The organism is Phyllobacterium sp. TAF24 (assembly GCF_052113785.1).
Taxonomy (GTDB): domain Bacteria; phylum Pseudomonadota; class Alphaproteobacteria; order Rhizobiales; family Rhizobiaceae; genus Phyllobacterium.
The window spans coordinates 228140-285810 of the sequence record NZ_JBFRDN010000001.1; the positions used below are offsets into that span (position 1 = coordinate 228140).

The window sequence follows — 57671 nt, forward strand, 5'->3', positions numbered from 1 at the left end:
GGTCGCAAGTTCTGCAACACCTTCAACGCCCTTATCATTGCCAGCCACAACAGCCTCAAGATTGGCGATGGTCTCGCGGCCATTGGCACCACCGGCTGAGGTAAATGCCAGCACCTTGGTAATCGCAGTCTCATCGAGACCTGCGCCCTTGGTGAAGTCGCCGCTTTCATCAAGACGGCCCTTGCCCAGCAGCAGTCGCACGCCGTCAACGCCGAACTTGTCGAGCTTGTCGATGGCACGCAGGACGACCAGACGCTGGCCCATCTTGTCATCACCACCAAGCCCAATCGACTCAAGCACGCCGTCCAGAACCTTGCGGTTGTTGACGCGGATGACGTAATCGCCGCGCTTGATACCGACGGCTTCCATGACATCGGCCATCATCATGCACATTTCCGCATCGGCCGAGACGGAGGGAGCGCCGACCGTATCGGCATCAAACTGCATGAACTGACGGAAACGGCCCGGACCCGGCTTTTCATTGCGGAACACCCAACCGGCGCGATAACTGCGATAGGGCTTTGGCAGGCTCTCGAAATTTTCGGCAACAAAGCGCGCCAGCGGCGCCGTCAGATCATAACGCAAGGACAGCCACTGTTCGTCATCGTCCTGAAACGAGAACACGCCTTCGTTGGGGCGATCCTGATCCGGCAGAAATTTGCCGAGCGCATCTGTATATTCGATCAGCGGTGTTTCGACAGGCTCAAAACCATAGAGATCATAGACCTTGCGGATATCGGCCATCATCTTTTCGGCGGCCCGCAGATCATCGGGAACCCGGTCCACAAAACCGCGCGGCAGCCGCGCCTTTAACCTGTCTGCCTTCGTTGTCATGATTTTGATCCGATGCCTTGAAGTATCAATTTTGAATTGGAGTTTGCTCTAACCGATCAAGGCATTGAGGGCAAGGAATTACCGGCTCGCAATTGCCGCAGCAGCACGAGCCAGAGAGCAGTTTCATGACAATCAAACGGGTCGTTTAAAATTCGCTCGGATTTTTTCGATCTCGCTCCGGCACTTGCAGCCTTCCACATGATCATTCACCAGCCCCATAGCCTGCATATGCGCATACATGGTGGTGGGGCCGACAAAGCTGAATCCGCGCTTCTTCAAATCCTTGGAAAGGCGCACCGAGGCGGGTGTCGAGGGATTGGTGATGAGGTGGCCATAATCAACGACCTTGGGACGCTCATCCACTGGCGGCTCAAAGCTCCAGAAATAAGCGCCAAGCGAGCCTTTTTCCTCAAGCAGTTCGATGACCCGCTTCGCATTGTTGATGGTCGAGGTGATCTTGCCGCGATGGCGGATGATCCCGGCATTGCCAAGCAATCGCTCGATATCCTTATCGCCGTAGCGGGCAATGCGTTCGAAATCAAAGCCATCAAAAGCCTCGCGGAAGTTTTCGCGCTTACGCAGGATGGTGAGCCACGACAGACCCGACTGAAATCCTTCCAGACAGATTTTTTCAAACAGGCGATAATTGTCCGTGACGGGACGTCCCCACTCATGGTCGTGGTAGTGGATGTATTCAGGCAAAGCGCCGGGCCAGGAACATCTGGTCACACCGCTTTCATCCGTCATCAATCCTGTCTTTACGGGCGTTTCTTCCGTCATCATCTGTCCTTCCGGAACATGTTCACCTGACATTAACCAGTGGCCGAAACCATTCGATAACCACAACAAATGGTTTCCGATCAGAATCGCATTTTATTGATCCTCGTTCACTTTTTTCTACCGGCACGCAGGCAAACTCAATCCGAAACCTGACAGATCCTGTCAGGAGTGTTATTGCCAAGAGAATTACCCGATGAAGACCGCATTGCTGCTTCTGACCTCCTGCCTGACAATAGTATCATTCGGCGCTCATGCCAGTGAGCGCTACGCGACAAGGCCGCCTGTGGTTATGAGCCCCGATCTTTCAGCGCCTTGGGTCATGCAGTTGCGTCAACGTCCGGTTGGCACATCGGCCAATATGCGCGACCGGGTTGTACTGAGCGACCCACCTATACGTGGAACCATTATCAATCGCCGAGAGGCGAGACGCCCCGTTCGCACGCAGGAAGCAACAAACCCGGCTGCACGCGAAGTTTCATTCCGGCGGCCAGCTGCGCCCGCAACGGAAGATCAGCCGAAAAAACGCGGTATGGACCCGAAATTCCTGCCACAGTCCGTTGCTTATGATGGACCACAGGCACCGGGCACCATCGTTATCGATACATCGCAGCGTTTCCTTTTCCTCGTCGAAGCGGATGGTCAGGCCCGTCGCTACGGTGTTGGCGTCGGCAAGGAAGGCTTTGGCTGGAACGGCACCAACAATATCTCCCGCAAGGCGGAATGGCCGGATTGGCGCCCGCCAGCCTCGATGATCGAGCGCGAGAAAGAAAAGGGCCACTATCTGCCTGTTCACATGGAAGGCGGCCCCGCCAATCCGCTCGGTGCGCGCGCACTTTATCTTGGCGATACGCTCTACCGTATTCACGGCACCAATGCGCCATGGACAATCGGACATGCCGTATCCAGCGGCTGCATCCGCATGCGCAATGAAGATGTCACTGATCTCTACGAACGCGTCAATGTCGGCACAAAAGTCGTCGTGATGTGAGAGTTAGTGGGGACGGCACCGGGGGCGGTGCCGGAATTGGGCGGTGGTTCCTTTGGACCGCCGCCCTTCTTTTTACTCAGCAGCCTGCAGGACAGGCGCCGGCACACCTTCTGGTCTCGGGCCACCATAGACCCAATCCAGCAGTTCGACCGTATGAACAATAGGCATTTTTGCAGCACTGGCGATCTGGGTAATGCAGCCAATATTGCCCGTGGCAATGATGCTAGCGCCGGTTGCCTCGATGTTTTTCACCTTGCGGTCGCGTAAGGTGCGGGCGATTTCGGCCTGCATAATGTTGTAGGTTCCGGCGGAACCACAGCACAAATGACCCTCGGCAGGTTCGCGGACGGTGAAACCAGCGGCTTTCAACAAATCCTTTGGCTGCCGGGTCAGCTTCTGCCCGTGCTGCATGGAGCAGGCGGAATGGTAGGCCACAACCAAATTCGCCGGGTGCTGCGGTGCAGGCAAATCGAGGGCTGTCAGATATTCGGTGATGTCCTTGGCAAGCCCTGAAATGACTGCCGCCTTGTCGCTATAAGCAGGATCAAGCCGCAGCATATAGCCGTAATCCTTAATCGTTGTACCGCAGCCGGAAGCCGTGACGATGATCGCATCGAGCCCTCCATCGTGCAACTCACGCGTCCAGACATCGACATTGCGGCGGGCATCCTCCAGTGCGGCTTCCTCGCGGCCCATATGATGCACCAGCGAGCCGCAACAGCCCTCGCCCTTCGGCACCACGACCTCGATGCCCAGACGGGTGAGCAGGCGAATGGTTGCCTCATTGATCCCCGGCTTCAATACGGGCTGGGCGCAACCGGTCAGAATTGCAACGCGTCCGCGCTTTTCGGTTGCCGGTTTGTGCAATCCCGGCTCGGCAAAGCGGGATTTTGCCGGAACGGATTTCGGCGCAAGTTCAAGCATGGTGGCAAGCGGCTTCAGCGCCTGAACTGATTTGAGTAGTGGCGCGAACGGACGGCCAAGTTTCGCCGCCGTCAAAGACAGCCGAAAACGTGACGGATAGGGCAGCACGAAGGCCAATAGCCCCCTGATGAAACGGTTCATCACCGGACGTTTGTAGGTTTTCTCGATATGGGCACGAGCATGATCCACCAGATGCATATAGTTTACACCCGATGGACAGGTGGTCATGCAGGCGAGGCAGGACAGGCAACGGTCCACATGTTTGACGATCTGCTCATCGGCAGGGCGGCCATTTTCCAGCATATCCTTGATCAGATAGATGCGGCCGCGCGGGCTGTCGAGTTCATTGCCAAGCGTGACATAGGTGGGGCACGTCGCGGTGCAGAAACCGCAATGCACGCATTTGCGCAKGATTTTTTCGGACTCGGCAACACCGGGGTCCTGCAATTGCTGCGGGGTGAAGTTGGTCTGCATACTACACTCCTGCGACCATGCGGCCGGGATTGAGAATACCCTCCGGGTCAAATTGCTGTTTGAGCCGCTTTGACAGCGCTGCCAAGGGCGCGGATTGCGGTTCGAAAACGGGTATGGCGGCACGAACCGCCACTGGAGCACGCACCAGCGTGGCATGGCCCCCGCCATATTTGCCGATCAGCACCCGTACGGCCTCCGCTTCTGGTTCGCCTTCCAGCCGCATCCACACAAGTCCGCCCTGCCAGTCATAATAAGCATCGACCGCAGCGCCCATGCGCATGGATGCGACCAGCTTATAGGCCTCCATCGGCGCCATCGAAACGCGCCAGACCGGACGTTCGGTCCCATCGGCGAAAGGAATGACGTCGCGCACTTCCTGCCAGAGTTTGCGCGAGATATCGCCGGAGATTTCTTCGACAGTGCCCGCCGAAGACAGCAATCGCCTTAGCATCGTCACCCGGTCGGCAACGGAAGGCGCAAAACCCTCCAGCCGCAGTAATGTTGATGCCTCGCCTTTCAGCACGCCATCAATAACCCGGCCACAAATATTCACAGGCAGATGCGCTGCGGATGCCACTTCGCCGCTGGAACCCATGGCAATTGCCATGGCACGCGCGGCCTCATCATCCATCAACCCTCTGATAATGAGCGTTGTTTCCGTCTCCGGCGCGGGCAGAACCTTGAATGTAATTTCGGTTGCGATGCCAAGCGTGCCCCAGGAATTGGCCATGCCCTTGGAAAGATCATAGCCGGTGACGTTCTTGACCACACGGCCGCCGGATTTGAACAGTTCGCCCCGCCCCGATACGACCCGCACACCCAGCACATGATCGCGCGCCGAGCCTGCTTTCAAGCGGCGCGGACCGCACAGATTGGTGGCAAGAACCCCGCCAAGGCTGCCCTGCCCTGCCGCCTCGCCCAGCAATGGGCCATAATCCATAGGCTCGAATTGAAACGCTTGGCCTTTCGATGCCAGCAGGGCTTCCAGTTCCGCGATTGGCGTTCCGGCTTTGGCGCTCAGCACCAGCTCATCCGGCTCATACAGCGTCACGCCTGCATATTTCGACAGGGCAATCGTATGTTCGGTCTGAAGAGGGCGACCAAGCCCACGCTTGGAGCCATAACCCGCGACCTCCACCGGCACGCGCTCGGACAGCGCCCATTGCACGGCTTCGGCAATTTCGGTTTCTGTTGAAGGCGTGAACACGGTCATTTCACACCCCATTCAGAAAGCTTTGGCCACGCGGCGACAACCGGTAACCAATGTCGAGACTGATGGTCAAACCCACCTCCTTGAGCTTGCGCACGTCACGTTTGAATTTGACCGTTTCGACGCCAAGCTGTGCGGCAAGATTTGCAGCGACCTCGCCCGGATGGTCGGCAATCATGCGCAGGATTTGCCTATGATAACCGACATGTTCAGCCGCTTTGTCCCAGCGCGCCAGTCGATCCATCAAAGCGATCTTGCCCGCTTGCGACAATGGTTCTTCGCGCAGAGCGGTTCTCTCATCGACTTCAACAGCTGCGATGGCGATACGATAGAGCGTTCCATCGCCTTCACGCAGATTGCGCTCCAAAGCAGCAATGTTCTCGAAACCCGCACGTTTGGCGTCATCCACAGTCAGTTTGTCTGGGTCGACCATATCCACCGCACCAATGATCAGCGAACCAATAGTCGTGCGCAAACGCGTACCGACCTTGACGGTCGGACGGGTCCAGCGCCGAAACGCCAGATCGACTTCCCCGCGTGCAATAGCTTCAAGCGTTTGTGCCTTGAACAACATCGATCAGAATCTCGGAATGTTTGGAAATGGCACCTGACCGCGATGCACATGCATCCGGCCAAGTTCAGCACAGCGATGCAATTGCGGAAAAACTTTGCCGGGGTTGAGCAGATGCTTGTCGTCAAAGGCACACTTGACCCGGATTTGCTGGTTCAGATCAATCTCGTTGAACATCTCAGGCATCAAATCGCGCTTTTCAACGCCGACACCATGTTCACCGGTGAGAACCCCGCCTACTTTCACACACAGCCTCAGGATGTCAGCACCAAAATCTTCGGCCTTGCGCAGTTCATCGGGAATATTCGCGTCATAGAGGATCAGCGGATGCAGATTACCATCGCCCGCATGGAACACATTGGCGACGCGCAACCCGTATTTTTCCGACAGTTCGCGCATGCCAGCAAGAACCTTCGGCAGTTCCTTGCGCGGGATCGTACCATCCATGCACAGATAGTCAGGCGAGATGCGCCCAACGGCGGGAAACGCCGCCTTGCGCCCAGCCCAGAACGCCATGCGCTCTTCTTCGCTCTGGGATATCACGCAGGACGAAGCGCCGTTCTTACCCGCAATCTTCTCAACCATATCGATGAGGTGGTTGACCTCAACTGCGGGACCATCGAGTTCAATGATCAGCAGCGCTTCCACATCCAGCGGATAGCCCGCATGCACAAAATCTTCGGCCGCATGAATCGCCGGGCGATCCATCATCTCCATGCCGCCCGGAATAATGCCAGCAGCGATGATATCGGCCACACATTGCCCCGCCGTTTCGCTTGAAGGAAACCCGACCATCAGCGCGCGGGCGGTCGCGGGCTTTTGCAGAATGCGCACGGTGACCTCGGTCACGACACCGAGCAGGCCTTCGGACCCGGTCATCAGACCCAGAAGATCATAACCTTCCGAATCCAGATGTTTGCCGCCCAGCCGCACCACCTCGCCTGTGATGAGCACCATTTCCAACCCAAGAACATTGTTGGCCGTCAGCCCGTATTTCAGGCAATGCACGCCGCCAGAATTTTCCGCAACATTGCCACCGATGGAACAGGCGATCTGCGAGGATGGATCAGGCGCGTAGTAAAACCCCTCATGCTCGACGGCCTTGGTGATGCCGAGATTGGTCACACCTGGCTGCACGACGGCGACGCGGTTCGGATAGTCGATTTCAAGAATGCGATTGAAGCGGGACATGACGAGCAGAACCGCATCTTCCAGCGGCAATGCACCGCCAGAAAGCGATGTACCCGACCCGCGTGGCACAACCTTCACATTGTTTTCATGGCAATATTTGAGGATTTGCGAGACTTGGCGAACGGTCTGCGGCAGGACAACAACCAGTGGAAGCTGGTGATAGGCAGTCAAAGCATCGGATTCAAACGCGCGCATTTCATTGGTGACATCAACCACGCCTTCATCAGGAACAATGGCTTGCAATGCGGCGACAATGTCGCTGCGGCGCGCCATGGTCGCGGCATCGGCCTTCGGCATCACCAACCCGGACATGAAACCTCCCTCGCCTGCAATGCTCCAACTGGTAAATTATTTTTACCAGTGATACCAGCAGTTTCTAAACAGTCTAAACTGTTGCTGTTCCTTCGTCATGGGGCGGCATGGAGCCAAAGTGACGCGCGACTAGCTGGAACGCAGCTTTTCGAAACCAGCAACAAGTGCCGCAAGTCCAAATTCAAAGCCTTCATCCGGAGAGATGAGTTCAACTTCGACAAAAGCCTGAGCGAGCATTGGAAATGCCACGCGCATCTCAGGCGTAAAATCTGGCGAACTGATCCCCGGCATGGACGCCTGTTGTTCGAGCACCGAACCGACAACATAATGCCCTGTCACCCGCAAAACGTGTGCTGCTGGCACCAGATCGAAACCAGCGGCGACCATGAACTGAATTTGCGCCTCTACAGCCGGAAAGAACACCGGACCTGGCCGCGAACCCGCATGAATCCGCGCGCCATCACGATATGCCAGTAGAGCGCGCCTGAAGCTACGCGCGTTCTCGATCAGGAAATGCCGCCAGTCCTCGCCTGTCTCCGGGATGGACGGTCCGTGGTGTTCAACCAGAATCGCCTCGGCCAAAGCATCAAGCAAGGCAGACTTGTCCTTGAAATGCCAATAAAGCGCCGGTTGCTGCACCCCAAGAGCCGTCGCAATGCGCCGGGTGGTCAGCCCATCAATGCCGGTTTCGTCAAGCAGATCGAGAGCTACCCGAATAACGGTCTCGCGCTGCAATTTCACATCACTACGTTTTGCCATGCTTGACAATTTATCACCGATAAAGGATATGTCTAGTTACTTATCAACGATAAATAAGAGTTTCCCATGACTTTCAACAAACCTCTGAACGTGATCCTGACGACCGTCACCCTCGATGCTATCGGCATCGGGATGATCATGCCCGTTTTGCCGCAGCTGCTGACGACGCTCGCTCATTCCGATAATGTCGCACGGCACTACGGTGTTCTTCTTGCCCTATACGCGCTGATGCAATTTGTGTTCGCGCCGCTGCTCGGCGCACTGAGTGATCGGTTTGGCCGACGCCCAGTTATTCTCGGCTCCCTCGCAGGCGCGGCACTTGATTATCTGGTGATGGCTTTTGCGACCGTGCTGCCGCTGCTCTATATCGGTCGCATCATTTCAGGCGTCACCGGGGCCACCATGTCCGTGGCAAGTGCCACGATCGCCGACATCACTCCGGAACAGAACCGGGCCAAACGTTTTGGCATGATCGGCGCCTGTTTCGGCCTCGGCTTCATCGCCGGGCCATTGCTCGGCGGTATCGCAGGCGGTTTCGGCGTCCACTATCCATTCCTGCTCGCCATGGCCCTCAATGGCCTCAACTTCCTGTTTGCTCTCTTCTTCCTTCCGGAAACCAGCAAGGGTGAGAAAACGCCCTTTTCACTGCGCAGCCTGAACCCCATTGGCTCATTCCAGTGGATCACCAGTATCAAAACCCTAACGCCACTGGTTGCGATGTTCACGCTGCTGCAACTGGTCGGCCAGCTGCCCGGTGCCCTCTGGATTATCTACACGCAGGACCAGTTTCTCTGGAGCGTCTCCACTGTGGGTATTTCACTCGCAGCATTTGGTCTGCTGCATGCACTGGTGCAGGGAATGCTGACGGGCCCTGTGACCGAGAAGATAGGCGAAAGGCGCACACTGGTCCTTGGAATGGCCACGGACTGTATCGGTTATCTGCTGATGGCATTCGCCACCCAAAGCTGGATGGTTGCCCCCATCCTGTTTTTCCTTTCCATGGGCGGCATTGCAACACCTGCGCTTCAATCCATCATCACCCGGCAGGTTGATGCGAGCAAAGTCGGCGAAGTTCAGGGGGTTCTGGCCAGCGCAACCAGTTTGGCCGGTATTATCGGGCCGGTGATCTTCACGACGATTTATGCGGCAACGCGGACCGACTGGAGTGGATTGGTGTGGATTTGTGGTGCAGCGCTCTATGTGCTTTGCATTCCGATGCTGCGTGTCGTCGCCTATCGCCATGCCGAAAGTGCTTCGAGGGCTTGACCTTCAGATAATCAGGCAGAAAGAGTGCTCTGATGGATCATTTGAACGATATGGAAATTTTTGCCCGTGTTGTTTCCGCTGGCAGCATGTCGGCGGCTGGACGGGAACTTGGCCTGTCTCCTGCCGTCATGTCCAAACGGTTGCGACGGCTGGAAGAAAGGTTGGGTACGCGGCTTTTGCAACGCACCACCCGGCAAATAGCCCTGACCGAAACGGGCCAGGGCTATTATGAGCGGGTGCTTGCCATTCTATCAGGCATTGAAGAGGCGGAAGCTTTCGTCTCCCGTCGATCCGAGCAGGCGCATGGTCAATTGAAAGTTTCTGCGCCTACAACCTTTGGCCGTATGCATATTGCCCCGCATCTGGAACCTTTCATGCGGGCCAATCCTGACCTTTCCATCAATCTTATTTTGACCGACGAATTTGTCGATATTGTCGGCGAAGGTTATGACCTCGCCATCCGCATCGCCGAATTGTCGGATTCAAGTCTCGTCGCGCGCAAACTGGCGCCGGTACGGCGGTTTCTTGTGGCCTCACCGCGCTATATCGCCGAACATGGAATGCCATGCTCCATTGCCGATCTCGACAATCATGTTTGCCTTGCCGCGCACAATGGTGATCCCTGGCGCCTGAATGGTCTGGATGGCAGCATATCGTTACGCCCCACTGGGCCAATCCTGACCAATTCCAGCGAAGTGGTGCGGGCGGCGGTGCTTGGCGGTCTTGGAATTGCCTTGCGCTCAACATGGGATATCGGCCCGGAACTGGCATCGGGTCAGTTGTTGCGCGTGCTTGAAGATTACGCAGCATCAGGCAATATCGCCATCTATGCGATCTACCCTTCCCGGCAGTTTCTTCCGGCAAAGGTGCGGGTGTTCATCGACTATCTCGCTGGGCTTTACGGGCCCGTGGCTCCATGGGACCGGGTCTGATCATTCGTCCTTGTGGGACCTGCGGATTGATTTGACCACAAACCACATGGCGATGATGGCAACAGGGACAAATGCCGCCGTCACAACGGAAGAATGCAGGTCCGGCGCATAGGCTTCGACGCCCTTGGCGAGATAATAGAACAGCCCCACCACGTAGTAGGAAATCGCGGCAACGGACAACCCTTCGACCGTACGCTGCAAACGCAATTGCAATTGCGCGCGCCGGTTCATCGAACTCAGCAGATCGCGGTTCTGGCGTTCCAGTTCCACATCGACGGACGTGCGCAGCAGCGTTGCCGCACGAGAGAGTTTTTCCGACAGGTTTTCCTGACGCTCACTGACCGAATAACAGGTGCGCATGGCAGGTGCCATACGGCGCTGAATGAAGGCCGCCCACGTCTCATATCCGGTGACAGACTCTTCGTGCAGCGCCGCCAGCCGTTCCAGCACAATACCATTATAGGCACGGCTCGCGCCGAAGCGATAAAGGCTTGACGCAGCATCCGCTTCCAGTTCCGCTGCCAGCAATGTCAATTCATCCAAAAGCTTATGATTATCCGCATCTGCCGCACGCATTTCCGTCGTCAGTCCCGCCAGACGATCCTCGATACGGCGAATGCGCGGCGACAAGGAATGCGCCAGCGGCAGCCCGAGCATCGCAAGCGTTCGGTAGGTCTCGATTTCGATCACCCGCTGGGACAGGGCACCGGCACGGGCGGGCGACAGACCATTGTCGAGGATAAGGATACGGGTCATCCCATCCTTATCCTGCCGGAAATCCGTTATGATCGAGGCGAGCCCATTCTCGACATCACTGTAGCAAAGGCTGGTCGGATCAAATTCCTCGATAACAGCGTCGGCCGTATTGTCTTTCCGGATGATCTCAAGCCGCACACCGTCAATGACGGTGCCGGGAGGATTGAAACCATGGCCGAAGGGATGTTGTGCGGTCTGCCCTGTACGGGGCACTGGACCTTCCCACAGATAGGTCGAGAATTCCGTATGCCGTTCCCAGCGCAATGTGCCGTTGCCCCACGGCATAATATGGTGGCGGGCATCGCGCGCGGGCGGCGTAATACCAATGCTTCGGCTTAGTTCCGCAAGCACCGCATGATCGACGGTTGAGCCCGCCTCAGTCATGAAAGCGAGCTGGATGAGGAGGCGCGGTGTATCCACCAGCGGATAGGGGCGCGCATGAACTTCACCCAAGGCAACCGAACGCTCTGCATGCCCCGGAAAGCCCATGACGCCAGAACTTGAAGCAGCGCTCGCAAACGCCGCCGCGGTCTTCAGTCTTTTCCCCTTCATATCGGCCCCTTGATCGCCTGTTCACAAGATGGTGAACGCAATGCCCCGTCCTTTCAATGCTACTTTACGCCAATCCGCTGCGGCTATGCGACGCTTACCGACCGAGGACCAACTGGACAAAAGAATTGACCAGTTTCGTGATTTACCGATACGCTGCAATCGCAAATCACTTCTGCGGACGACTTTCACCATGAGCAGCCCGATCTTTGCCCGCATCCAGCCGTCGCGCACCGCCGACGATATTGTCAGCCAGATCGAAACGCTGATCCTTGAAGGCATTCTGCGCGTAGGGGACCGGTTGCCCGGCGAACGGGACCTTTCCGTGCAATTCGATGTCTCGCGGCCGATCCTGCGCGATGCCTTCAAGACGCTGGAAGCCAAGGGACTGCTTGTTGCCCGTCACGGGGGTGGAACCTTTGTTGCCGATGTCATCGGCGAGGTGTTTTCGAAGCCGGTGATGGACCTCATCTCCAGTCATAAGAAGGCAGCCGCCGACTACCTCGAATATCGCCGGGAAATTGAAAGTATTGCGGCCGATTATGCGGCCCGCCGGGCGACAGAAGATGACCGGTTATTGCTCTCCCGGATCGTCGAGGCCATGCAATTGGCTTACGAGACCAATGACTCCAAGAAAGAGGCTGAACTGGATGTCGAATTGCACAGCACCATCGGTGAGTGCGCGCACAATATCATCCTGCTGCACACGCTGCGCTCCTGCTACCGGCTTCTGGCCGATGATGTGTTCTATAATCGCACAGTGATCTACGGTTTTCCCGGCGCGCGGGAAAAACTGCTGCAACAGCACAAGGCCATCGCGCATGCCATCATGGCATCCGATCCTGATGAAGCCCGGGCTGCTGTGCGCGCACATATCGACTTCATAGAACAGGCCCAGCAGGATGCGGAACGCAGCAGCGCCTGGCAGGCTACATCGCGATTGCGCCGCAGCCAGAGGGAATTGGATCGCCCATGAAAACGATCGACTTCAAGCGGGCGCGCGGCCCGGACAGAATGCGCGTCTACGCTATCGGCGATGTACATGGACGGCTCGATCTATTGCAGGCCATGCACCGGCGCATTCTTGAGGAAAACGAGAAGTCGCCACCTTTCGACTGGGTGGTGGTACATCTAGGTGACTATGTTGATCGGGGACCGGATTCTCGGGGCGTGCTCGACTATCTCGTCAATGCACAGAAGAAAACCCATCGCATGCTGACCCTTGCGGGCAATCACGATGTCGGGTTTCTGCAATTCCTCGACAAAGGCGACGCGCATGGTGTTTTTGCCCGGCATGGCGGCAGGCAGACAGCGCAATCCTATGGCGTGACCATCGATTTCGATGACCCTGCGTCGATAACAGCAGGTCGCTCTGCCCTGCTGCGGGCCATGCCGCCGGAGCATGTGGAATTCCTGAGCGGATTGCGCCGCTCAACCGTTATGGGGGATTTCTTCTTCTGCCACGCAGGCATTCGGCCCGGCGTTGATCTCGAACGACAAAACCCTGAAGATCTTATCTGGATTCGCTGGGAATTTCTGGATGACCCACACCTGCACTCCAAGGTGATCATCCATGGCCATACACCAGCCAGCGATGTGGAAGTACGGCCAAACCGGGTCAATCTTGATACCGGGGCCTATGCCAGCGGACGCCTCAGCGCCATTATGATCGACGCTGAAGGCAAGTCTTTTCTGGAAGCGACTGTTTAGAGCAAGTGTTAACGCGAAGCGGAGCTGATTCCGTAGCCATCGCTTGATACGGTGCGGCCGCCAGCATCAACAGATACCAGTTCGGCGCCCATGAAAAGGATTGATGCAAGCATCATAACGGTCAAAAGGGCGGCACTCTTCATAGTCATTCGGGCGTTTCCATTAGTCTCTTCGGCCTGGCTTCATGCCAGCTAACCGGCCCGGCAACTACAGCCCACAATCCTTTCCAGCAAGTGAATCAAAGCCACGCTCCACATGAATACGAACAGTGCAATTTGATTCAAATCTTGGCTGTTGCAGAGTTGCAACTGAATCGCCTGACTCAGATCAGCGCAACCCAGGCGCGTGCCAAAGCGAGACCTGCGGCATCGGCTGGAACGCCATTCTCAGCAACCAGCGCCGGATAGTTTTCAAGCCAGTCAGCATTGTCCCGTATGATCTCGTCCGCAAACACATGACGCCATTCTTCAACGAGCGTTGTATCAGCCTCGAAGTGAAACTGGACGCCGTAAACGGCTCGTCCGATGCGAAATGCCTGATTCCGGGTTATGCCGCTTGAAGCAAGGTGAACGGCACCTTCGGGCAAAGTGAATGTATCGCTGTGCCAGTGGAAAATCGGGAAATGTTGGGGAACCGAGGACAGAACGGGGTCGGACGCTGCTTCGGCTGTTACCGTAACCTCATGCCAGCCAAATTCCAGCTGGCGTCCCAGAATGTTTTCAGCTCCATAGCCCCGGGCAACCAGCTGACTGCCGAGACAAATGCCAAGCACGGCCTTATCAGCATCGCCAAAACGCCTGATCAGGCGGGCAAGCAAGGGAAGATAAGGAAACTGTTCATCCGCCAGCGCATTCTGATCGCCGCCAAGCGAAATCAGCGCATCATAACCGGTATCATCGGAGGGCAGCGCTTCGCCAAGATGTGCCTGCACAAGATCAATCTGCGCACCGGCCTCCGCCAGAGCCCGGCCAACCAGCCCGAGCCCGGTATGCTTATAATTCTGGATGACAAGAACCCGCATTCTGCCTGCCCACTGATCGCATTAAAGATGATCTTGCGATAGCATGGACCTCCCACAGCCGGAAGCCACCAAATGCCCCTGCAAAACCGTGTCACACCCTTTGGCGATATCGTCTCTGTTCCCCAGCGCGGATCATTCATGGGTAATCGCGGTATCATTCACGATCCATCCACGCGCACTCTCCTGAAACGGCGTTGGACGACGAGGGCGTGGATCATCTGCGTCTGTCAGTTCAAGAATGTCAGACGTGACGTCATGGCGCGGCAGAGCTGGACCGAGCTGTTTTTCCTTGATGAAGCAACGGCTTTGAGTGCCGGTCATAGGCCCTGCTTTTACTGCCAGCGGCAAAGGGCAAAGGCATTTCAGGCTGCATGGGCGGATGGTAACGGTGTCTCCAAGCAATCAGCACCTGATATGGATACGGTCCTTCACGAGGAGCGCCTTGACACCACGGGTGGCAAGAGGCGTCATCCGCTCACCAGTTCCATCGAGGACTTACCCGACGGAAGTATGATCGCCTCCGGGGATAATGCTTATCTCATACGCGGCGGCCAGACCTCTCTTTGGTCATGGGAAGGTTATGTGATCCACACGCCACCGACAGAGGATGTTAGTCTTCTGACACCGCCATCGACTGTGCAGGCCCTGCGCGCAGGATATATACCTGCCTTCTAGACTTCTATGTATTATTGCCTTTGAAAAAGCATTCCATATGAATGTCATCAGGCTCCATTGCGAAGAGCTGAGGATCAGGTGCGCTGGTCACGACACAGCCGAGATGTTGGTAAAAATGCACCGTATGCTCGGAAGGAGTAGCGGAGACATAAAGGCCTTTTGCGCCCAGCGATTTCGCTGCTTCCTTGCAGCGCTCGAACAATCGCACGCCGAGGCGCTGACCGCGATAGACGTTACTGACATGCAGGAAGCTGAGTTGCAGCAAGTCGCGCTTGGAACCGAGCCAGACACTGTCAATAACAGCGGCCCCGGCTAGTTTTTCATCATCAAAAACGCCAAAGAACTTGCCGCCGCGATCAAAACTTTGCTGGAGCAAAGGCGTATATTTTTCCGCCTCGCCCTCTTCCCATCCGGGCGCGTCACAAAAGTCCGGATGCAGGACCAGCTTACCATCCTGCAACCGATAGATATTCTCGATGATTTCGCTACGGTCGATAGTCCAGATCTGCTCGATCTGTTCGCGGGTAAGTGCGCGTATTTCCATGTTTCTGCTCTGTATTTGCCGAATTGTTCATGCTCTTTCATCACATATAGAGCAAAACAAAATCTGGCAAATGACAGGGCGAAATACCTTACACTTTAACGCTTGAGGGCACCGACCTGCCCAGCTTCCAACCAAGACTGGTGCCAGCGGCAGCAATCAGGATGGCCGCCGACCCGACAAACTGAATTGGCTGCAACTGATGGCCGAAGGCAAAATAGTCAACCAGAATGGCGGYAATTGGATAGATGAAGGAGAGCGAACCTGTCAGATGCGTCGGCAGTTTCTGAATCGCGCTATAGAGCAGAATGTACATCAAACCCGTATGAATGATGCCTATCGTGACGATGCTCCCCCATTGGACCGCGCCATTTGGCATGACGCTGAAGTCAGCCAAGGGGGCCATGAGCACGATGCCCACACAGACCTGAATGAGCGCAATCAGATGTGGCGGTGTGCCCTTGAGACGCTTCGCCACGATGGCAGCGATGGCATAAAGAAAGGCAGCGCCCAGTGACAGACCAATACCCGCCATGTAGTCAGTGCCGGTGTAGCTGGTCCCACCCGGCTTGGCCTGAACAATGAGAATCATTCCGGCAAACGCGACGGCGAGCCAGAACAGCTTTGTGAACGTCAGCTTTTCCTTGAAAATCAGGGCGCCAAGCCCAACCAACATAAATGGTTGCACATTATAGACTGTTGTCGCGATGGCGATGGAAGCCCGGGAATAGGCGGCAAACAGCAGGACCCAGTTGAGAACGATAGCAACGCCGCCAAGCACGGCAAGACCGAACAGCTTCCATGAAATCACATTGGGGCGCAGCAAACCCATTGCAGCACAGACGCCAAGCAATGTGAGAGCGCCAATGGCGCAGCGCCAGAACACAACCGACAGCACAGGCTGACCCGACATCAGCACAAACCAGCCAATGGTTCCTGAAATCATCATCGCAGCGGTCATTTCGACACTGCCTCTTACAATATCCCGTTCCATGTCATCCGCCCTGTTGTCTCGTGCGGTAAGACTATTCGGAGGAAGGGGAATTTGATATACATAGAAAAAGGCGTAGTGTGCGCTTTGCCTATTTAATAAAGGCAGATTCTATGAACCACCTTATGAGACGGATATGCTTGATGAAATGGACAAAACAATCCTCGGTATTCTTATCGAAGATGCGCGAATCTCGCTGAAGGAACTCAGCCAGAAAGTCGGGCTTTCTTCACCCAGCGTTTCCGAACGATTGCGGCGGCTTGAAGAAAAGAAAGTCATCCGCGCCTTTACCGTCGATATTGATCCGGCAGCACTTGGCTATAACCTGACCGCTATTGTCCGCGTCAGACCCCTGCCCGGTATGCTGCACATTGTCGAACGGCTGATACAGGAAACCCCTGAAATCACCGAATGCGACAAGGTGACGGGCGATGACTGCTTTATCGGCAAAATCCATTTCCGCACGATGGAGCAGTTGGACACATTGCTCGACAGGCTGGCGGAAAAGGCGGAAACCAATACATCCATCGTCAAAACATCGCCGGTGAAACGACGCCTGCCACCCTTAAGCTGACACGCCCGGCTTGACCACCCTGTCTCCTCTCTGGCATCCATCATTCATGCGCGCAAATTACAAAATGCAACGGCTCTATATTACCGCGGATCTTGGTGCAGGAAGGCGGGCTGAAGTACCCACTGAAGCCGTCAACTATCTCGCCAACGTACTGCGGATGAAAGAGAGCGATGAAATCCTCGTTTTCAATGGCCGTGACGGCGAATGGCGCGCCGCCCTGCGCTTTGAAAGCAAAAAGAAACTGGCGCTTGAACCCCTTGAACTGACGCGGGAGCAGCCTGTTTCGCCTGACCTCCTCTATTGCTTTGCGCCGCTCAAGCAGGGGCGGCTCGACTACCTCGTGCAGAAAGCTGTCGAAATGGGAGCTGGTGTTTTGCAGCCTGTCATCACCCAGCACACACAGGTCACCAGAATCGGCACGGACCGGATCGAGGCCAATGCGATCGAGGCGGCGGAACAATGTGGTGTTCTGGCAATCCCGCAAACGCGCGAACCGGTTAAACTCGACAAGTTATTGGATAGCTGGGACCCCGAGCGGCGCTTGATTTTCTGCGACGAGGGTCATGATACCCATAACCCGCTGCCGCTCTTACAAAGCCTGCCGCGTGGGCCACTTGGCGTGCTCATTGGACCGGAAGGCGGCTTCTCCGATGCAGAGCGCGAGACCCTGCGCAAACTGCCGTTTGTGAGTGCCATTCCGCTTGGTCAGCGCATTCTGCGCGCCGATACTGCTGCCGTTGCCGCACTCGCTCTTATACAGGCGACGATCGGTGATTGGTGAGATACAAATTCTCTTGATGAGTGCATCAGAGAAATTTGCTTGCGCTCGTTTCCGAAAACAGCCAATCACGCCTCAGTTAAGAACATTCTAGTGGGGAAGCACCATCCATGGCGCGCGACACAACAGACGAGACGCCCCTTTCCGGCGCGGAAGAACTGGCGACCTATCTAGCTCAGGGTTCCAAGCCGCAATCCGCGTGGCGCATCGGCACCGAGCACGAGAAATTCCCGTTCTACACCGAAGATAACAGCCCGGTTCCCTATGATGGCCCGCGCGGTATCCGGGCGATCCTTGAAGGCATGCAGTCGAAACTTGGCTGGGAACCTATTATTGACGAGGGCAATATTATCGGCCTCGTGGAACCCACCGGCCAAGGCGCAATCTCGCTTGAGCCGGGTGGTCAGTTCGAACTATCAGGCGCGCCGCTTTCAACCATCCACCAGACCTGCCGCGAAACCAATGCGCATCTGGCACAGGTGCGTGAAATTGCCGAGCCGCTGGGTATTCGTTTTCTTGGCCTTGGCGGCAGCCCGAAATGGACGCTGGCTGAAACGCCGCGCATGCCGAAATCCCGCTACAACATCATGTCCAACTACATGCCGAAAGTCGGCAAGGACGGGCTGAACATGATGTATCGCACCTGTACCATTCAGGTGAATCTCGACTTTGCCTCGGAAACCGATATGCGCCGCAAGATGCAGGTTTCGGTGAAACTGCAATCCATTGCCACGGCGCTTTTTGCAATGTCACCCTTTACCGAGGGCAAGCCCAATGGCCTGCTTTCGTGGCGCTCCGATATCTGGCGCGACACGGATAATAACCGCTCAGGCGTACTGCCCTTCATCTTCAACGAGAATTTCGGCTTTGCTGATTACGTTGAATGGGCGCTCGATGTACCGATGTATTTCGTCCTGCGCCATGGCCGTTACCATGATTGCACCCATGTGACCTTCCGCCAGTTCATGAACGGCGCGTTGAAAGACTCAATTCCCGAAGGCACGCCCAATATGGGCGACTGGACCAACCATCTTTCGACGCTGTTCCCGGAAGTGCGCCTGAAGCGCTTCCTTGAAATGCGCGGTGCCGATGGCGGACCATGGCGGCGCATCTGTGCGCTCCCGGCGTTTTGGGTCGGCATTCTCTATGATGCCGAGGCGTTGGATGCAGCCGAAATACTCACCCGCGACTGGACTTATCCTGAGGTGCAGGCACTGCGCGATGACGTACCGGCAAAGGGCCTGCGCGCCACACTGCGCAACCGCTCGGTGCATGAAATCGCACGCGAGGTGCTGGCGATTTCGCGGCTAGGCCTGAAAAACCGCGCCCTGCTCAACAGTGAAGGCTTTGACGAGACCCATTATCTCGCCTCGCTGGAGGAAGTTGTCGCGCGCGGCACGACGTCTGCCGAACAGATGCTGAGCCAATATAACACCGTCTGGGGCAGTTCGGTGGAACCCGCCTTTCTGGAGTACGCCTACTAAGGAGACGCCGTAATGACCAAGACCATTCTGATCACAGGTGCAAGCCGTGGTATCGGCCGGGCGGCCGCAATTCTTGCGGGTAAAAAGGGATGGTCCGTCGGCGTCAACTATGTGGGCAATAAGGCTGCCGCCGATGAAGTGGTTGCCACGATCATCGCTGCCGGTGGCAAGGCAAAAGCAATTCAGGGTGACGTTGCCAGCGAGGCCGATGTTATCTCGATGTTCAAGCAGAGCGAAGAACTTGGTCCGCTGGATGGGCTTGTGGTCAATGCCGGCATCGTTGCGCCTGCATCCAAGCTGATGGATATGGATATTGCGCGTCTGCAGCGCATGTTCGATGTCAATATTCTCGGTGCCTATCTCTGCGCTCGCGAGGGCGTGCGCCGGATGGCCCGTTCACGCGGTGGCCGGGGTGGATCAATCGTCATTCTGTCGTCAGCCGCTGCACGGCTTGGCGGTCCATCGGAATATGTCGATTATGCCGGATCAAAGGGCGCGATGGATACGCTCACCATAGGTCTTTCCAAGGAAGTGGGACCAGAGGGYATTCGCGTCAATGCCATTCGCCCCGGTCTGATCGAAACCGATATTCATGCCAGCGGCGGTCAGCCTGATCGCGCCCAACGCCTCGGCGTGTCCGCACCACTCGGACGGCCCGGCACGGCTGAGGAAGTCGGCGAATCCATCGTCTGGCTGCTCAGCGATGCCGCATCCTATGTCACTGGCGCACTTCTTGATGTAACAGGCGGGCGCTAGGCCAGAATTTGACTCCCGTTGGCAGACTTATGTGTTATGCGAAAGCCAGATTGTCTGACGCGGATTCCAGAGCCCATGCCAAAACACCAAGCGCTTACCGAAGCTTTCATTCCCGAATTGCCGAACTATTACCGGGGCAAGGTTCGCGAGAACTATGATCTGCCCGACGGGCGGCGCATCATTATCGCCACCGACCGCATCAGTGCGTTTGACCGGATTCTCGCCTGCATTCCGCTGAAAGGCGAAGTGCTGACGCAGATGGCGCGTTATCAGTTCGAGCAGACCAAGGATATCTGCCCCAACCATGTGCTTGATTATCCTGACCCGAATGTCGTGGTTGCCCGCAGGCTGGATATTTTGCCGGTTGAAATCATTGTGCGCGGCTATCTCGCCGGAACCACAAGCACATCAATCCTGACGCAGTACAAAGCGGGCAAACGCGCCATGTATGGCACGACTTTTCCGGATGGCATGCAGGACAATGAAAAGCTGCCCGCTTCGATTATCACGCCAACATCCAAAGCCTTTGATGGCGGCCATGATGAACCATTGACCGTACAGGAAATACTGGATCAGAAACTGCTGACACAGGAGCAGTGGGATACGGTTTCCGCCTATGCGTTCAAGCTTTTTGCACGCGGACAGGAAATTGCCGCAAGCCGCGGACTTATCCTTGCCGATACGAAATATGAGTTCGGCACCGATACGGATGGCAATATCGTTCTGGCCGATGAAATCCACACATCGGATTCCAGCCGCTACTGGTTTGCCGACAGCTATGCGCCGGGCAAGCGTCCGGTTAGTTTCGACAAGGATTTCATCCGCACATGGGTGGTCGAGCGCTGTGATCCATACAAGGACGATATTCCTGAAATTCCACAGGATATGATCGACGCCACAACCAAGGTCTATATTCAGGCCTATGAAACGATTACCGGCGAGACGTTTGTGCCCGGTGATCCGTCCGTTAATCCGCTGGAGCGTATTCGCGGGAATTTGGCACAGTATTTTTAGGTGGTGATTGTGCCGCTGGGCGAGGTTTCACCCCCCTCTGTCCTGTCGGACATCTCCCCCACAAGGGGGGAGATCACATTGACATGAACGCTTTCGCTTACCTTGCACAGTTGGAGATTGGCGAAAGCAGCATTGCTAGCTGATCTCCCCCCTTGTGGGGGAGATGTCCGACAGGACAGAGGGGGGTGAAGCCTCATCAACGTCCTCAACACCCTAACCCGATAAAAAGATTGAACTTTGAATACCAGCAAGGCTACTCTTTCTTCGTGCATTAGCCCGAAGGAGGATCGGCGCCATGAATCTCGTAGACATGTTCCTAAAGGGACAGGGTGGGCAGGCTGTTGAGGCGCTGTCGCGCCAGTTTCAGCTTTCGCAACAACAGACAATCGCAGCCATCGAGGCGTTGATGCCAGCCTTTTCGCAAGGCTTGCAGCGCAACACGGCCGATCCCATGGGCGTTGGCGCGTTCATTCAGGCGCTTTCATCCGGCCAACACGTCAATTATTTTGATAACCCGCAGGCGGCCTTCAACCCGGCCGGTATTGCCGATGGGAATGCCATTCTCAATAATCTTTTCGGCTCCAAGGATCTGTCACGGGCGGTTGCCGATCATGCCGCGCGGATGACTGGCATTGCGGTCAGCACCTTGCAGCAGATGCTCCCCGTCCTTGCATCCATGACGATGGGTGGGCTTTACAAACAGTCGACAGGCCAGTTTGCAGCGGCGGGTCTTGGCGGCGGCAATGTCATTGGCGATCTCATCGAACAGATGATGCGCCAGGGCGGCGGTATGGGCGGAGGGATCGGCGGGCAGACTGTTCCGAACCAGTCGGGCGCTGCCAACCCGTGGGGGCAAATTCTGGAAAGCATGCTCGGTGGCGGTGCTGCCGCTCCGCAACAGCCGCAGGGTCAGGGTAATCCATGGGGCAACAACAATCCGCTTGGCCAGATTCTGGAACAAATGACGCGCGGCGGGTTTCCCGGTGCCACGCCGCAGGGTCAGCAACCCACAGGAAATGCGCAGGCGCAGAACCCGTTCGGCGACAATCCGTTCGGCAAAATCTTCGAGGAAATGCTCGGCGGCGGCGCACAGCGGCAGTCGGCGCCACAAGCGGCGCCAAAACAGCCGGATGAACCGGCTGCTCCCCCATCCTCACCTGACAATCCCTACAAAGATATTTTCGGCCAGATGTTCGAAACCGGGCGCAAGACCAGCGAACAATATCAAAAGGGCATGGAAACCATTTTTGACCAGTATCTGCGCGGGATGGACCGCAACAAATAAATTCTAATCCCCATAAAGAAAAAGCCCGGCCAGAAGGCCGGGCAGTGGGCAGGCGGGGCACCGGGAGGGGATTCCGGTGTGAATGGGACGCCTGCTAAACAGTCAAAATCGGTGCTTAGCTGATCGAGCGTGCTGCACGCACACGGGCCCTGACATCGGCCAATGCGCCCAGTCTCTCGCTCGGATCTTCAAGCAGCGACGTGCCAAGGGCAGAATGCAGATCACCGCGCGTGACACCAATGTCATGCAGCATTTGATCGTTCCACTCACCGAGGCTCAAAATCGTTTTGCGATTGCGGCGGGCGACGATCATTCGGGTGACAAAGCCTGCGGCCTGAACCAGCGCGAAAGTGATCGCGGGCACAAATCCATTTACTTCAGTCGTTCTCGTTGTCGTCGTCATCGCCCTACTCCTTTTGTAAATGGCGCTGATCAGAAGGGTTGAATCACGCAGAAACTATTTTCTACGCATCACGCTTGGTATCGTTTCAACACCAGCGTTTCCTGAACATCTGTAGAATGATCCACAAAAATTGATTATTCAAACGAATGTTTTTCATGTAAAGCTTCAATAATAATGATGGATCGAACCGTGTCGGGAGCAACGCCATGAGCGCACCACTTGATCTTGACCAATTGCAGACATTTATTGCCATTGCCGATAGCGGCAGCTTCACCAGAGCCGCCGATGCAGTCAACAAAACACAATCTGCGGTATCCATGCAGATGCGCCGGCTGGAAGAACGCGTTTCCAAGGCGCTGTTTGAACGCGACGGTCGCACCAACAAGCTGACAGAAGATGGCGAGCGTTTGCTTGCTTATGCGCGGCGCATGATGCAGCTCAATGGCGAAACCATCGCCGCCTTTGACGATACGCAATTGCAGGGCCATATCCGCATTGGTACCCCAGATGATTACGCCGATCGTTTCCTGCCGGAGATCATGGCGCGGTTTTCCCGCTCCAATCCCCGTGTCGAACTATCGGTCGTTTGCGAGCCCACTGTTAATCTCGACGAGATGATCCGTAAGGGTCAGCTTGATCTCGCGCTCGTCACCCAATGCGATGATATGCGTCGCTCGGAAGTGGTGCGAAGCGAGCAGTTGCTTTGGGTAACATCGGCGCACCACACGGTGCATGAAGAGAAGGTTCTGCCGCTTGCTGTTGGCCGCCCAACCTGTATCTGGCGTGCAGCAGCTATTGATGTGCTCGACACCATGCATCACGACTACCGCATTCTGTTCACCAGCTGGTCGGCAACGGTGCTCGCGGCGGCGGTGCAGGCAGGTCTTGCGGTGTCGATCCTGCCGGAATGTGCCCTGCGCCCCGGTATGCGTGTGCTTGGTGAAGCGGATGGTTTTGGCCGCCTGCCGGAGTTTGGTATCGGCATCATGCGCGGTCACACCAAGCCGTCGGCCATTGTCGATGCGCTCGCCCAGCATATCGTGGAAAGCCTCGATAACCTGTCCATGCCGACACCCGTCAGCATGGCAACAACGGCTGCGCCTAACCTCGTCAATCAGCGCCTGCGGCAGGTGCGCTCCACCGAATTGGTGCCCGGCTGGTAATCCTTAGAGGCCGCCCTGCCACGCCTTGATGGCATCAAGCGGATAGACCAGCATCACGATGTTGAGGGTGAGATTGTCGCGAATGACATATCCTGCGAGCAATTCGAAGAAGATCGCGATCATGATCGTCAGCCACAGCGGCGCACGGGACGCGAAGAAAAAGCCTATTACCATGAACAGGATATCACAGACCGAGTTCAGCACGCTGTCGCCAGTATAGCCAAGCGCAATCGTCGCTTCGCGATAGCGGTTGATGACCATATCGGTGTTCTCGAAAATCTCCCATGCCGCCTCAACAGCTATGGCGAAGAGCAGCCGGAAACCCACAGGCTTGCTGCGGGCGGCAAGCCAGAGAATGCCATAGAACAGAAAACCGTGGATGATGTGCGACAGGGAATACCAGTCGGAAATATGCTGGGAATTATCAGACGAATTGACTTCGCCGACCCAGAGCTTGACCGTACCGCAGGTGCACATAGGATTACGCCCCATCAACAGCAGGATAATGGCAGTAAGCGCGATCATCGCAGCGCCGATCATGAGATAGTGGCGCAGACTGATACGTCCGGTCATAGCATTCCCCTTTTCATCCCCGCAACATCCGCCTCCCAGACTTGACGCCATCCACCACCCCGGTAGGAATAGGAAATGACCGAAAAGTCCGAATCGACGTCTAATGTCGCTGAATATTCCGTATCCGAAATCTCCGGAGCGCTAAAGCGTACTGTTGAGGATACGTTCGGCCATGTGCGCGTGCGCGGCGAAATATCCGGTTATCGCGGCCCGCATTCATCAGGCCACGCCTATTTTTCGCTAAAGGATGACAAGGCCCGCATCGAGGCAGTCGTCTGGCGCGGCAGCATGAGTCGTCTGAAATTCCAGCCTGAAGAAGGTATGGAAGTCATCGCCACGGGCAAGCTGACCACCTATCCCGGTTCATCCAAATACCAGATTGTCATTGAGCAGATGGAGCCAGCCGGCGCAGGTGCCCTGATGGCGCTTCTCGAAGAGCGCAAGCGCAAGCTCGGCGCCGAAGGTCTGTTTGATCCGGCTTCCAAGCAGTTGCTGCCATTCATGCCGCGCGTCATCGGGGTGGTCACCTCCCCGACTGGCGCGGTCATTCGCGATATCATCCACCGCATTACCGACCGTTTTCCGCTGCACGTGCTTGTCTGGCCGGTGCGCGTGCAGGGCGAAACATCAGGCGCGGAAGTGGCCGCAGCCATCAATGGTTTCAATGCCTTGCAGCCCGGCGGTGCATTGCCCCAGCCTGATGTGCTCATCGTCGCGCGCGGCGGCGGCAGTCTTGAGGATCTCTGGGGTTTTAACGATGAGATCGTGGTGCGTGCGGTCGCGGCCTCTCACATCCCTGTCATTTCAGCGGTTGGTCACGAGACGGACTGGACGCTGATTGATCTTGCTGCCGATGTCCGTGCCCCAACACCAACGGGTGCTGCAGAAATGGCCGTGCCTGTGCGGGCAGACCTGCAGGCCAATATTGCTGCTTATGGCGCTCGACTCGCGGCTGGCATGTCGCGCTATCTCGATAATCGCCGTCAGGCGCAGCGGGCTCTTGCACGGGCGCTGCCCTCGGCTGACCAGTTGCTGGCATTGCCGCGACGGCATTTTGACGAAACCGCCGCCCGGCTTGGCCGCGCCTTGCAGGCAAACACCCAGAAAAAACGTGGCCATTTTGACGGACGCGCCCGGCAATTGTCACCGCGCGTCCTGCAGCAGCGCTTCCGTGAAAAGCAGCGGGAAGTGACAGTGTTCGGTGATCGCCTGCCACGCAGCCTCGCCGTTTTTCTGCGGGATCGCCGCGCGGTTTTCGTCCGCTACGCACATCGCCTGTCACCGGAACCCGTTGCACGTCTTGCGGTGCGAGGCCGCCAGAGCCTCACCCAGCTGGAGCGCCGTCAGGATCAGGCTATCGGCCTCACCCTTGACCGCGCCAGGCGGCGTGGCGGCGAACTCGAACGGCTGATGAAAACACTCTCGCATGAAAGCGTGCTCGAACGCGGCTTTGCCATTGTGCTCGACACATCAGGTGCGCCGGTGAAGCGCGCAGCGGCGGTTGCCAGTGGCGATAATCTGACCCTGCGCTTTCAGGATGGGGATGTGCAGGCTGTTGCCAGTGAAGGCGATGCCAATCCTGTTCGGCCTAAGCCGGAGCGCCCCGCGCCAGCCAAAAAACCGCCAGTGCCGGGCACTGATCAGGGTTCGCTTTTCTAGCCTAAAGTATGAGTCAGTTGGGTCGAAACATTCATCCAGCCGTCAAATCCGGCTGTTAGGACGACTGCATCAACCCTAACCTCAGGTGCCGACGATGAAGACAGTCTCCATTTGCGCCGCAGCCCTGCTTTGGGCTGCAATAGCGCCCGCTGCCTCTGCCGAGGACTTCGGAAAACTTTCACTTCTGGGCGAGGTCGTTCTGCCCACCGGCCTCAAAATCGCGGGTGTCGAGTTTGGCGGCATTTCCGGGCTCGACTATGATGCGGCCAACGACATCTACTATGCCATTTCAGATGACCGTTCGGAGAAGGCTCCCGCACGCTTTTACACGCTCAAGATCGCGATGAATGAAAAAGGTATCAATGGCCTCGACATCGTCTCGACCCGGACTTTGCTTGATGCCGGGGGCAAGCCATTTGCCATCAAAGACGTCGATCCGGAATCCATCCGCTTCAATCCGGCAACCGGCACCCTCTATTGGACAAGCGAGGGTGATCTGAATGGCAAGCCAGCCGTGCGCGAATCCCGCACGGATGGCACGCTTATCCGTGAGTTCGCGTTACCAGATGCCTATCTGCCCAATTTTTTCAAGACGCGCGGCGTGCGAAACAATCTCTCTTTTGAAAGTATGATTATCTCCCCTGATGGCAAAAACCTGCTGGTGGGGACAGAAAATGCACTCGTTCAGGACGGCGAGGCAGCCACGCTTGATGCTGGCAGCCGTTCCCGTATTCTCGCCATCGATATTGCATCGGGAAACGCAACTGCCGAATATGCCTATGACACCGGCCCGATTTTTGCCAAGGCAACACAGGCGCCCTACTGGAACGACAATGGCATGTCAGAATTCGTTGCCGCTGGCGACGATCTTCTGACCGTTGAACGCGCGTTTGCGATGGGTGTCGGCAATCAGATCAACATCTACCGTGCAAGCTTCAACGGGGCGACCAACGTCAATGGAGAGGCATCGCTCAAGGACAAGCAAGTTTCGCCCCTCAAGAAGGTGCTCCTATTGAAACTGGGTGAAGGTGATTTTGGTCTCGACATCGACAATATCGAGTCCATCACCTGGGGCCCTGAAATCAACGGACGTAAAACGCTTGTGGTTGCCTCCGATAACAATTTCAATCCGGCACAGTTTACGCAGTTCGTCGTCTTTCAGATTGCACCGCCTACAAACTAGATCGGATCAGCTTCTCCCTATTCCCGTGTCCATTCCGGGCTGTTGAGTTCGATCAGCGAGCGCGACCAATCTTCGATGAAGCGTTGTCTCTGCGCCCAATCCTGCACGGCGAGCAGTGCCGGGCCAATGCGAATGGGCTGGGCAATACCTGACTCCTTCAGGTTTTGCGGGCCATCGACATCGGGCGGAAGGCTGCCTGTCTCGGAAAAATAGAAAGCATTGTTCCGGGCAACCAATTGGCCACGTTCCGACAGGAGGTAATCGAGAAACTGCGCACCCAGATCGCCACGCTTGGCGGATTCGGGAATCAGCGCACCACGGCTCAGCACCAATGTATAGTCCCGCGGCACGACGACCCGGAGGTCTGGATGCTTTCGCGCTGCATCATAGGCGTAGGAACCAAGCATATTATAGCCGATATAAAGGCGGCCGTTGGCTACTTCCTCAAGAATTTCGCCGGTACAGCAGCGCGCCACCGCAGAAGCGCGCGCCATGCTTTCCAGCAGACGGCCAAAGACGGTGTTCGTCTGCCGCGCATCATTGAAAGCGAGCAGATAGCCGATGCCGGAGAGGCGGATGTCGTAGGTGCCAACACGGCCGCGATAATAATCAAGCTTTTCACGCAACAGGTCGGCAAGCTCCACATGGGTTCGGGGAACCTCGGCTGGTGGCACCTTGCGGGTATTGTAGACGAAAACGGCAGGTTCATAGGTGAAACCGAAAACCTCGTCACGCCAGTTGGCCCAATCGGCGACCCGAGCCGTCTCCGGCGATGTATGGGAGGCCGCGCAACCATCATTGGCCAGTTTCAACAGCTGATCAACGGATGAGGACAACAGGAGATCGCCGAGAGGCTGGTTTTTACGGCAGGCCTCACTGGCCAATGCATGCAGCTCATTGGTCAGGTACTCGATGTAATCGATGGTTATGCCGGGCGCGGACTGCTGAAAATCATCAATGAGCGGCTTCATCGCCGCCAGATCAGTGGTTGAATAGATTGTCAGCCTGCCGGTTTCGGTCTGGAGCGACGGAAACTGCGTGCGGTTGTCTTCGGCGGCGAAAGCCGGAAATACACCGAAGATGATAGCAAGGATGGCCGTGAAAGCTCTCATCATTTTACGGCCCCTTTGTATAACGGCAATGTCAGAACCACCGTAAAACTTTTCTCATCGCGTGCGCGAAAGCCAAGTGTACCGCCATGGGCGTTCACCACTTCCTGTGCAATGGCAAAGCCGAGACCGGAGCTGCCTTCGTGGGATTTTGATGTTGCAAAACGCTGGGTGGCTTTCTCCCAACCTTCCGGTGGAATGCCGGGGCCATCGTCCTCCACCTCAACATAGGCATCAATCGCATCGGAACGCACCCGCACCTCAAGCCGCTGATCTGTACCATGACGCAAAGCATTGTCGATGACATTGACGATGGCTTCGCGCAGGCTGACAGCATCACCAAGCACAAAGGGCCGGTCATCGGGCGCCTCGAACGAGATAACAATATCCGGATCAACGGTGATCGGAATGGCAGCGCGATAGGCGCGGCGCGCTACGTCCACAAGGCTGATCGGCTCCAGCTGGATCGAGTCGGCGCGATGGATGACCATGGCATGGCTGAGCAACTGGTTGGTCAAGCGCGCCAACTCGCCGGTGCGCTGCTGCACACGTTCAAAATGCTGACGTCCGGCTTTGTCGAGTTTGTCATGGCCAAGAAGATCGATCTGAGCCGACAGGGCCGTCAGCGGGGTTCTTATCTGGTGGGCCGCATCGGCGATAAACCGTTGCAGCAAATCCACGCGCTCATCGAGACGCCCCATGAAATGATTGATGGAGCTGACAAACGGATCAAGCTCGCGTGGAACATCCACCGTGACGGGCGTCAGGTCATGCGGATCGCGGCGGCGCACCGCCGCGCCAAGCCGCTCGACCGGCTGCAGCGCATAGCGAATGGCGAGCATCGCACCGGCAAAGGCGAGAAGGCTCATGATCAGAACAAGGATCGTGGCACGCAGAGTAAGCTCGCGGGTCAAGGCAGAGCGTGCCTCGTTGGTTTGCGCCACGATGACATAGGCACGCCCACTGACGGACGGGTCCGCCAGCACACGCGTGGCGCGGGCGATGCGCACCGCCTCGCCCTTATAGGTGCCTTCGCTGATATCAAGCGCATCCCGGCTGCCATCAGGAGGTTCGGGGCTTTGCAGATCATCATAGCCAGTAACGGTTTTGCCCTTCGTATCGATAACGCGATAAAAAATCCGGTCGCGCTCGGCAAGGCCGAGCAATTCGAACGCCGATGTGGGCAACCGAACACTGAGAGCGCCATTTTCGACAGAAAGGCTTTCGGCCATTTGCAGGGCAGCACCAACCAGAAGCCGGTCATAGGCTTTGTCGGCAGCCGTTTCCGCGTAATACCAGGCGGCGCTGACCAGCAATGCCGCGCCGATGCCCAGCACCAGCGAAATACGCCGGGCCAGCCGCGCGAAAAGTGACGGTTCATGCTGCATCGCCGGCCACCAGTTGATATCCCAGCCCGCGCACCGTCACGATGCGTGCCTGTGCGCCTTCCAGTTTCTTGCGCAAACGGCCCACGTAAAGCTCGATCGCATTGGCGTTGGCAGCGGCCTCGTCAAAGCCAAAAATCTGGTCGAGCAATTCATCCTTACTGAAAACACGGCCGGGGCGTGCAGCCATCACCTCAAGCAATGTCAGCTCTCGGCGCTTCAACTGGACTTCGCGCTTACCCACATGGACAGAGCGCGCACCCCGGTCGATAGCGATATCGCCGCACTTGATCAGATTGGTCGCCTCCCCGCCGGTGCGACGCCGGATCAGCACGCGGGCGCGCGCTTCAAGCTCACGAAAATCGAAAGGTTTGACAAGATAATCATCGGCGCCAAGATCGAGCGCGCCGACACGATCTTCAATCTCTGACCGCGCCGTCAGCACGAGAACAGGAACAGTATTACCAGATTTGCGCAGGCGCTTGAGAATCTCAAAACCATCCATATCAGGCAGCATGACATCGAGAATGATCAGCGCATATTCGGTGAAATCGATGATCTCGGCAGCATCGCGGCCATTGGTTTCCCAATCCACAGCATGGCCGATCGCCTCGAAACGCTTGGCGATAGCCTCCCCCACATCATGCGTATCCTCAACCAGCAATATGCGCATGGTTTTCATTGGCATGAACACCCTTCGGGATCAATGAAGATGACGCAGACTTGGCAAATTGGGATCGGGGCGGTATCGAATCCGCGCTTGCTACCGGGGCTTTCTTGTTTTGATGCTCTAAGCCTCGATCTCGCGCTTGGCGGCACTGGCCAGAAAGGCAGAGCGCGTTGTACCGCGCGCCTTGACGGTATCATCAATAGCGCGCAACAGGCCGCGCTCGAATGTGACGTTGGCTCTCACAACCGCGGTGTCATTGTCAATCAGCGGCACAAAAACCAGATAGGCTCCGGCCGCGAGCTCATCCTTGATATCTTGCCGTGCCAAAATGTCCCCGTGGCTGGATGGGGCTGGAAGCTCTGCATCCTCGGCGTATAGACGCAGTGCCTCGACGGCATTGTGGACAATATCATCAGCGTTGTCCGAAGCCGAATAAACCCCTTTGATATCGGGAAACTGAATACCAAACGCGCTGTCTTCATCCTTATGAACCAACGCAAAATAATGACGCATCTTATACCCTTCCCGGATCATCCAATGTATGAGGGTGTGGTTAGAGCCAGCCCGCATCCTTCGCTATTGAGCGAGCCGTCCCGATGGGCAGATCCCGCTTTGGATGAGGCACGATCAACGTGAGACTGCCTTTGCGGAACTTGTGGTGCGACCCACTCACAGAGACGAGTTCAAAACCCTCATCTTTTAGTCTTTTGATGATCTTGCGGCTGTTTCGCTCCATTTCAACCCTTGTTGAATGTGTCAATATATACACACGCCTCTGCTATAAGGCAACGAAAATGCGCATTATTATGCGCATTGGATTATCCATGTCATGCGGTGAAAGGCAGGAGCCAAAGCAGTCGATGTCGCAAGAATACGCAGATTATATTGTCATATCCGGCTTAAGACCGAACGTAGGGATGCGCTGGCGTCCGACATTCTGTTCTATAAATTTTGGATGGCTGTCAGCGTCAGGCAGGCAGTGCAAAATCGAGAACGCGAGCGCAGCGCGCGTTACTGAATTATGAAAATATTTAAATAGAGAAAAAGCTGCGAAATTTAGAAGTGGTACGGACGGGTGGATTCGAACCACCGACCTCAGGAGCCACAATCCTGCGCTCTAACCAACTGAGCTACGACCGCGCACCGTCTTCTTTTCGACAGGGGTCACATACGTAAGATTGATGCTTTTGGCAAGCACCCGATGCAACAGAAAGGTAAAAACAAACAAAAAAGAAAAGGCCGGGGGAGGATCCGGCCTTTTCCATTAATGCAAGACCCGTACGGGAGGAACTATTGGGTCTTGCTTGTCCAGCGGCTGGGAGGAGGAGTGCCGCCGGAGTATTTTTTGATCAAAAGCGCCTGATTAGGCGACCTTGACGTCCTTGATTGCCTTCTCAACAGCCGACTTGACTGGAGCGGAGATTTCTTCAACAGCCTTCGTAGCAACTGTCTGGAATTCCTTGGCCTGGTCTGTAAGGGCTTCAGCCTGCTTGCGAACGAATGCGCTCTGCAGTTCGATAACTTCGCCGAAAGACTTAACGCCGATCAGAGCTTCGATATGAGCAAAGCTTGCTTCGGTGTTGGCGCGCAGCGCAGCCAATGCCTTGAGCGAAAGAGCAGCAGTGTTCGACTGTGCAGTTTCGAAAGTGCTTTCGAGTGTCTTCTGTGCAGCTTCAGCCTGATCCTTGATCTTGGCATAAGCTTCCTTGGACTGGGCAACGCCCTTCTCGGTGAATTCGCGAACCTGATCGGTTACAGCGGTCGCATCAAATGTAGGGATCGAGAACGCATCAGCAGTCTGTTTTGTTGTCTTGCTCATAATATGTTCCTTCCGGTTGCAGCCTGTTTATGCGACTGCTTGTGAATTCATGGATTGTATATAGCTGCATTTATTGTGCATTGCAACATTTCTTTTGCAGCGCACAATCAAGAGCCTGATTTTCCATCGAAATATTTTTGTGGAGCGTCTTTGAAGTTAACTAAACCAAGAGAAAGACGTGTGAGGTAGATGCGTATGAGTGGACGATTGACCGCCTTAGCTTTATTAACAGAGTATTAAGACAGTCCGCAGACAGCGGGTCTTTCATTGTGGAGTACACCGGTCAACCGATGACGTCTGGAACCTACCCATTCATCGATATTGCCGTTCTGGATGAAATTCGCGAGCATTTTGCCAATGGCGATGCGCTTGTGGTTATTTCACCGGATCTGGAGAGCGTCATATGGGCCAATGGTCAGGGCGCAGCCGCTCTTGGCTATCCGACCATTGATGATATTCTGGATGCGGGTTCAGTACTCAACGTTCAGGCCCGGCGCCAGCTGATGGCGCTCGACGGTTTCCCCGCCATTGGTCATGGCCGCACGGTTTCCCTGCGCGTGGCGTTTGGACTGGCCAGCCGCATCCTGACATTTCAGGCAAGCGATCTGACCCTGCCGCGCGGCGAACCGGCCATCCTGCTCTCCATCGCCAATACATCGCGGATGACATCGGAAGCTGACATTGCAACCCTCGCGATCAAGGGTTTTGGTGACAGCACGACCCATGCGGCGATGATTGATGCCACAGGCAAGGTGCTGGCGGCATCGGACCAGTTTCGCGCCATCGGGTTCAGCGATAAGATTTTGGGCGATCTGGTGCGCGAAGTGCGTCTGGAACGCAACAGGCTCGTCAAGCGACCAGTACAGGCATCGGGCGGTTTCGTGCCAACAGGGATCGCACGGCTGACCGACAGCCCTGCCCTGCACCTGCTGTTCGCCATTGAGGACATCAACCGAAATACCGGGCAATCAGCAACGGTTGATGAAAAGCTGCCGGAGCCTGTTCTCCCACCGCAAATGGTGATCGCACAAGATACCGGCGCACCGCAAAATAATGCCGTTGAACCAATCGCTGAAACTGTCCCGGAACCGCTAGCCGAGCAAAAGGCTGATACGGCGTCCGAAAGCAGTGCTTTTCAATACAGGCCATCTGACACCCCTGTCCGGTTTGTCTGGAAAGTGGATGCGGATGCTAAATTCAATGAAGTATCGCCGGAGTTTGTTGGCGCTGTCGGACCCAATTCGGCTGACGTGATCGGAAAGTCCTTCCGCGATGTCGCCAAGGTTTATGGGCTGGATAGCGGCGGCGAGATAGCCGATCTGCTGGAACGGCGTGACACGTGGTCAGGACGGACAGTCCAATGGCCCATCGAGGGCACCGATTTGCGCGTTCCCATTGAACTGGCGGCCCTGCCGATCTACTCGCGCGAGCGGGTTTTCATGGGCTTTCGTGGTTTTGGCGTTGCCCGGATGGGCGATGTTACAACCGACCCTGAGGCCATCGGCAAGGTGCTGGCTCCCGAACCAGCCATGCCAGTGGATGCATTCAATGGCGAAAAACCTGCTATTGCCGTTACACCTGAAGCACAGATCGAAACACCACGCGACGAAGCCAGACCCGAACCGATCGAAGGAAATGTCATTCCCCTGAAGACCAATCGTCTTCCACGCGATGATGGCCGGTTGAATGATGCGGAGCGCAATGCTTTCAGGGAAATCGCAGAGCGCCTTCGCCGCGAAGTTCTTGCTGACAACCCAAAGGAATTGGACCCTATTCCTGCACCCGCTGTCGCGGATGTTGAAGTGACATCAGGTCGGCCCGCCGCCGGATTGGCGAAATCGGAGCCAGTTGCGCCGCCGGTTCCTGCTGCGGAAGTTGTTGGTCCGGGTTACGACGCATCGGCTGGTAAGGCTGCAACTGCAATCACGCCGGAAAAAGATTTTGCCGAAAACATCCGGACAAAGGCGCGGCAGGGTGTGGATACCGCCATTCTGGCGGCGCTGCCCCTTCCCGTTCTGATCCATCGCCACGGCATTCTTCTTTATGCCAACAAGACGCTGCTCGACGCTACGCTTTATGAATCGCATGACGCCATTAATGCCGCCGGGGGGCTGAATGCGCTTTTTGCCGAGACCCCTGACCAGACCGGCGGTGAGGAAGCTGATGGTGTGAACCTGCGCCTCAGCAACGACACAACCAAGCGCGTGCAGGCTCATTTGCAGGCGGTGCGCTGGGACGAAGACGGCGAACGTGCCTTGATGCTCGCCCTTTCGCCGGAAGCACAGGCCCCGCTTGTCCAGACACAGGAACAGCGTTTTGACGACAGCGAGCGGCAGCTTCTGCAAACGCGGATCGATGAGCTTAACGCAATTCTTGATACCGCAACGGACGGAGTTATCCTGCTTGATTCCGCCGGTGCAATCCGTTCGGTCAATCATTCAGCGGCTGCGTTGTTTGGATATGAGCCGGAAGAAGTGGAAGGCAAGGCATTTTCCCTGCTCTTCGCCATCGAAAGCCAGCGGGCCGCGATGGACTACGTCAGCAGCCTTTCCGACAATGGCGTTGCCAGTGTTCTCAATGATGGCCGCGAAGTTATCGGCCGCGAGAGCAAGGGACGTTTCATTCCGCTGTTCATGACCATTGGCAAGCTTGACGCGTCAAAGGGCTTTTGTGTCGTGTTGCGCGACATCACGCATTGGAAGCAGGCCGAAGAAGAACTGGTCAGCGCCAAACGCGAGGCGGAGCGCACCTCCAGCCAGAAGAGCGAATTTCTGGCTCGGATCAGCCACGAAATCCGCACACCGCTCAATGCAATCATCGGCTTCTCGGAGTTGATGGCGGACGAGAAATTCGGCCCTATCGGCAATGAGCGCTACCGCGACTATCTCAATGATATCAGCCGTTCCGGCAATCATGTGCTGTCGCTCGTCAATGATCTGCTCGATATTTCGAAGATCGAAGCGGGTGCCGTTGAGTTCGACTTCCAGGCCGTGTCGCTGAATGAAGCCCTGACCGAAGCCGTGGCGATTATGCAGCCACAGGCCAATCGCGAGCGGGTAATCATCCGCTCCAGCCTGACATCGCGTCTGCCAGATATCGTCGCGGATCAGCGCTCGATCACGCAGATCGCGCTCAATCTCCTGTCCAATGCCATCCGCTTTACTGGACCCGGTGGACAGGTAATCATCTCGACCAGCTACGAGCCCAGCGGCGATGTACTTCTGCGCGTGCGGGATACGGGCATCGGCATGACGCGGCAGGAAGTCGAACAGGCATTGCGGCCCTATAAGCAGATCACCACGCCAAAGCATGCGCGCACGGATGGGACTGGTCTTGGCCTGCCGCTGACCAAAGCCATGGCCGAGGCAAACCGGGCGAGCTTCTCCATCGACTCAACGCCCGGACGCGGAACCATGGTCGAAATCAGCTTCCCGTCGACCCGCGTTCTCGCCGACTGAAATCGATCAGACAAATAATTCGATATACAAATCATCTGTTGGATTGATTTAACCCTGATTGGCATTCTCCAGACAAAGGAGAAAGCCAATCATGAAAACATTGATCCTCATATTTCACCCTGATTTCAAACACTCACGCGCAAACCGCGCTTTGGCCAACGCAGCAATGCAAATCCCCGGCACGGAAGTGTTTGACGTTCAGGCAGCCTATCCGGACGGGAACATCGACAGTGACGCAGAAGTCGAGCGCCTGCTTTCGGCTGACCGCATTGTCTATCAGTTTCCGATCCAGTGGTATGCTGCACCGCCAATCCTGCAGGCATGGCAAAACGCCGTACTGACCCGCATGTATTACATCAATTACGAGAATGAGGGCCGGTTGCTTGAGGGAACGCCCCTGTTCATCGCGACCACGGTGGGCAATACACCAGCAGCCTACACGCCGCAGGGTGTCAACCTGATGCCTGTCAGTGCATTGCTCAACCCCTTGCGGTCCATGGCCAACCGTTGCGGCCTTCCCTTGACCGAACCCTTTGTCGTGTATGAGACCATGAAAGCGGATGACGAAACGCTGCAAAAAGCCGGGGCATCCTATGCGTCATGGCTGTCACGCGCACCGGCACCCCATGCGAATGTTCTCGAACATGCTTAGCTCCGGTGCCTGACAAAGCTTGAGGCAATCACCGATTGCCTCATTCAATCCTCAATGTGATGGCAAACGCTCTGCAACAAATTGGCGGCAAACAGTGCCTAGGCCTTGAATTGCAACGGATGATCGCTAAACCGTAGAAGGTGAAGCGTGAAACCTTTCCGGCGCGCACCCGGAAGCAGTGTAGACATCGGAAATATTCATGTCCTGGTACAGGCCGAGGAACATTCTCGCAACGATCATTCTATTGGCTCTCGTTGCCGCGGGTCTCCTTGCCGCCATACCTTACCTCGTCAGCACGGATGTTATTCGCGCCCGGCTGATTCAGGAACTCAGCAACTGGACGGGCTATAGCGTTGAATCCCGCCAAACGCCGCAAATCTCTTTCTTTCCGGTCTTTTCCGCGTCGCTAGGCGACGTGACAATACGAAACCCATGGCAGAGTGGAGGCACGCCCTTCATGAAAGCTGAACGTATTGAGGTTGACCTGTCGCTGATCTCGGCGCTGATGGGACGCACCGAATTCACCGAGACCAAGCTTATCCGCCCGCGCTTTGTCATCGATGAACCGATCAAGAGCCTTTCGCAAATCGGCGAATCGCTGGCCAAAACCGATGGCCGCGTTGGCGATGTCATGCGTGAAGCCCGGGCCGCTATCGAAGCCAATCCGGCAAAACCGGATATGAGCAATGTATCGTCACAGCCTTTCGGCCGTATACGGCTTGAAGATGCAGTAGTGACGTTCAAACGCCCGCTCAATGGTGCAGAAGAGCAGATTTCCAGCATTAGCGGTGTTTTCGAATGGCCGCAAACATCGGGGGTTGCGAGTTTTCGCGGCAACGCCATCTGGCATGGTGAAGAAACCGAGATCGACAGTTCGGCAAGCAAGGCCCTGCTGCTTCTGGCAGGCGGCACGAGCCCGCTTCAGGTCAACCTCACATCGACGCCTTTGACCCTCGCCTTTAACGGTTCAGCTAATATCTCGAAGAACCAGTTTTTTCAGGGCACCCTGTCCCTGACCTCGCCTTCCCTGCGCCGAACCTTGGAATGGTCGAAAACACCGTCAATTCCCGGCGCACCCATCGGGAGCTTTGCGCTTGATGCGACGGTTTCAGGCTCAGCCAACCGCATGAAAATGGACGGACTGACCGCAACACTCAACGATAATCCGGCCAAGGGTGGCATTGAGATCGTTCTGAATGATGGGACGCCGAGCATTACCGGAACGCTGGCTTTCGAAACACTTGATCTTCGCTCTGTTCTGTCAGGCTTCATGCCGCTACCGGATGGTTCGGCCAATTCGAATGCGGTTGTCGACACCCGTTTTCTTAAACAGGCCAATGTCGATCTGCGTGTTTCCACCCAGAAGGCAACAGCGGGTTCTATCAACCTCACCAATGTTGCGGCAACGGCGCAGGTGCGCAATGGCCGGGCCATTTTTGATATTGGCGAGGCATCGGCGTTCAACGGTTCGGTCGCGGCGAGTTTTCAGCTGGCTGAAGAAGGTGATGGCGGTGCCACAGGCGAATTACGCCTCAACGGGACCGACGTGAACAGCGCATCCATTGCCCCATTGCTGGGTCTGGGCAACCGTTTTGAGCTTGGTAAAGGCACAATCTCCGTGGTCCTTAAAGGCCCGATCACCCGGTGGTCATCGGCAATGGAAAACGCCAAGGGGACGCTGAGCATGCGTTTTGGCACAGGGCAGATCAAAAGCCTCGATTTTAACAACCTACTCAACAAGGCCAAAACAGACCGGTTTTTCAGCTTGAACGAGAAAACGGATGCATGGCTGGCATTTGACCGGATGGAGATAAAGGCCAATATCATGGATGGTGTAGCGGCGCTCGATACGGCGCAGGTCCAGATGAAATCAGGTGTTTTGAACTTTGCCGGTATTGTCACGCTGATCGGCAAGAGTCTGGCTCTGACCGGAGACTACGCAATGCCAGTCGCCACACCTGCTCCAGCCCCGACACCAGCGCCCGCACCGGCGACGACAACCCCTGCCCCCGCAACAACGCCAGCCCCGGCGGAGGCTACCCCACAACCAGCAGCGCCCGCGGACCAGAAGCCCGTGCAGACCTTCAACCACACGCGTTTCTTTATCGGCGGTTCATGGGACAACCCGTTCATTTCGCCGATTATCGCACCGGCGAATTGAAGCCGGGTTTAATGACGGGCCGCTGCCTGTTCGTCGCGCGCCTTCTGCACCTCGCGGCGTTTATTGGCAATCGACGCGATGACCACGCCCACCGCAACAATGGCAATCAGGATGGTACAGGCAGCGTTGATCTCCGGCGTTACTCCCAAGCGAACCTGCGAGTAGATGCGCATCGGCAAGGTGGTCGCACCGGGCCCGGATGTGAAGCTTGAAATCACCAGATCATCAAGCGACAGGGTAAAGGCCAGCATCCAACCCGAAACAAYGGCAGGCAGGATAACCGGCAGCGTCACCTTGAAGAAGGTCGTAACAGGCGTTGCACCCAGATCCATCGCCGCTTCCTCAAGCGAACGGTCGAACGTCACGAGACGCGACTGCACCACCACTGCAACGAAACACATGGTGAAGGTGATATGGGCCAGCGTAACCGTCCAGATGCCCCGGTCAAAACCAATAGCCACGAACAGCAAAAGCAGCGACAGGCCGGTGATCACTTCGGGCATAACCAGCGGCGCATAGATCATCGCTGAAAACAGCATCCGCCCGCGAAAGCGGGTGTAGCGCGTCAGCGCCAGTGCGCCGAGTGTTCCCAGAATTGTCGCAACTGTTGCCGAGATCAGGCCGACGCGGATGGTCACCCATGCCGCATCAATGAAGCTCTTATTGTTGAACAGAGACACGTACCATTTGGTCGAGAACCCTGCCCAGACGGTGACGAGGCGCGACTCATTGAAGGAGAACACAACCAGCAGGACAATCGGCAAATACAGAAATGCAAAGCCAATGACCAATGAGACAATATTAAAGCGGGACCAGGTTGTGTTCATGTCACTTCTCGCTTTCCTGGGCTTTGGCTTCCGAGCGCTGGAACAGCACAATCGGCACCACAAGCAGCGCCAACAGAACGACTGCGACCGCAGAAGATAGCGGCCAGTCACGATTGGCGGAGAACTCGTTCCAAAGCGTCTTGCCGATCATCAGTGTTTCAGAACCACCGAGCAGATCGGGGATAACGAACTCGCCCACTGCCGGAATGAAGACAAGGAAACACCCGGCGACGACGCCGGGCAGTGAGAGTGGAAATGTGATTTTCCAGAAAGCAGTGATCGGCGGGCAACCGAGATCTTCAGCCGCTTCGACGAGCGAATAATCCATCTTTTCCAGCGTCGAATAAATCGGCAACACCAGAAATGGCAGATAGGAATAGACGATGCCGATCAGCACAGCAGTATTCGTGTTCAGAATATTCAGCGGCGTATCGATGACGTTGGCCCAGATCAGAAACTGGTTGAGCAGGCCCTCGGGCTTCAGAATACCGATCCACGCATAGACGCGGATAAGGAAACTTGTCCAGAAGGGCAGGATGACCAACATTAACAGGGTCGAGCGGACAGTGGCAGGGGCCCGCGCCATACCGTAAGCGATGGGATAACCGACGAGCAGCGTCAGAAACGTCGAAATACCAGCGATGATCACGCTGGAGATATAGGCTTTGACATAAAGCGGATCGCTTCCGAGGAACACATAATTGTCCCACGAGAACTGCGAGATGCTGTTGATGAAACCTTGCCAGCCAGCCCAAATATCAATCGTTGGCGTATAGGGCGGGATTGCCATCGTCACCTGCGAGAGTGAAATCTTGAAGACGATGATGAAGGGGATGAGAAAGAAGATCAGCATCCACAGATAGGGAACGCTGATAACCAGCCTGCTGACGACCGATGCTATCAATTTTTGCATGACATCGCCCCCTATGCTGTCAGCAGGATACCGGCATCGGTATCGAAATTGACCCAAACCATATCGTCATAACCAAGTGGATTTTCGACCGTGCGCACCGCATTGAGGCTGGCCGCCTTGATGATGCGTCCGCTTTCAAGCCGCACGTGGAAAACGGTCATGTCGCCGAAATAGGCAATATCATAGAGTTCGCCATGGGCAGCATTGATGCTGGTATCAGCGGGCTCTTTGCGGCTGAGGCGGATTTTTTCCGGGCGGATAGCGAAGCCGACCGTCTGGCCAGCCGAGCAATCGCGTGTTGCGTCGGTGCGGATGGTGATCTTGTCGGCAGGAACGTTGATATCGACTTTGCCGGGAACCACAGTCGAAACCGTACCTTCAAACATGTTCACATTGCCGATGAAGTCGGCAACAAATTTCGAATTTGGTGCTTCATAGACTTCGGCAGGTGTCGCCACCTGCTTGACCTTGCCTTTGTCCATGACGGCAATACGGTCGGCCATGGTCATGGCTTCTTCCTGATCGTGTGTCACGACCACGAAGGTGAGGCCAAGTTTCATCTGCAGGTCCATCAACTCGAACTGCGTTTCTTCGCGCAGCTTCTTGTCGAGGGCGCCGAGAGGCTCATCCAGCAGCAGAACTTTCGGCCGTTTGGCAACACAGCGGGCAAGCGCCACACGTTGACGCTGACCACCGGAAAGCTGATGCGGTTTGCGCTTGGCGAACTGCTCAAGCTTCACCAGCTTCAGCATTTCGGCGACACGCGCCTCGATCTCGTTCTTCGGCATGCCGTCCTGCCTGAGACCAAAAGCGATATTGCCTTCCACCGTCATATGCGGGAATAGGGCATAGGACTGGAACATCATGTTAACGGGCCGCTTATAGGGCGGAATACCGCGCAAATCCTGCCCATCGAGCAGGATGCGGCCGGAGGTCGGCTCTTCGAACCCGGCAAGCATGCGCAGAAGTGTGGACTTGCCACAGCCCGAAGCGCCCAGAAGGGCAAAGAATTCCCTGTTATAAATCGTCAGGGACAAATCATCGACAGCGGTGAAGTCGCCGAACTTCTTGGTTACATTTTCGAAGGAAATATAGGGTTTTGCTTCAGGATCGTTCCAAGGTGCGAATTTACGGCGAAAGCTTCCCAGTGATTTCATGATTTGCCCCGGCAGTTTCTTTGGTCTTGATGTTAAAAACCCCGGCATTTTCTGCCGGGGTTTTCTCGAAATTTACTGGCCTGTTACGACTTTGGTCCAGAGCCGCGTTACTGTCCGCTGCGTTTTTGTATCRTAAGGCGTCACCGTGAAGAGCTTCTTCAGCGTGGCTTCATCCGGATAAACCGCTGGGTTTTCCAGAATGGACTTGTCGATGAACTCCTGCGAAGCCTTGTTTCCGTTGGCATAGGAAACGACATTTGAAGCTTTGGCAGCCACTTCCGGGCGCAGGATGTAGTTGATGAATTCGTGTGCCTCAGCCACATGCGGCGCATCGGCAGGGATCGCCATCACGTCAAACCACATCTGCGCGCCCTGCGAGGGGATCGCATAATCGACCTTTACACCGGCATTGGCTTTTTCTGCGCGATCCTTGGCCTGCAGAATGTCACCGGAATAGCCGAGCGCGAGGCAGATATCACCGGCGGCCAGCGCATTGATATATTCGGACGAATGGAACTTGCGGATAGACGGGCGAACCGCCGTCAACAGGTCTGCGCCCTTGGCGAGTTCATCAGGATTCTTGCTATCCGGATCAAGACCAAGATAAGCGAGCGTTGATGGCAACACGTCCGATGCGGAATCAAGAACATGAATACCGCAATCCTTGAACTTGGCGGCCATTTCCGGCTTGAACAGGATGTCCCAGTTCGGACGTTCGTCCGTGCCGAGAATCTGCTTCATCTTGTCGACATTGTAGCCAAGGCCAGTGGTTCCCCACATATAATCGACGGCGTACTGATTGCCCGGATCGTATTTCTCGATGCGCTGATTGATCAGGTCCCATGTGTTTTTCAGGTTCGGCAGCTTCGACTTGTCGAGTTTCTGGAAAACGCCGGCAGCAATCTGGCGCTGGAGGAAGGATGCCGTTGGAACAACAACGTCATACCCCGTGCCGCCAGCCAACAGCTTTGTTTCGAGGATTTCATTGGAGTCGAAGGTATCATAGACAACCTTGATGCCGGTTTCCTTGGTGAAATCAGCCAAGATAGTGTCATCAATATAATCGGACCAGTTATACACGTTGACGACGCGTTCCTGTGCGCCTGCCGCCGTGGCAAGCCCAAGGGCAAAAGTGGCCGTTAAAAGAATGGATTTGATACCCATAAATGCCTCCATGCTACTGACACCTGATCTTTCAGCCGTGTCAGGGGTTCCCAAGTTTACCCTACCTTTTTAGATTGCGATCACTTCGTCAACTGGGTTGCAGCAACTCCTTTGCTGAAAGTTGCAGATGAACGAAATTTTGAATGCAGCATTTTGGCGCACGGGCCGTCAGGCAGCCTGTTTTTTCGCCAAACCCGAACGTTGACGCCGGTATTCCCAGCCGAGATGGAAAAGCAACGCACAAAGAATGATCCCGCCGCCAATGATGGTGCGCTGGGCGGGCACTTCGTTATGCAAAAGCCAGACCCAGACAGGCCCAAGCACGGGTTCGAGTGTGCCAATCAGTGCAGCCAGCGCCGAGGGAATGAGGCGTGCTCCACTGACAAAAAGCGCGAGGCCAAGACCGAGATTGACCGCACCGAGGGCAATCAGGAAGCCAAAATCACCCATACTTACCGAAAATGATCCAGCCATGAGGGAAGCAGCGCAGGCTGCCATGACGGTCCCGAGAAAAACAGCTGGTGTCATGCGCAAATGGGCTTTGCGCCGTGTGATAACGGTGGCAGAGGCGAAGGATATGGCAATCAGCAGTGCGAGAAGATCACCAATGGGTGAAACCTCACCATCAAGCGAATCGGAAACCATGATGGCGACACCGGCGATCACAACTGCAATCGCACCCCAAGTGGCAAGGCTTACCCTCTCGCGAAACAGCACCCATGAAATCAATGCGGCCAGCAGCGGCACTGCCGCTTGAAGCAACAGGACATTGGCAACCGTCGTATAAGACAGGGCAACGATGAAGCAAGACGAGGCGATGGCAAAACAAATGCCGACGCCTATTCCCGCCAGCCCCATATTCCGGAAAAGCCGTAGCGTTCCAACTGGTCCATCCCGCACGAGCATGAAACAAAGCAGGAAAAGCGCGGCAAAGACCGAACGCCAAAACACCACGGTCCAATTGTCAGTGGTTTCCAGAAACCGCGTGAGAGCGCCGCCCGTGCTCCACGCAATCGCAGAGCCCGCCACCAGCAGACAGCCGAGCGCCGTATCCGATGCGCTTTTGGCGGGGTCGGGTGCGGTCACAGGCGGCAGCGGGATGGACGAAACACTCATGAGCGCACAATGCCAAATTTCAAGCTTTTATTGAGCTTGGGAAACGACTGGAGATTGTCGCTTTTTGCATTGTCTTCGCCAGTAAATCCAGTGGCATCACTGGAAATCGAAGGCGCTGAGACCCGTCACCATTTCATCCAGTCCCAGCGGGCGGGTAACTGGCGGCTCGGCGCGCGATAGACAGGCGGAGCGTTCACACAGACGACAGGCAGGGCCGACCGGCGTTGCGCTGATCCCCTTCGCTCCAAGGGCCGCCCCATAGACCGCTTCATCGGCAAAGCCGATATCGCAGCCAAGCAGGATCGCCGTGCGGCGCGGACGCTCATTGAAGCCGCCCTGCGGGCCTTCCAGCGTGCGGGCGATGGTCATGAATTCGGCGCCACCGGGCATTTCGATGGCTTCTACGAGAATCTGCCCCGGCTGGGCAAAGGCGGCATGCACCGCCAGCTTCGGGCACTCCCCACCAAAGCGTGATTGCGGATAGCTCTGTGCCCCTGCGCGGCGAAAACGATTGCCCGCATGGTCAACCTCGAGCATGAAAAACGGAATACCGGCTGCGCCCTGTCTTTGTAGCGTTGTCAGCCGATTGGCCGCCTGTTCAAAGGAAACATTAAAGCGCGAGCGCAGCACATCGACATCATAGCGGGCACGCAGGGCCGCTGTTTGAAACGCCTGATAGGGCATCATCAAGGCTTGCGCGGCATAACGGGCAAGTTCGAACCGCGCGATACGGCGCGCTTCATCGGAAGACAGTTTTAGTTCCTGTATTTCCGCTGCGATCACCACCTGCATGCGAATGAGTACGGCCTCGATGGCCAATTCGCGCAATTGATCGAATGGCGACAGGCGCTCCGAGATAAACAGGCGCTGCGAATGCCGGTCATAACGCCGCCGCCAATTGGGCATGGTCGCAACGGGTAAAACGCGGACGGTGATCCCATGCTCGCTCTTCAGCCATGCTTTCAAGGCACCGGCCAGATCATCGCCCGGCTTGATCAGATGAATAAAGCTGTCCACCTCGCCTTCGATGCGGGCAAAATGGTTGGGTTTGCGCTCAAGCACTTCGCGAACCTCGTTGAGCGGCAAACGGGTGGCTGACAAGGACGGCGCGTGCCCCTCCTTTGCCAACATGCCTGAAAGGTCAGACAGGCGCTCCAGCGATTCACGATAGGCGCGATAAAGCTTGACGATACCTGCCGCCGCATTGGGTGCGGCATCACCAATCTCGATCAGTTCCTGATCACCGGGCAATTCGCCATTGAGCAGAGGATCCGAGAAGACCTCTTTCAGCGCAGCCATGGACGAGCCGGTTTCAACCTGCAGCGTATCAAGTTCAATCTTGTAGGTGGATGATAGCTTCAACAGCAGCTGGACAGTCAGCGGGCGCTGATTGCGCTCGATCAGATTGAGATAGGACGGCGAAATACCCAGCGCCTCGGCCATGGCCGTCTGCGTCAGCCCCTGTTCGTTGCGAATGCGCCTGATGCGTGGACCGGCAAATATCTTTCCCTCGGCCATATCAGCCCCTTATGTCAGCAATATTGACAAGATTTACATAACCCTACCGTAACAATCACTATTACAAAATTTACAAATTTACAAACCATATTTGTCAAAGCCGCGACATGCTAACTCGATAAATCCGCCTGATATGGCGATATATATTGGAATTACTGCGCTGCAATGTAAATTCAGTCACATGAACGCAGCCATCGAAACTCCCAATTGAACTGTCTGCGATCGCCTCAACAGAGCTTGGAGAAAGATAATGACTGATTTTTACAACCTCGTACCAAATGCCCCTGGAGGTCGTTTCGATGGTATTGAACGTCCCTATACGCCTGACGATGTCAAAAAGCTGCGCGGTTCCGTTCAGATCAAATATACTCTTGCTGAAAACGGAGCCAACCGCCTCTGGCAGCTCATCCACGAAGACGATTTCGTCAACGCCCTTGGCGCGCTCTCGGGCAATCAGGCGATGCAGATGGTGCGCGCGGGCCTTAAGGCGATTTACCTCTCCGGCTGGCAGGTTGCCGCGGATGCAAACACCGCATCCTCCATGTATCCTGACCAGTCGCTGTACCCTGCAAACGCTGCTCCGGAGCTTGCAAAGCGCATAAACAAGACGTTGCAGCGTGCTGACCAGATTGAAACAGCAGAAGGCAAAGGCCTGTCGGTTGATACATGGTTCGCGCCGATCGTTGCCGATGCGGAAGCCGGTTTTGGCGGCCCGCTCAATGCTTTCGAGATCATGAAGGCCTTTATCGAGGCTGGTGCTGCCGGTGTACATTATGAAGATCAGCTGGCATCGGAAAAGAAGTGCGGCCATCTCGGCGGCAAGGTTCTGATCCCGACTGCTGCGCATATTCGTAACCTGAACGCGGCGCGTCTTGCTGCCGACGTCATGGGAACGCCAACTCTGGTTATCGCCCGTACGGATGCGGAAGCTGCAAAACTTCTAACCTCGGATATTGACGAGCGCGACCGGCCATTTGTTGATTATGATGCCGGACGCACCACGGAAGGCTTCTATCAGGTCAAGAACGGTCTCGACTCCTGCATCGCCCGGGCGATCGCCTATGCGCCGCATGCGGACATGATCTGGTGCGAAACGTCAAAGCCTGATCTGGAACAGGCCAAGCGCTTTGCCGAAGGCGTGCGCAAGGAACATCCGAACAAGCTGCTTGCCTATAATTGCTCGCCTTCGTTCAACTGGAAGAAGCATCTGGATGAAGCAACGATTGCCAAGTTCCAGCGCGAACTGGGTGCGATGGGCTACAAGTTCCAGTTCATCACGCTGGCCGGGTTCCATCAGCTTAACTTTGGCATGTTCGAGCTGGCTCGCGGATATAAGGACCGTCAGATGTCGGCCTATTCCGAATTGCAGGAAGCGGAATTTGCAGCCGAGGTAAACGGCTACACCGCGACCAAGCATCAGCGCGAAGTTGGCACGGGTTATTTCGATGCGGTTTCGCTGGCAATCACCGGGGGGCAGTCCTCGACAACAGCCATGGGTGAATCGACTGAGACGGCACAGTTCCGCCCGGCAGCCGAATAACGGCACTCAATCCGGACCGTCGGCGAGGCCCTTACATGCCGCCGGTCCAGTCAGGACAATCATTTCGATTGCCCGGGACAGTCAAACTGATTGTCTCACTGCAACGCCAGAAACAAGGAGCATGATCATGGCACCGCAGACACGCGTGAAGGAACGGGCCGAGGAGCAATCATCGGCCATGAATGCAGACCAGCAGGCTGTCATTCGCATGGTCGCGAATGATCTGCATCGCCTCAACCAATCCGTCATGAAGGCAGTGGATGCCGGCGTGTCTGTGGAGTTGGTTCGCTCTGCCCGCCACCATGGTGGCGACGGCAACTGGGGCGACCTTTTGATCCCGGTTGTTGTGACCCGGCAATAAGCTCACCGTGGCCTTCTCTGGTTTCGGTCTGGAACCAGCACGGCGCGCTGAACCGTCCGCAAGCAATTGCGGACGGTTTTGGTTTTTGGGAGTAGCTTAGTCTAAAGTCTGGGTTGATTGACGTTCGCCGATTTGTAATCGTGTGGTGGCATTTGAAACTGGTGAATATCCCGACTTCCCGTCATCTTCTACCCTCGGTCATCCTCTGGCTTGACCCGAGGACCCACGGCTAGAGAGACCAGATGAATCCGCACATTCAGCGCTTTTAAGTTATGGGTCCTCGGGTCAAGCCCGAGGATGACTGAGAGTTGGGGGCTCTGATGACGGAGGGGAAGATTTTGGCCGCGCAACACCCAAACCTCTCACTCACAATTTTCTTTTGCCCACCCTCCCATAGCGTGCAATTTTCATCTATCATCCGAAAAGTGCAATAAATTCTGGTGATTGATGCCTTCTGAAACTCCTGAAAAGAAACCCGCACGGACTTCAACGCGGCGGCGCACGCCTGCCTATGTCAAAGCCACGCGGGGCGTGAAAAACTGGCGAGAAGCTTCCGAATGGCTGGCCTGGCGGGATATCGAAGACATTGAATGCATCACGCCCGATCAGGCCGGGGTTGCGCGCGGCAAGATGATGCCGTCGAAGAAATTCACCTCCAACACATCGCTCGCGCTGCCTTCCGCCGTGTTCATGGCAACGATATCCGGTGACTATCCTGAAGATGGTCATGGCTTCTCCTATCCGGAAGATGATGGCGATCTTAAACTGATGCCAGACCTTTCCACCCTGTCCGTTGTGCCTTGGGAGAGCGATCCGACCGCACAGGTCATTTGCGATCTCGTGAACAAGGATGGGGAAGCCGTCGAGTTTACGCCGCGCAATGTTCTGAAGCGCGTTGTGGCCGCCTATAGCAAGAAGGGCCTGAAGCCTGTTGTCGCGCCTGAAATCGAATTCTATCTGGTCAAGAAGAATCCTGACCCTGATTATCCGCTGACACCGCCTGTTGGTCGGTCGGGCCGCGCCATTGGCGGCGGTCAGGGCTATTCCATCGCGGGCGTCAATGAATTCGACGAGCTGATCGATGATATCTACCACTTCTCCGAAGGTCAGGGCCTTGAGATCGATACGCTGATCCACGAAGAAGGTGCCGCGCAGCTCGAAATCAATTTGCGCCACGGCGATCCGGTGGAACTGGCCGATCAGGTTTTCCTGTTCAAGCGCACGATCCGCGAAGCGGCACTGAAACACGATATGTATGCCACCTTCATGGCCAAGCCCATTCAGGGTCAGCCGGGATCGGCGATGCATATTCATCAGTCGATCGTTGACAAGAAGACCGGCCGCAATGTGTTTTCCAACCCTGACGGTACGGAGAGCGAAGCATTCAGGCATTTCATCGGCGGTATGCAAAAACATGTCCCGGCTTCGCTGGTGATGTTCGCGCCTTATGTGAACTCCTATCGCCGATTGACACCGGCTGCTTCGGCACCTGTTAACGTAAAGTGGGGTTACGATAACCGCACAACGGCATTCCGTGTGCCGCGTTCGGACCCGGCGGCGCGGCGCGTGGAAAACCGTATTCCTTCATCAGATGCCAATCCCTATCTGGCTTTGGCGGCATCACTCGCCTGCGGGCTGCTCGGCATGAACAACAAGATCGAGCCTGATGCTCCGGCTTCCACGACAGTCAATGACAATCTCATTGAATTGCCGCGCGGGTTGATCGAGGCGACCATATTGTTCGAGCACGACAAGGACCTGACTGCCATGCTGGGGCAATCCTTCGCGATTACCTATGCGGCCATCAAACGTGCTGAGTTCGAGACGTTCATGGAAGTTATCAGCYCGTGGGAGCGTGAATATCTGCTGCTTAATGTGTAATTCGCTGTAATTCGTGGTTCGCCCTTCGACAAGCTCAGGAAGCTCACCATGAGGGAGATGGATGGTGCAACCGCTAATCGCAGAGATTGCAGCGCGAAGGATGCAGAATTTAGCACCCCTCATCCTGAGCTTGTCGAAGGGCCTCATGGTGAGCTTCCTGAGCTTGTCGAAGGGCGAACCACGAACCGTACCACGTGAGACGCTGCAGCAGATCGGTAAATGAGATTGCAAGATAATATGGCATATCAATCCCCCATCTCCCCCGGCATCTCCTGGTATGAATCAACCATTGATGATCGCACCGAATATCCGGCATTGGATGGCTCGCGAACTGCCGATGTTGTTATTGTGGGCGGCGGCTTTACCGGGCTTTCGGCGGCTGTCCATCTCGCCTCGGCGGGTGTTGATGTGGTTTTGCTGGAGGCCTATCGCTTTGGCGACGGTGCTTCCGGCCGCAATGGCGGTCAGCTTGGCACGGGTCAACGCGCCTGGGCGGAGGAACTGGAAGGCCAATATGGCTTTACCCGCGCCAAGGCACTTTTCGACCTTGCCGAGGAAGCCAAGGTGCACCTTTTGCAATTCGCCGAGACGCACAAGATTGATATCGAGTTCGTGCCCGGACAAATGTCCGTGGTGCACAAGAAGCGCTATCTGAAAGACTACCAAGCCCACGCGGAACTGATGACGACGCGTTTCGGCTATCCCCATATTCACTACATGGATGCCACGGAAACGGCGGAGCGACTTGGCTCGACACGCTATCTCGGCGGTGTTTACGACGCAGGCACCGGTCATATTCAGCCCATGAAGCTTGTTGTCGGCACCGCAAAGGCTGCGGCCAAGGCCGGGGCACATCTTTACGAAAACACCAAGGTGACAGGCATCAGCTCTGAAAATGGCCGCGTCACTGTTACAACGGCCAAAGGTAGCGTGACAGCCGCCAAATGCCTGATTGCCGTTAATGCCTATGGCGGCAATCTTGAACCGGTCAGCGCCTCCCACGTGATGCCGATCCGGTCCTTTATCGGCGCAACAGTGCCGTTAGGCAGTGACAGTCCTGTTCTGCCCGGTGGCGAGAGCGTTGACGACTCCCGCTTCGTCGTGCGCTATTTCCGCCGTTCGAAGGATGGCCGCCTGCTGTTTGGCGGACGCGAAGCCTACACGGCCGACAACCCGCTCGATATCAGCACACATATCCGTCGGCAGATCGCCGAGATTTATCCGGCACTCGCGGACGTGGAAATCACGCAAGCCTGGGGTGGCTCCGTCGGCATCACCCTGCCTCGCCAGCCCTTTGTGCGTGAGGTCATGCCCAATGTCATCTCGGCGGGCGGTTATTCCGGCCATGGCGTGATGCTGTCGAACTATGTCGGCAAGCTCTATGCGGAAACGGTTGCGGGCAATCGCGACCGCCTGAAATTGCTGGAAGAGCTGAAAATACCGTCATTTCCCGGCGGACGTACATTCCGCGCGCCGCTGCTGTTTCTAGCATTGAGCTGGTATGCCTTGATGGATCGGATCTAATTGCCAGTATAAATAGGGGTTCGCCGCTCGATCCATGCATCCAGCCCTTCGCGCGTATCCCGCGAGGAAGCAATGCGGGCAAATTGTTCGCTTTCCATCTGCAGCCCCTCAGCGATTGTCACATTCAATCCGCGTGTAACGGCGGTGATGATGCCCGCCGCCGTTACCGAAGAATGGCGAAGAATACGGTTGGCCAATTCAACTGCTGCAGGTAGCAGTTCGTCATGCGGTACGACCTTGTTAATCAGCCCCAATTCCAAAGCTTTTATGGGCGAGAACGTGTCACCGGTGAGCAGAAGTTCCAGCGCCCGCTTGCGCCCTGCAAGGCGTGGCAAACGCTGAGTACCGCCAAATGTTGGCGGGATACCGATATTTATCTCCGGCTTGGCAAAAACAGCCCTCTCGCTGGCGATGGCCAGATGCACCGCTTCGGTGATTTCGCAGCCGCCACCAAAGGCTATACCATTGACCGCAGCGATAATCGGCTTGCGAAACGCCTCCATCCGCGCCGTCATAGCCTGCCCACGTCGCACGAACGCCTTGACGGCAACTTCTACTCCCTCGCTGATACTGCCAGAGAATTCGTGGATATCACCCCCGGCGGAAAACGCCTGATCGCCAGCACCTGTGATGATGACGGCGCGGATTTCAGGATCATCTTCAATGCGGTCAAGAAACTGCAGCAGCAGATCATTGGTCGCATAGTTGAGGGCGTTGAGTTTTTCCGGGCGGTTCAGGGTCAGGAAAGCGATATTGCCCTTCATTTCAAACAGTACGGGATCAGACATGGGTTTAACCTTTCATAATGGAGGCCTCACCCGAAAAGTTAGAACGACACAGGGATTGTGTATATTCACTTGTTAGTATACTTTTCTCACATGCCAAAGACATCCGACCCAACCCGCGAGCGTATCCTTGATGCCGCGAACCGCCTGTTTTATGCGGAAGGTATTCGTGCTGTGAGTGTCGATGCCATTGCTGAAACCGCTCAATTGACGAAGCGTACGCTGTATTACCACTTCAAAAGTAAGGACGATCTGATCGCAGCCTATCTGGAGGCGCGCGATCAACCAAACCTTGTGCTCTTTGCCAAATGGTTCAACGAAGCGAATGGAACAATTGCTGACAGGGTCGAAGCAATCTTCATCCAGTTGGCCAAAGCCGCGCGGCACAGGAAATGGAAAGGCTGTGGTTTTCTGCGAACGGCTGCTGAACTGGCAAACATGCCCGGACATCCGGCTATCAAGATCGGCTCGGCGCACAAGAAGAAATTTGAGGCATGGCTGGCCGGGATTCTGGATATTGCCGGATCAAACGAGCCATCACTCCTTGCCCGTCAAATCGTTCTTTTGATGGACGGAGCCTTTTCCGTGATGCTCGTTCACCGCGACGCCAGCTATGTCGAGGCGGCAGGTGCCGCAGCCAAGGCGCTCGTCAATGCCCGTTGTACCAGCACCAATAATGATAGTGCGCAAGCTTCAGGTTCAATGGCCCGTTCGATCAGTTCAGGCTCACGATAGCGCTCATCTGTAACCAGCAAATAGCCGACGACGAACCCTTGTTGTTTAAGTTCTGTTTCAACTTTTTTCTGATGATCAATCAGAATGTTCCTGTTGTCATTAGCAAGTAGCGTCGAATCATCAACGGGTGCACCATCGGAAACAACGCATATAATACGATTTTTCCAACGTATTGCATCCAAACGGGACGCGGCCCATTCCAATGCTTCGCCATCGATATTCTCATGAAGTAGATCCGAACGAAGCGCATGACGAACATGCCAGGGAAAACCGTTGATGGAATCCGCGCTGGAATAAATAATATGCCTCAGATCACACAAGCGGCCCGGATTTCTGGGTTTACCAGCCTTGACCCAGGAACGCCGAGACCTCCCACCCTTCCAGGTGGTCGTCGTGAAGCCAAGTATTTCCGATTTGATATTTAGCTGAGCCAGCGCGCCCGTGGCGGCTTCAACGGCAAGAAGAGCGGACAACATCCTCAGACCACGCATTGAACCAGAATGGTCAATGAGAAACGAAACAACCGTTTGCGATTTCTGCTCGCCGCCGAGCTCTTTATGCAGGTGCGCAACCAGACGACCAGCCGCTGCACCGATGGTTATGCGCTCGCCTCGAAATTCATTGTCAAAACGTCTGGCAGCATCTTCAAAACTTGTCACTTCACCTGGAAGTGAATTTCCCAGCACAGCGGGAATCTTATCAGCGTCGATGATCTCATCAAATATTGTTGTGAACGGCAAATATTCACCGGAATCGGGCGTGACGCCTGGAACTGGCCGAGAGGGCGTTGGAGCCCTGAACCATTTCGACCATTTGCCAAACATGCCCACCCCGCTTTTAAGTTGACCCAGCCGCTAAAGCCTCTTCACAATCACACTGCCAACGGAATAGCCCGCTCCAAAGGAGCAGATGACACCAAGACTGCCTGGTGCGAGATCGTCGGAATATTTTGAGAAAGCGATGATGGAACCCGCAGAGGATGTATTGGCATAGTCCTGCAGAATGTTCGGCTGTTCACCAGCGTCGGGCTCACGGCCCAATACCTTTGATCCGATCAGATCGTTCATGCCTTTATTAGCCTGATGCAGCCACAGCCTTGAAACATGGGCGGGTGCAATGTTCTCATCGGCAAGATGGGTGAGAATAAGGTCAGACACGATCGGCACGACCTGCTTGAAAACCTTGCGGCCTTCCTGACGGAACAGCATATCGCGGCGGTCGGTCATGTGGCCTTCGCGGGTGCGGCGCAGGAAACCGTTATTGTTACGGATATTGTTGGAAAACTGGGTGAGGCAGCGGGTCGAGATGATCTCAAAACGATCAGATGCCGTTGCAAGATCGTCACGTTCCAGAAGCACGGCGGTGCAGACATCGCCGAAAATAAAATGGCAGTCGCGGTCACGCCATTCGAGGTGGGCTGAACAAATCTCCGGATTGACCATCAGGATTGCCCGAGCAGAACCCGAACGGATCATATCGGCAGCCGCCTGAATGCCGAATGTCGCCGATGAACAGGCGACGTTCATGTCAAAGCCAAAACCTTGAATTCCCAAGGCTTCCTGTACTTCGATAGCAATGGCCGGATAGGCACGCTCATGATTGGAAGCGGCGCAGATCACTGCATCCACATCGGCGGCAGTGCGGCCTGCCTTGGCCAAAGCATCGGTTGCAGCTTTAACAGCCATTTCGGCCATGACAGATATTTCGTCGTCGCTGCGCTCGGGCAAAACAGGGTGCATAATCTCAGGATCGAGAATACCTGATTTGTTGAGCACAAAGCGCCGTTCAATGCCGGATGCGCGGAAAATGAAATCTTCGGCGGACATGGTCAGCGGCGCCCGCGTGCCCGCCGCAATCTCATCGGCATGGATTTCATTCTGCCTGGTGGCATAGGTATTGAATGCCTCGACGAGCTCGGCATTGCTGATGGAGAGTTCCGGCGTAAACACACCGGTACCGCTTATGACGACCTTATGCATGGCGTTTCCATAGTTTTTATCTGTCTCAAGCGTTAGACGCTCAATTGTTCCCGCGCAAGCTATCTTGCGCTGTCATCAAGAGTTCACGGGCGAGTCTTAGCTTTCCCCGGTGTTTGAATTCAATACTGGGGATTTTCTAATGACGGTAAGCAATGCGACTGATGCACGTCTGGTGAAAGACGAACACCCGCTCGACAAACCAAACAATTTAGGGAACTGGCCGAATTATGCTGTGGTTGCCATTCTGATCGGCGGCCTTTTTTATGTAGGATATTCTCTCACCCAGGATCTGACCAGTTCGGTTGCCGTACCGTGGATTCTTCTCGGTCTTGCACTCGTCACCGCACTCGGCTTCGAATTCGTCAATGGTTTCCACGACACGGCCAATGCCGTCGCAACGGTGATCTATACCAATTCCCTGCCTGCCGAGATCGCCGTTATCTGGTCTGGCATTTTCAATTTCCTCGGGGTCATGACCGCAAGTGGTGCTGTCGCCTTTGGCATCATCTCCCTTCTGCCAGTGGAACTGATCATGCAGGTTGGCTCCAGTGCTGGCCTTGCCATGGTGTTTTCGCTGCTCACGGCAGCCATCCTGTGGAATCTCGGCACCTGGTATCTCGGCCTTCCGGCCTCAAGCTCCCACACACTGATCGGTTCGATCGTCGGTGTTGGTCTTGCCAATCAGTTTATGGCACCTTCCGGCACTGCCACCAGCGGCGTTGACTGGTCCAAGGCGACGGAAGTCGGCATGTCCCTGTTGATTTCGCCACTTGTCGGCTTTGGCATGGCCGCGCTGCTGCTGATCGTGATGAAGGTTCTTGTGAAGAACAAGGCGCTTTATGAAGCGCCGAAGGGCCAGACACCTCCGCCTTTGTGGATTCGCGGCCTGCTGATTTTCACCTGCACCGGTGTTAGTTTTGCCCACGGCTCCAATGATGGTCAGAAGGGCATGGGTCTGATCATGCTGATCCTGATCGGTGTTGTGCCCACTTCCTTTGCGCTGAACCGCACCCCTGACATCAACTATCTCGAAGCTTATAAATCTGCAGCAACCGCCGCAGCAACGACACTGCGCACCTATGAAAAACCCGGCATCGCCGTGACCGATGCCAATGCAGTGGTCAGCAATGCGGTGCGCAGCAAGACATGGAGCGATGAAACTACGGTTGCGCTGCGCCAGTTCATCGAAAAGACCAATACAAGCATTTCGCCTTACGGTTCCGCATCGTCAGTTCCAGTTGGCATGGTCAGCAATACACGTAACGACATGTATCTGACCGGTGAAGCGCTGAAACTGATCGACAAGGCCAAGCTGTTGCCAATGCAGCCTGCCGACATTGCCACCATCAAGACCTATCATCAGGCCATCGACAACGCGACCAAGTTCATTCCGACATGGGTAAAAGTTGCCGTGGCTCTGGCCCTTGGCCTTGGTACAATGGTCGGCTGGCGGCGTATCGTCGTGACCGTCGGCGAAAAGATCGGCAAGACGCACCTCACCTACGGGCAAGGCGCGTCCGCTGAACTGGTTGCCATGGGAACCATCTTCACCGCCGATACGCTGGGTCTGCCCGTCAGCACGACCCACATCCTCTCATCGRGTGTTGCCGGATCGATGGTTGCCAATGGTTCGGGCTTGCAGATGTCAACAGTCCGTAACCTGCTGATGGCGTGGGTGCTGACGCTCCCCGTCTCCATCGCGCTGTCATTCACGTTGTTTCTGATCCTGCGCCATATTATCTAGGCGCACGAAATTAAAAATGGCCGGCATTTGCCGGCCATTTTGTTTTATTCCTTTGGCGCGTCGGCGCCTTCCGTAACGTCAGCCCAAGCAACAAAATCGCGCTGGAGTTCGACAATCTTATTACGCGCTCCAGCCAGCGCCGCCTTGCCGAGCAACAGCCGCAACGGCGGCTTCTTCGCTTCGACCGCCTGAATAATGGCTTTTACCGCGCGTACTGGATCGCCCGGCTGATTGCCGCTGGAATTTCTGATCTGCTCTGCCCGCTGATCCGATGTCTCACGGTAATCTTCGATGGTTCTCGGTGCTTCATTCGCCGAACGTCCGGCCCAATCCGTACGGAAGCCACTGGGTTCAACGATCAAAACCTTGATGCCGAGGTGGGCCGTTTCCTTCGACAGGGATTCCGAAATCGCTTCGACACTGAATTTGGTTGCGTTGTAGAAACTGACGGCAGGGTTGGCCACAAGACCGCCGATCGACGAAATGTTGACAACCATACCGGAACGTTGCTTGCGCATGACGGGCAGAACAGCACGGGTCATATTGACCAGGCCCCAGACATTGATTTCGAACATTTTGCGGACTTCATCGATGTCGCTTTCTTCGAGCGAGCCGAAGTAGCCAATACCGGCATTGTTGACGAGCACGTCTATGCGACCAAAGCGGGCTTCTGCCGCCTTGACCGCAGCCGCAATATCCTCGGCCTTGGTCACGTCAAGCTTGAGAACAAGGGCATTCTCCTCATTGCCCTTGGCCAGATCTTCAATCTGCGCCGTGTTGCGTGCGGTGATAATGGTGGGATAGCCGAGTTCAAGCGTATGGCGCGCAAGCTCGCGACCAAAACCGGTTGAACAGCCAGTGATGAACCAGACGGGTTTCGATGTCATGACAGTGTCCTTGAAAGATGGGTTGCCCCGTTGATCGGCGTGCGATCAACCAAAAGCAGCCATTGCGTGAATTGGACGACATTTTTGATGTAGGCCAGTATGGCCCCGTTTCAAGACAAAAGCGTGTGATTTAACGCTGAGTATATACCCTTAAGCAGATTGCTGTGGTGTGGGGTTCGTGGTGCGTGGTTCGACAAGCTCACCATGAGGGAGAGTGAGGATGCAACGCTAATCGCCAGCATTGCAGAACTTGGCTCCCTACATCCACCCATTTCCGTCACCCTCGGGCTTGACCCGAGGATGACGGGGAGAGTTATCTCCTCATGGTGAGCTTCCTGAGCTTGTCGACGGGCGAACCGCTGCACAACGGTGTTGCCCAAGTCTAAATACAGCGCCCACCATCCACCTCAAGCGCTACACCAGTGATGAACCCGGCTTCGTCGGACGCTAGCCAAAGCGCGGCGTTGGCAATATCAAGCGGCGTGGAGAGGCGACCGAGCGGGATCGAAGCTTTGAACTGCGCGCGCTTTTCCGGCGTATCTTCGCCCATGAACAGGCTGAGCATCCCTGTTTCACCCGCGACCGGGCAGAGGCAGTTGACACGGATATTCTTGGGCGCAAGTTCAACGGCCATGGATTTGGTTGCGGTGATCGCCCACCCCTTGGATGCGTTGTACCAGGTCAATCCGGGACGCGGGCGCAGACCCGCCGTGGAAGCTGTGGTGATGATGGAACCGCCGCCCTGCATTTCCATGATCGGCACGACAGCAAGCGTCGCATAATAAATCGCCTTCATATTGACTGCTGAAATGAGATCGAACGTACTTTCATCCACATCAAGCATGGAGCCATTGCGATGGGTGAACCCCGCATTGTTGACCATGATATCGACGCGGCCGAACGTATCCATGGCAGCGGCGACCATGGCGT

The 57671-nt window shown here is 55.9% G+C and carries 54 protein-coding genes, 1 tRNA gene and 1 pseudogene (2 of these 56 running past the window's edge); 24 read left to right on the forward strand and 32 right to left on the reverse strand.

Going from position 1 to position 57671, the window contains the following annotated elements; all coding sequences use genetic code 11:
- Together hisS and AB4Y96_RS01120 are read right to left on the reverse strand one after the other, a co-directional pair.
- A protein-coding gene (gene hisS / locus AB4Y96_RS01115) for a histidine--tRNA ligase (RefSeq protein ID WP_441915085.1) crosses the window boundary here: on the reverse strand, positions 1-834 show its 5' portion. It extends 681 nt beyond the left edge of the window; the window shows 834 of its 1515 coding nt (coding positions 1-834); it begins with the start codon at positions 832-834; the stop codon falls past the left edge of the window.
- Positions 835-966: 132 nt separating this feature from the next.
- Positions 967-1614, reverse strand: a complete 648-nt coding sequence (locus AB4Y96_RS01120) for a DNA-3-methyladenine glycosylase I (protein WP_441915276.1) — start codon at positions 1612-1614, stop codon at positions 967-969.
- A 193-nt stretch (positions 1615-1807) separates the two neighbouring features.
- Here AB4Y96_RS01120 and AB4Y96_RS01125 point away from each other — a divergent pair, with 193 nt between their 5' ends.
- The gene (locus tag AB4Y96_RS01125; RefSeq protein WP_441915086.1) at positions 1808-2602 is read left to right on the forward strand and encodes a L,D-transpeptidase; all 795 of its coding nucleotides are present in this window, start codon (positions 1808-1810) and stop codon (positions 2600-2602) included.
- 72 nt (positions 2603-2674) lie between these two features.
- On the opposite strand, the gene glcF is transcribed toward AB4Y96_RS01125, so the two are convergent.
- The 5 genes from glcF to AB4Y96_RS01150 all read right to left on the reverse strand — a co-directional run bounded on the left by glcF (position 2675) and on the right by AB4Y96_RS01150 (position 8043).
- Positions 2675-4000, reverse strand: coding sequence for a glycolate oxidase subunit GlcF (gene glcF / locus AB4Y96_RS01130; protein ID WP_441915088.1), 1326 nt, complete (start codon positions 3998-4000; stop codon positions 2675-2677).
- Between the two features lies 1 nt (position 4001).
- Entirely contained in the window at positions 4002-5213 is a 1212-nt protein-coding gene (locus AB4Y96_RS01135) for an FAD-binding protein (protein WP_441915090.1), read from the reverse strand.
- Position 5214: 1 nt separating this feature from the next.
- Positions 5215-5784 (reverse strand): ASCH domain-containing protein, encoded by a 570-nt coding sequence (locus AB4Y96_RS01140; protein WP_441915092.1) that lies wholly within the window; start codon positions 5782-5784, stop codon positions 5215-5217.
- 3 nt (positions 5785-5787) lie between these two features.
- A complete protein-coding gene (locus AB4Y96_RS01145) occupies positions 5788-7284 on the reverse strand; it encodes an FAD-linked oxidase C-terminal domain-containing protein (protein WP_441915094.1) in 1497 nt (498 codons plus the stop codon).
- 129 nt (positions 7285-7413) lie between these two features.
- Positions 7414-8043 (reverse strand): TetR/AcrR family transcriptional regulator C-terminal domain-containing protein, encoded by a 630-nt coding sequence (locus tag AB4Y96_RS01150; protein WP_441915095.1) that lies wholly within the window; start codon positions 8041-8043, stop codon positions 7414-7416.
- A 66-nt stretch (positions 8044-8109) separates the two neighbouring features.
- Here AB4Y96_RS01150 and tet point away from each other — a divergent pair, with 66 nt between their 5' ends.
- Both tet and AB4Y96_RS01160 read left to right on the forward strand, forming a co-directional pair.
- A complete protein-coding gene (gene tet / locus AB4Y96_RS01155; RefSeq protein ID WP_441915096.1) occupies positions 8110-9309 on the forward strand; it encodes a Tet(A)/Tet(B)/Tet(C) family tetracycline efflux MFS transporter in 1200 nt (399 codons plus the stop codon).
- Positions 9310-9338: 29 nt separating this feature from the next.
- Positions 9339-10241: a LysR family transcriptional regulator gene (locus tag AB4Y96_RS01160; RefSeq protein WP_091883484.1), complete on the forward strand. Its 903-nt coding sequence runs from the start codon at positions 9339-9341 to the stop codon at positions 10239-10241.
- Here the strand turns inward: AB4Y96_RS01160 and AB4Y96_RS01165 are convergent, their stop codons facing one another.
- Complete coding sequence (locus AB4Y96_RS01165; protein ID WP_441915098.1) at positions 10242-11549, reverse strand: DUF3422 family protein; 1308 nt, start codon at positions 11547-11549, stop codon at positions 10242-10244.
- A 190-nt stretch (positions 11550-11739) separates the two neighbouring features.
- On the opposite strand from AB4Y96_RS01165, the gene AB4Y96_RS01170 reads away from it, so the two are divergent.
- Both AB4Y96_RS01170 and AB4Y96_RS01175 read left to right on the forward strand, forming a co-directional pair.
- The gene (locus tag AB4Y96_RS01170; protein WP_441915099.1) at positions 11740-12522 is read left to right on the forward strand and encodes an FCD domain-containing protein; all 783 of its coding nucleotides are present in this window, start codon (positions 11740-11742) and stop codon (positions 12520-12522) included.
- A complete protein-coding gene (locus AB4Y96_RS01175; RefSeq protein WP_441915101.1) occupies positions 12519-13256 on the forward strand; it encodes a metallophosphoesterase family protein in 738 nt (245 codons plus the stop codon). Before AB4Y96_RS01170 ends, AB4Y96_RS01175 begins: the two co-directional genes overlap by 4 nt.
- A gap of 8 nt (positions 13257-13264) precedes the next feature.
- Here the strand turns inward: AB4Y96_RS01175 and AB4Y96_RS01180 are convergent, their stop codons facing one another.
- On the reverse strand, positions 13265-13405 hold the full coding sequence (locus AB4Y96_RS01180; protein WP_175540669.1) for a hypothetical protein: 141 nt from the start codon (positions 13403-13405) through the stop codon (positions 13265-13267).
- Between the two features lie 173 nt (positions 13406-13578).
- Positions 13579-14277 carry a type 1 glutamine amidotransferase gene (locus tag AB4Y96_RS01185; protein WP_441915103.1) on the reverse strand — a complete coding sequence of 233 codons (699 nt, stop codon included), beginning with the start codon at positions 14275-14277 and terminating at the stop codon, positions 13579-13581.
- 72 nt (positions 14278-14349) lie between these two features.
- Here AB4Y96_RS01185 and AB4Y96_RS01190 point away from each other — a divergent pair, with 72 nt between their 5' ends.
- On the forward strand, positions 14350-14952 hold the full coding sequence (locus AB4Y96_RS01190) for a hypothetical protein (protein WP_441915104.1): 603 nt from the start codon (positions 14350-14352) through the stop codon (positions 14950-14952).
- Between the two features lie 4 nt (positions 14953-14956).
- On the opposite strand, the gene AB4Y96_RS01195 is transcribed toward AB4Y96_RS01190, so the two are convergent.
- Complete coding sequence (locus tag AB4Y96_RS01195) at positions 14957-15496, reverse strand: GNAT family N-acetyltransferase (protein WP_441915106.1); 540 nt, start codon at positions 15494-15496, stop codon at positions 14957-14959.
- A gap of 88 nt (positions 15497-15584) precedes the next feature.
- Positions 15585-16487, reverse strand: coding sequence for a DMT family transporter (locus AB4Y96_RS01200; protein WP_441915108.1), 903 nt, complete (start codon positions 16485-16487; stop codon positions 15585-15587).
- A 133-nt stretch (positions 16488-16620) separates the two neighbouring features.
- On the opposite strand from AB4Y96_RS01200, the gene AB4Y96_RS01205 reads away from it, so the two are divergent.
- From AB4Y96_RS01205 to AB4Y96_RS01230, 6 genes are all read left to right on the forward strand, one after another.
- Positions 16621-17058 carry an Lrp/AsnC family transcriptional regulator gene (locus tag AB4Y96_RS01205; RefSeq protein WP_091883468.1) on the forward strand — a complete coding sequence of 146 codons (438 nt, stop codon included), beginning with the start codon at positions 16621-16623 and terminating at the stop codon, positions 17056-17058.
- Between the two features lie 46 nt (positions 17059-17104).
- A complete protein-coding gene (locus AB4Y96_RS01210; protein WP_441915109.1) occupies positions 17105-17839 on the forward strand; it encodes a 16S rRNA (uracil(1498)-N(3))-methyltransferase in 735 nt (244 codons plus the stop codon).
- A gap of 107 nt (positions 17840-17946) precedes the next feature.
- The gene (locus tag AB4Y96_RS01215; RefSeq protein WP_441915110.1) at positions 17947-19320 is read left to right on the forward strand and encodes a glutamate--cysteine ligase; all 1374 of its coding nucleotides are present in this window, start codon (positions 17947-17949) and stop codon (positions 19318-19320) included.
- 12 nt (positions 19321-19332) lie between these two features.
- Positions 19333-20076 (forward strand): SDR family oxidoreductase, encoded by a 744-nt coding sequence (locus AB4Y96_RS01220; protein ID WP_441915112.1) that lies wholly within the window; start codon positions 19333-19335, stop codon positions 20074-20076.
- 75 nt (positions 20077-20151) lie between these two features.
- Entirely contained in the window at positions 20152-21090 is a 939-nt protein-coding gene (locus AB4Y96_RS01225) for a phosphoribosylaminoimidazolesuccinocarboxamide synthase (protein ID WP_441915114.1), read from the forward strand.
- 295 nt (positions 21091-21385) lie between these two features.
- The gene (locus tag AB4Y96_RS01230) at positions 21386-22375 is read left to right on the forward strand and encodes a DUF937 domain-containing protein (RefSeq protein ID WP_441915116.1); all 990 of its coding nucleotides are present in this window, start codon (positions 21386-21388) and stop codon (positions 22373-22375) included.
- A 115-nt stretch (positions 22376-22490) separates the two neighbouring features.
- On the opposite strand, the gene AB4Y96_RS01235 is transcribed toward AB4Y96_RS01230, so the two are convergent.
- On the reverse strand, positions 22491-22778 hold the full coding sequence (locus tag AB4Y96_RS01235) for a DUF1127 domain-containing protein (protein ID WP_091883454.1): 288 nt from the start codon (positions 22776-22778) through the stop codon (positions 22491-22493).
- A 206-nt stretch (positions 22779-22984) separates the two neighbouring features.
- On the opposite strand from AB4Y96_RS01235, the gene AB4Y96_RS01240 reads away from it, so the two are divergent.
- Positions 22985-23941: a LysR substrate-binding domain-containing protein gene (locus AB4Y96_RS01240; protein ID WP_441915117.1), complete on the forward strand. Its 957-nt coding sequence runs from the start codon at positions 22985-22987 to the stop codon at positions 23939-23941.
- A gap of 3 nt (positions 23942-23944) precedes the next feature.
- Here AB4Y96_RS01240 and AB4Y96_RS01245 read toward each other — a convergent pair whose 3' ends face one another.
- A complete protein-coding gene (locus AB4Y96_RS01245; RefSeq protein WP_441915118.1) occupies positions 23945-24514 on the reverse strand; it encodes a DUF2585 domain-containing protein in 570 nt (189 codons plus the stop codon).
- A gap of 75 nt (positions 24515-24589) precedes the next feature.
- On the opposite strand from AB4Y96_RS01245, the gene xseA reads away from it, so the two are divergent.
- Together xseA and AB4Y96_RS01255 are read left to right on the forward strand one after the other, a co-directional pair.
- Positions 24590-26173, forward strand: coding sequence for an exodeoxyribonuclease VII large subunit (gene xseA / locus AB4Y96_RS01250; protein WP_441915120.1), 1584 nt, complete (start codon positions 24590-24592; stop codon positions 26171-26173).
- 94 nt (positions 26174-26267) lie between these two features.
- Positions 26268-27356 carry an esterase-like activity of phytase family protein gene (locus tag AB4Y96_RS01255; protein WP_441915122.1) on the forward strand — a complete coding sequence of 363 codons (1089 nt, stop codon included), beginning with the start codon at positions 26268-26270 and terminating at the stop codon, positions 27354-27356.
- Between the two features lie 17 nt (positions 27357-27373).
- On the opposite strand, the gene AB4Y96_RS01260 is transcribed toward AB4Y96_RS01255, so the two are convergent.
- The 7 genes from AB4Y96_RS01260 to AB4Y96_RS01290 form a co-directional block, all read right to left on the reverse strand.
- The gene (locus tag AB4Y96_RS01260) at positions 27374-28471 is read right to left on the reverse strand and encodes an ABC transporter substrate-binding protein (RefSeq protein WP_441915124.1); all 1098 of its coding nucleotides are present in this window, start codon (positions 28469-28471) and stop codon (positions 27374-27376) included.
- Positions 28468-29853, reverse strand: a complete 1386-nt coding sequence (locus AB4Y96_RS01265; protein WP_175540668.1) for a sensor histidine kinase — start codon at positions 29851-29853, stop codon at positions 28468-28470. The genes AB4Y96_RS01260 and AB4Y96_RS01265 overlap by 4 nt, the downstream gene beginning before the upstream one ends.
- A complete protein-coding gene (locus AB4Y96_RS01270) occupies positions 29843-30523 on the reverse strand; it encodes a response regulator transcription factor (protein ID WP_091883441.1) in 681 nt (226 codons plus the stop codon). The genes AB4Y96_RS01265 and AB4Y96_RS01270 overlap by 11 nt, the downstream gene beginning before the upstream one ends.
- Positions 30524-30640: 117 nt before the next feature.
- Positions 30641-31033 carry a type II toxin-antitoxin system HicB family antitoxin gene (locus tag AB4Y96_RS01275; RefSeq protein WP_441915125.1) on the reverse strand — a complete coding sequence of 131 codons (393 nt, stop codon included), beginning with the start codon at positions 31031-31033 and terminating at the stop codon, positions 30641-30643.
- A gap of 40 nt (positions 31034-31073) precedes the next feature.
- Entirely contained in the window at positions 31074-31256 is a 183-nt protein-coding gene (locus AB4Y96_RS01280) for a type II toxin-antitoxin system HicA family toxin (RefSeq protein WP_441915127.1), read from the reverse strand.
- 327 nt (positions 31257-31583) lie between these two features.
- A tRNA-His gene (locus AB4Y96_RS01285) sits at positions 31584-31660 on the reverse strand.
- A 223-nt stretch (positions 31661-31883) separates the two neighbouring features.
- Positions 31884-32339 carry a phasin gene (locus AB4Y96_RS01290; RefSeq protein ID WP_091883437.1) on the reverse strand — a complete coding sequence of 152 codons (456 nt, stop codon included), beginning with the start codon at positions 32337-32339 and terminating at the stop codon, positions 31884-31886.
- 290 nt (positions 32340-32629) lie between these two features.
- On the opposite strand from AB4Y96_RS01290, the gene AB4Y96_RS01295 reads away from it, so the two are divergent.
- From AB4Y96_RS01295 to AB4Y96_RS01305, 3 genes are all read left to right on the forward strand, one after another.
- Positions 32630-35797 carry a PAS domain-containing sensor histidine kinase gene (locus tag AB4Y96_RS01295; RefSeq protein ID WP_441915130.1) on the forward strand — a complete coding sequence of 1056 codons (3168 nt, stop codon included), beginning with the start codon at positions 32630-32632 and terminating at the stop codon, positions 35795-35797.
- A gap of 91 nt (positions 35798-35888) precedes the next feature.
- Positions 35889-36449 carry an NAD(P)H-dependent oxidoreductase gene (locus tag AB4Y96_RS01300; protein ID WP_441915131.1) on the forward strand — a complete coding sequence of 187 codons (561 nt, stop codon included), beginning with the start codon at positions 35889-35891 and terminating at the stop codon, positions 36447-36449.
- A gap of 199 nt (positions 36450-36648) precedes the next feature.
- A complete protein-coding gene (locus tag AB4Y96_RS01305; RefSeq protein ID WP_441915132.1) occupies positions 36649-38610 on the forward strand; it encodes an AsmA family protein in 1962 nt (653 codons plus the stop codon).
- Between the two features lie 8 nt (positions 38611-38618).
- Here the strand turns inward: AB4Y96_RS01305 and AB4Y96_RS01310 are convergent, their stop codons facing one another.
- From AB4Y96_RS01310 to AB4Y96_RS01335, 6 genes are all read right to left on the reverse strand, one after another.
- Positions 38619-39437: an ABC transporter permease gene (locus tag AB4Y96_RS01310; protein WP_441915133.1), complete on the reverse strand. Its 819-nt coding sequence runs from the start codon at positions 39435-39437 to the stop codon at positions 38619-38621.
- Position 39438: 1 nt separating this feature from the next.
- The gene (locus AB4Y96_RS01315; RefSeq protein ID WP_091883426.1) at positions 39439-40350 is read right to left on the reverse strand and encodes an ABC transporter permease subunit; all 912 of its coding nucleotides are present in this window, start codon (positions 40348-40350) and stop codon (positions 39439-39441) included.
- Between the two features lie 11 nt (positions 40351-40361).
- Positions 40362-41507, reverse strand: a complete 1146-nt coding sequence (locus tag AB4Y96_RS01320) for an ABC transporter ATP-binding protein (protein WP_441915135.1) — start codon at positions 41505-41507, stop codon at positions 40362-40364.
- A gap of 72 nt (positions 41508-41579) precedes the next feature.
- Positions 41580-42671 (reverse strand): polyamine ABC transporter substrate-binding protein, encoded by a 1092-nt coding sequence (locus AB4Y96_RS01325; protein WP_091883718.1) that lies wholly within the window; start codon positions 42669-42671, stop codon positions 41580-41582.
- Positions 42672-42839: 168 nt separating this feature from the next.
- Positions 42840-43787, reverse strand: coding sequence for a DMT family transporter (locus tag AB4Y96_RS01330; RefSeq protein ID WP_441915137.1), 948 nt, complete (start codon positions 43785-43787; stop codon positions 42840-42842).
- A 96-nt stretch (positions 43788-43883) separates the two neighbouring features.
- Positions 43884-45305 carry a helix-turn-helix domain-containing protein gene (locus AB4Y96_RS01335; protein WP_441915139.1) on the reverse strand — a complete coding sequence of 474 codons (1422 nt, stop codon included), beginning with the start codon at positions 45303-45305 and terminating at the stop codon, positions 43884-43886.
- A 250-nt stretch (positions 45306-45555) separates the two neighbouring features.
- Between AB4Y96_RS01335 and aceA the strand changes: the two genes are divergently transcribed.
- The 4 genes from aceA (at position 45556) to AB4Y96_RS01355 (ending at position 50611) form a co-directional block, all read left to right on the forward strand.
- Entirely contained in the window at positions 45556-46845 is a 1290-nt protein-coding gene (aceA, locus tag AB4Y96_RS01340) for an isocitrate lyase (protein ID WP_441915141.1), read from the forward strand.
- A 127-nt stretch (positions 46846-46972) separates the two neighbouring features.
- A complete protein-coding gene (locus tag AB4Y96_RS01345; protein WP_027230260.1) occupies positions 46973-47206 on the forward strand; it encodes an SMc00767 family acetate metabolism repressor in 234 nt (77 codons plus the stop codon).
- Between the two features lie 447 nt (positions 47207-47653).
- Positions 47654-49087 (forward strand): glutamine synthetase family protein, encoded by a 1434-nt coding sequence (locus AB4Y96_RS01350; RefSeq protein ID WP_441915143.1) that lies wholly within the window; start codon positions 47654-47656, stop codon positions 49085-49087.
- Positions 49088-49324: 237 nt separating this feature from the next.
- Positions 49325-50611 carry an NAD(P)/FAD-dependent oxidoreductase gene (locus AB4Y96_RS01355; protein ID WP_441915144.1) on the forward strand — a complete coding sequence of 429 codons (1287 nt, stop codon included), beginning with the start codon at positions 49325-49327 and terminating at the stop codon, positions 50609-50611.
- Here AB4Y96_RS01355 and AB4Y96_RS01360 read toward each other — a convergent pair.
- Positions 50608-51399: a crotonase/enoyl-CoA hydratase family protein gene (locus tag AB4Y96_RS01360; protein WP_441915146.1), complete on the reverse strand. Its 792-nt coding sequence runs from the start codon at positions 51397-51399 to the stop codon at positions 50608-50610. The genes AB4Y96_RS01355 and AB4Y96_RS01360 overlap by 4 nt on opposite strands.
- Positions 51400-51489: 90 nt before the next feature.
- On the opposite strand from AB4Y96_RS01360, the gene AB4Y96_RS01365 reads away from it, so the two are divergent.
- Positions 51490-52131 (forward strand): TetR/AcrR family transcriptional regulator, encoded by a 642-nt coding sequence (locus AB4Y96_RS01365; RefSeq protein ID WP_441915148.1) that lies wholly within the window; start codon positions 51490-51492, stop codon positions 52129-52131.
- Positions 52132-52187: 56 nt separating this feature from the next.
- On the opposite strand, the pseudogene AB4Y96_RS01370 reads toward AB4Y96_RS01365, so the two are convergent.
- Together AB4Y96_RS01370 and AB4Y96_RS01375 are read right to left on the reverse strand one after the other, a co-directional pair.
- Positions 52188-52955 (reverse strand): annotated as a pseudogene (locus AB4Y96_RS01370) (cobaltochelatase CobT-related protein); the annotation flags it as partial.
- A gap of 30 nt (positions 52956-52985) precedes the next feature.
- On the reverse strand, positions 52986-54110 hold the full coding sequence (locus AB4Y96_RS01375; protein ID WP_441915150.1) for a beta-ketoacyl-ACP synthase III: 1125 nt from the start codon (positions 54108-54110) through the stop codon (positions 52986-52988).
- 139 nt (positions 54111-54249) lie between these two features.
- Between AB4Y96_RS01375 and AB4Y96_RS01380 the strand changes: the two genes are divergently transcribed.
- On the forward strand, positions 54250-55854 hold the full coding sequence (locus tag AB4Y96_RS01380; RefSeq protein WP_441915152.1) for an inorganic phosphate transporter: 1605 nt from the start codon (positions 54250-54252) through the stop codon (positions 55852-55854).
- A 44-nt stretch (positions 55855-55898) separates the two neighbouring features.
- Here AB4Y96_RS01380 and AB4Y96_RS01385 read toward each other — a convergent pair whose 3' ends face one another.
- Positions 55899-56741, reverse strand: coding sequence for an oxidoreductase (locus tag AB4Y96_RS01385; RefSeq protein WP_441915154.1), 843 nt, complete (start codon positions 56739-56741; stop codon positions 55899-55901).
- Positions 56742-57123: 382 nt separating this feature from the next.
- Positions 57124-57671: the 3' portion of an SDR family oxidoreductase gene (locus AB4Y96_RS01390; RefSeq protein ID WP_441915156.1), read on the reverse strand. Its footprint extends 202 nt past the window's final position; the window shows 548 of its 750 coding nt (coding positions 203-750); its start codon lies off the right edge, out of view — the gene reads right to left on this strand; it ends in the stop codon at positions 57124-57126.

Bases quoted from the DNA above. Each gene is read 5' to 3' on its own strand.
- AB4Y96_RS01315 (WP_091883426.1), bottom strand. From the start codon at position 40,350: ATGCAAAAATTGATAGCATCGGTCGTCAGCAGGCTGGTTATCAGCGTT.
- tet (WP_441915096.1), top strand. From the start codon at position 8,110: ATGACTTTCAACAAACCTCTGAACGTGATCCTGACGACCGTCACCCTC.
- AB4Y96_RS01125 (WP_441915086.1), top strand. From the start codon at position 1,808: ATGAAGACCGCATTGCTGCTTCTGACCTCCTGCCTGACAATAGTATCA.
- AB4Y96_RS01180 (WP_175540669.1), bottom strand. From the start codon at position 13,405: ATGACTATGAAGAGTGCCGCCCTTTTGACCGTTATGATGCTTGCATCA.
- AB4Y96_RS01235 (WP_091883454.1), bottom strand. From the start codon at position 22,778: ATGACGACGACAACGAGAACGACTGAAGTAAATGGATTTGTGCCCGCG.
- AB4Y96_RS01355 (WP_441915144.1), top strand. From the start codon at position 49,325: ATGGCATATCAATCCCCCATCTCCCCCGGCATCTCCTGGTATGAATCA.
- AB4Y96_RS01335 (WP_441915139.1), bottom strand. From the start codon at position 45,305: ATGGCCGAGGGAAAGATATTTGCCGGTCCACGCATCAGGCGCATTCGC.
- AB4Y96_RS01210 (WP_441915109.1), top strand. From the start codon at position 17,105: ATGCGCGCAAATTACAAAATGCAACGGCTCTATATTACCGCGGATCTT.
- AB4Y96_RS01205 (WP_091883468.1), top strand. From the start codon at position 16,621: ATGCTTGATGAAATGGACAAAACAATCCTCGGTATTCTTATCGAAGAT.
- AB4Y96_RS01230 (WP_441915116.1), top strand. From the start codon at position 21,386: ATGAATCTCGTAGACATGTTCCTAAAGGGACAGGGTGGGCAGGCTGTT.
- AB4Y96_RS01145 (WP_441915094.1), bottom strand. From the start codon at position 7,284: ATGTCCGGGTTGGTGATGCCGAAGGCCGATGCCGCGACCATGGCGCGC.
- AB4Y96_RS01345 (WP_027230260.1), top strand. From the start codon at position 46,973: ATGGCACCGCAGACACGCGTGAAGGAACGGGCCGAGGAGCAATCATCG.
- AB4Y96_RS01320 (WP_441915135.1), bottom strand. From the start codon at position 41,507: ATGAAATCACTGGGAAGCTTTCGCCGTAAATTCGCACCTTGGAACGAT.
- AB4Y96_RS01255 (WP_441915122.1), top strand. From the start codon at position 26,268: ATGAAGACAGTCTCCATTTGCGCCGCAGCCCTGCTTTGGGCTGCAATA.
- AB4Y96_RS01300 (WP_441915131.1), top strand. From the start codon at position 35,889: ATGAAAACATTGATCCTCATATTTCACCCTGATTTCAAACACTCACGC.
- AB4Y96_RS01360 (WP_441915146.1), bottom strand. From the start codon at position 51,399: ATGTCTGATCCCGTACTGTTTGAAATGAAGGGCAATATCGCTTTCCTG.
- AB4Y96_RS01170 (WP_441915099.1), top strand. From the start codon at position 11,740: ATGAGCAGCCCGATCTTTGCCCGCATCCAGCCGTCGCGCACCGCCGAC.
- AB4Y96_RS01135 (WP_441915090.1), bottom strand. From the start codon at position 5,213: ATGACCGTGTTCACGCCTTCAACAGAAACCGAAATTGCCGAAGCCGTG.
- AB4Y96_RS01280 (WP_441915127.1), bottom strand. From the start codon at position 31,256: ATGGAGCGAAACAGCCGCAAGATCATCAAAAGACTAAAAGATGAGGGT.
- AB4Y96_RS01120 (WP_441915276.1), bottom strand. From the start codon at position 1,614: ATGACGGAAGAAACGCCCGTAAAGACAGGATTGATGACGGATGAAAGC.
- AB4Y96_RS01240 (WP_441915117.1), top strand. From the start codon at position 22,985: ATGAGCGCACCACTTGATCTTGACCAATTGCAGACATTTATTGCCATT.
- AB4Y96_RS01140 (WP_441915092.1), bottom strand. From the start codon at position 5,784: ATGTTGTTCAAGGCACAAACGCTTGAAGCTATTGCACGCGGGGAAGTC.
- AB4Y96_RS01195 (WP_441915106.1), bottom strand. From the start codon at position 15,496: ATGGAAATACGCGCACTTACCCGCGAACAGATCGAGCAGATCTGGACT.
- AB4Y96_RS01365 (WP_441915148.1), top strand. From the start codon at position 51,490: ATGCCAAAGACATCCGACCCAACCCGCGAGCGTATCCTTGATGCCGCG.
- AB4Y96_RS01295 (WP_441915130.1), top strand. From the start codon at position 32,630: ATGACGTCTGGAACCTACCCATTCATCGATATTGCCGTTCTGGATGAA.
- AB4Y96_RS01175 (WP_441915101.1), top strand. From the start codon at position 12,519: ATGAAAACGATCGACTTCAAGCGGGCGCGCGGCCCGGACAGAATGCGC.
- AB4Y96_RS01165 (WP_441915098.1), bottom strand. From the start codon at position 11,549: ATGAAGGGGAAAAGACTGAAGACCGCGGCGGCGTTTGCGAGCGCTGCT.
- AB4Y96_RS01290 (WP_091883437.1), bottom strand. From the start codon at position 32,339: ATGAGCAAGACAACAAAACAGACTGCTGATGCGTTCTCGATCCCTACA.
- AB4Y96_RS01225 (WP_441915114.1), top strand. From the start codon at position 20,152: ATGCCAAAACACCAAGCGCTTACCGAAGCTTTCATTCCCGAATTGCCG.
- AB4Y96_RS01305 (WP_441915132.1), top strand. From the start codon at position 36,649: ATGTCCTGGTACAGGCCGAGGAACATTCTCGCAACGATCATTCTATTG.
- AB4Y96_RS01265 (WP_175540668.1), bottom strand. From the start codon at position 29,853: ATGCAGCATGAACCGTCACTTTTCGCGCGGCTGGCCCGGCGTATTTCG.
- AB4Y96_RS01260 (WP_441915124.1), bottom strand. From the start codon at position 28,471: ATGATGAGAGCTTTCACGGCCATCCTTGCTATCATCTTCGGTGTATTT.
- AB4Y96_RS01375 (WP_441915150.1), bottom strand. From the start codon at position 54,110: ATGCATAAGGTCGTCATAAGCGGTACCGGTGTGTTTACGCCGGAACTC.
- AB4Y96_RS01330 (WP_441915137.1), bottom strand. From the start codon at position 43,787: ATGAGTGTTTCGTCCATCCCGCTGCCGCCTGTGACCGCACCCGACCCC.
- AB4Y96_RS01245 (WP_441915118.1), bottom strand. From the start codon at position 24,514: ATGACCGGACGTATCAGTCTGCGCCACTATCTCATGATCGGCGCTGCG.
- AB4Y96_RS01185 (WP_441915103.1), bottom strand. From the start codon at position 14,277: ATGCGGGTTCTTGTCATCCAGAATTATAAGCATACCGGGCTCGGGCTG.
- AB4Y96_RS01275 (WP_441915125.1), bottom strand. From the start codon at position 31,033: ATGCGTCATTATTTTGCGTTGGTTCATAAGGATGAAGACAGCGCGTTT.
- xseA (WP_441915120.1), top strand. From the start codon at position 24,590: ATGACCGAAAAGTCCGAATCGACGTCTAATGTCGCTGAATATTCCGTA.
- AB4Y96_RS01150 (WP_441915095.1), bottom strand. From the start codon at position 8,043: ATGGCAAAACGTAGTGATGTGAAATTGCAGCGCGAGACCGTTATTCGG.
- aceA (WP_441915141.1), top strand. From the start codon at position 45,556: ATGACTGATTTTTACAACCTCGTACCAAATGCCCCTGGAGGTCGTTTC.
- AB4Y96_RS01190 (WP_441915104.1), top strand. From the start codon at position 14,350: ATGCCCCTGCAAAACCGTGTCACACCCTTTGGCGATATCGTCTCTGTT.
- AB4Y96_RS01385 (WP_441915154.1), bottom strand. From the start codon at position 56,741: ATGACATCGAAACCCGTCTGGTTCATCACTGGCTGTTCAACCGGTTTT.
- AB4Y96_RS01270 (WP_091883441.1), bottom strand. From the start codon at position 30,523: ATGCGCATATTGCTGGTTGAGGATACGCATGATGTGGGGGAGGCTATC.
- AB4Y96_RS01215 (WP_441915110.1), top strand. From the start codon at position 17,947: ATGGCGCGCGACACAACAGACGAGACGCCCCTTTCCGGCGCGGAAGAA.